General features: G+C 53.6%; 51 protein-coding genes, 1 tRNA gene and 3 pseudogenes (1 of these 55 running past the window's edge). 24 read left to right on the top strand and 31 right to left on the bottom strand.

What is annotated here, in order from left to right; translation table 11 throughout:
- A protein-coding gene (glnQ, locus tag AC0TN7_RS16775) for a glutamine ABC transporter ATP-binding protein GlnQ (RefSeq protein WP_267217187.1) crosses the window boundary here: on the top strand, positions 1-488 show its 3' portion. It extends 235 nt beyond the left edge of the window; 488 of the gene's 723 nt are visible here — the last part of the coding sequence; its start codon lies off the left edge, out of view; it ends in the stop codon at positions 486-488.
- 21 nt (positions 489-509) lie between these two features.
- Positions 510-1,523 carry a C45 family autoproteolytic acyltransferase/hydolase gene (locus AC0TN7_RS16770; RefSeq protein WP_267217108.1) on the top strand — a complete coding sequence of 338 codons (1,014 nt, stop codon included), beginning with the start codon at positions 510-512 and terminating at the stop codon, positions 1,521-1,523.
- Here the strand turns inward: AC0TN7_RS16770 and gstA are convergent.
- Complete coding sequence (gstA, locus tag AC0TN7_RS16765) at positions 1,517-2,122, bottom strand: glutathione transferase GstA (RefSeq protein ID WP_267217109.1); 606 nt, start codon at positions 2,120-2,122, stop codon at positions 1,517-1,519. The genes AC0TN7_RS16770 and gstA overlap by 7 nt on opposite strands.
- Before the next feature lie 119 nt (positions 2,123-2,241).
- Here gstA and AC0TN7_RS16760 point away from each other — a divergent pair, with 119 nt between their 5' ends.
- From AC0TN7_RS16760 to AC0TN7_RS16730, 7 genes and pseudogenes are all read left to right on the top strand, one after another.
- Positions 2,242-3,126: a LysR family transcriptional regulator gene (locus tag AC0TN7_RS16760; RefSeq protein ID WP_473702286.1), complete on the top strand. Its 885-nt coding sequence runs from the start codon at positions 2,242-2,244 to the stop codon at positions 3,124-3,126.
- 207 nt (positions 3,127-3,333) lie between these two features.
- Complete coding sequence (locus AC0TN7_RS16755) at positions 3,334-3,789, top strand: hypothetical protein (RefSeq protein ID WP_267217111.1); 456 nt, start codon at positions 3,334-3,336, stop codon at positions 3,787-3,789.
- Between the two features lie 214 nt (positions 3,790-4,003).
- Entirely contained in the window at positions 4,004-4,672 is a 669-nt protein-coding gene (locus AC0TN7_RS16750) for a class I SAM-dependent methyltransferase (protein WP_071994451.1), read from the top strand.
- A gap of 210 nt (positions 4,673-4,882) precedes the next feature.
- Complete coding sequence (locus AC0TN7_RS16745) at positions 4,883-5,602, top strand: alpha/beta fold hydrolase (RefSeq protein WP_473702285.1); 720 nt, start codon at positions 4,883-4,885, stop codon at positions 5,600-5,602.
- A gap of 534 nt (positions 5,603-6,136) precedes the next feature.
- A pseudogene (locus AC0TN7_RS16740) lies at positions 6,137-6,253 on the top strand (serine dehydratase); the annotation flags it as partial.
- Between the two features lie 35 nt (positions 6,254-6,288).
- On the top strand, positions 6,289-7,425 hold the full coding sequence (locus tag AC0TN7_RS16735) for an asparaginase (RefSeq protein WP_024906937.1): 1,137 nt from the start codon (positions 6,289-6,291) through the stop codon (positions 7,423-7,425).
- Between the two features lie 123 nt (positions 7,426-7,548).
- Positions 7,549-7,752, top strand: a complete 204-nt coding sequence (locus AC0TN7_RS16730) for a hypothetical protein (RefSeq protein ID WP_061715812.1) — start codon at positions 7,549-7,551, stop codon at positions 7,750-7,752.
- 612 nt (positions 7,753-8,364) lie between these two features.
- Here the strand turns inward: AC0TN7_RS16730 and AC0TN7_RS16725 are convergent.
- Positions 8,365-8,937: a flavin reductase family protein gene (locus tag AC0TN7_RS16725; protein WP_370884032.1), complete on the bottom strand. Its 573-nt coding sequence runs from the start codon at positions 8,935-8,937 to the stop codon at positions 8,365-8,367.
- Between the two features lie 129 nt (positions 8,938-9,066).
- Here AC0TN7_RS16725 and AC0TN7_RS16720 point away from each other — a divergent pair, with 129 nt between their 5' ends.
- A complete protein-coding gene (locus AC0TN7_RS16720; RefSeq protein WP_473702284.1) occupies positions 9,067-9,963 on the top strand; it encodes a LysR family transcriptional regulator in 897 nt (298 codons plus the stop codon).
- Between the two features lie 187 nt (positions 9,964-10,150).
- Here the strand turns inward: AC0TN7_RS16720 and AC0TN7_RS16715 are convergent, their stop codons facing one another.
- The 13 genes from AC0TN7_RS16715 to AC0TN7_RS16655 all read right to left on the bottom strand — a co-directional run bounded on the left by AC0TN7_RS16715 (position 10,151) and on the right by AC0TN7_RS16655 (position 23,083).
- Positions 10,151-10,528, bottom strand: a complete 378-nt coding sequence (locus tag AC0TN7_RS16715) for a hypothetical protein (protein ID WP_370884033.1) — start codon at positions 10,526-10,528, stop codon at positions 10,151-10,153.
- Positions 10,529-10,914: 386 nt separating this feature from the next.
- Positions 10,915-11,301: a hypothetical protein gene (locus AC0TN7_RS16710; protein ID WP_248272930.1), complete on the bottom strand. Its 387-nt coding sequence runs from the start codon at positions 11,299-11,301 to the stop codon at positions 10,915-10,917.
- A 153-nt stretch (positions 11,302-11,454) separates the two neighbouring features.
- On the bottom strand, positions 11,455-12,039 hold the full coding sequence (locus AC0TN7_RS16705) for a hypothetical protein (protein WP_090417901.1): 585 nt from the start codon (positions 12,037-12,039) through the stop codon (positions 11,455-11,457).
- A gap of 85 nt (positions 12,040-12,124) precedes the next feature.
- Complete coding sequence (locus AC0TN7_RS16700) at positions 12,125-12,424, bottom strand: DUF7716 domain-containing protein (RefSeq protein WP_232473041.1); 300 nt, start codon at positions 12,422-12,424, stop codon at positions 12,125-12,127.
- Between the two features lie 559 nt (positions 12,425-12,983).
- Positions 12,984-13,550 carry a hypothetical protein gene (locus AC0TN7_RS16695; protein ID WP_157188725.1) on the bottom strand — a complete coding sequence of 189 codons (567 nt, stop codon included), beginning with the start codon at positions 13,548-13,550 and terminating at the stop codon, positions 12,984-12,986.
- A gap of 187 nt (positions 13,551-13,737) precedes the next feature.
- On the bottom strand, positions 13,738-14,244 hold the full coding sequence (locus tag AC0TN7_RS16690; protein WP_267214470.1) for a hypothetical protein: 507 nt from the start codon (positions 14,242-14,244) through the stop codon (positions 13,738-13,740).
- On the bottom strand, positions 14,237-14,623 hold the full coding sequence (locus tag AC0TN7_RS16685; RefSeq protein WP_198313990.1) for a hypothetical protein: 387 nt from the start codon (positions 14,621-14,623) through the stop codon (positions 14,237-14,239). The genes AC0TN7_RS16690 and AC0TN7_RS16685 overlap by 8 nt, the downstream gene beginning before the upstream one ends.
- A gap of 234 nt (positions 14,624-14,857) precedes the next feature.
- A complete protein-coding gene (locus AC0TN7_RS16680) occupies positions 14,858-15,301 on the bottom strand; it encodes an SMI1/KNR4 family protein (RefSeq protein WP_148769262.1) in 444 nt (147 codons plus the stop codon).
- A 7-nt stretch (positions 15,302-15,308) separates the two neighbouring features.
- Entirely contained in the window at positions 15,309-19,505 is a 4,197-nt protein-coding gene (locus AC0TN7_RS16675) for an RHS repeat-associated core domain-containing protein (RefSeq protein ID WP_473702283.1), read from the bottom strand.
- A 17-nt stretch (positions 19,506-19,522) separates the two neighbouring features.
- The gene (locus tag AC0TN7_RS16670; protein ID WP_048993217.1) at positions 19,523-19,960 is read right to left on the bottom strand and encodes a DcrB-related protein; all 438 of its coding nucleotides are present in this window, start codon (positions 19,958-19,960) and stop codon (positions 19,523-19,525) included.
- A 72-nt stretch (positions 19,961-20,032) separates the two neighbouring features.
- A complete protein-coding gene (locus AC0TN7_RS16665) occupies positions 20,033-20,896 on the bottom strand; it encodes an HlyD family secretion protein (protein ID WP_473702282.1) in 864 nt (287 codons plus the stop codon).
- Positions 20,893-21,108 (bottom strand): DUF1656 domain-containing protein, encoded by a 216-nt coding sequence (locus AC0TN7_RS16660; RefSeq protein ID WP_024906912.1) that lies wholly within the window; start codon positions 21,106-21,108, stop codon positions 20,893-20,895. The genes AC0TN7_RS16665 and AC0TN7_RS16660 overlap by 4 nt, the downstream gene beginning before the upstream one ends.
- Positions 21,101-23,083, bottom strand: a complete 1,983-nt coding sequence (locus AC0TN7_RS16655) for an FUSC family protein (RefSeq protein WP_473702281.1) — start codon at positions 23,081-23,083, stop codon at positions 21,101-21,103. Before AC0TN7_RS16655 ends, AC0TN7_RS16660 begins: the two co-directional genes overlap by 8 nt.
- Positions 23,084-23,159: 76 nt before the next feature.
- On the opposite strand from AC0TN7_RS16655, the gene AC0TN7_RS16650 reads away from it, so the two are divergent.
- Positions 23,160-23,954 carry an AraC family transcriptional regulator gene (locus tag AC0TN7_RS16650; protein WP_061715819.1) on the top strand — a complete coding sequence of 265 codons (795 nt, stop codon included), beginning with the start codon at positions 23,160-23,162 and terminating at the stop codon, positions 23,952-23,954.
- Here AC0TN7_RS16650 and AC0TN7_RS16645 read toward each other — a convergent pair.
- Positions 23,951-24,841 carry an oxidoreductase gene (locus AC0TN7_RS16645; protein WP_061715820.1) on the bottom strand — a complete coding sequence of 297 codons (891 nt, stop codon included), beginning with the start codon at positions 24,839-24,841 and terminating at the stop codon, positions 23,951-23,953. The two genes, AC0TN7_RS16650 and AC0TN7_RS16645, sit on opposite strands and share 4 nt — an antisense overlap.
- Before the next feature lie 104 nt (positions 24,842-24,945).
- Here AC0TN7_RS16645 and AC0TN7_RS16640 point away from each other — a divergent pair, with 104 nt between their 5' ends.
- On the top strand, positions 24,946-26,067 hold the full coding sequence (locus AC0TN7_RS16640) for a YbdK family carboxylate-amine ligase (RefSeq protein ID WP_024906908.1): 1,122 nt from the start codon (positions 24,946-24,948) through the stop codon (positions 26,065-26,067).
- Here the strand turns inward: AC0TN7_RS16640 and AC0TN7_RS16635 are convergent.
- From AC0TN7_RS16635 to AC0TN7_RS16625, 3 genes are all read right to left on the bottom strand, one after another.
- Entirely contained in the window at positions 25,997-29,152 is a 3,156-nt protein-coding gene (locus AC0TN7_RS16635; protein ID WP_473702280.1) for an efflux RND transporter permease subunit, read from the bottom strand. The genes AC0TN7_RS16640 and AC0TN7_RS16635 overlap by 71 nt on opposite strands.
- Before the next feature lie 9 nt (positions 29,153-29,161).
- On the bottom strand, positions 29,162-30,226 hold the full coding sequence (locus tag AC0TN7_RS16630) for an efflux RND transporter periplasmic adaptor subunit (RefSeq protein ID WP_473702279.1): 1,065 nt from the start codon (positions 30,224-30,226) through the stop codon (positions 29,162-29,164).
- A gap of 122 nt (positions 30,227-30,348) precedes the next feature.
- Positions 30,349-33,057: a cation-transporting P-type ATPase gene (locus AC0TN7_RS16625; RefSeq protein ID WP_248163526.1), complete on the bottom strand. Its 2,709-nt coding sequence runs from the start codon at positions 33,055-33,057 to the stop codon at positions 30,349-30,351.
- Between the two features lie 479 nt (positions 33,058-33,536).
- On the opposite strand from AC0TN7_RS16625, the gene AC0TN7_RS16620 reads away from it, so the two are divergent.
- Positions 33,537-33,785, top strand: a complete 249-nt coding sequence (locus AC0TN7_RS16620) for a DUF1158 domain-containing protein (RefSeq protein ID WP_013097677.1) — start codon at positions 33,537-33,539, stop codon at positions 33,783-33,785.
- 54 nt (positions 33,786-33,839) lie between these two features.
- Here the strand turns inward: AC0TN7_RS16620 and AC0TN7_RS16615 are convergent, their stop codons facing one another.
- Positions 33,840-34,181 (bottom strand): RamA family antibiotic efflux transcriptional regulator, encoded by a 342-nt coding sequence (locus tag AC0TN7_RS16615; protein WP_010428317.1) that lies wholly within the window; start codon positions 34,179-34,181, stop codon positions 33,840-33,842.
- A 32-nt stretch (positions 34,182-34,213) separates the two neighbouring features.
- Positions 34,214-35,317: an MBL fold metallo-hydrolase gene (locus tag AC0TN7_RS16610; RefSeq protein WP_024906904.1), complete on the bottom strand. Its 1,104-nt coding sequence runs from the start codon at positions 35,315-35,317 to the stop codon at positions 34,214-34,216.
- Between the two features lie 190 nt (positions 35,318-35,507).
- Here AC0TN7_RS16610 and AC0TN7_RS16605 point away from each other — a divergent pair, with 190 nt between their 5' ends.
- From AC0TN7_RS16605 to nfsB, 3 genes are all read left to right on the top strand, one after another.
- Entirely contained in the window at positions 35,508-36,098 is a 591-nt protein-coding gene (locus tag AC0TN7_RS16605; protein ID WP_024906903.1) for a TetR/AcrR family transcriptional regulator, read from the top strand.
- On the top strand, positions 36,088-36,456 hold the full coding sequence (locus tag AC0TN7_RS16600; protein WP_473702278.1) for an MmcQ/YjbR family DNA-binding protein: 369 nt from the start codon (positions 36,088-36,090) through the stop codon (positions 36,454-36,456). Before AC0TN7_RS16605 ends, AC0TN7_RS16600 begins: the two co-directional genes overlap by 11 nt.
- Positions 36,457-36,576: 120 nt before the next feature.
- Complete coding sequence (gene nfsB / locus AC0TN7_RS16595) at positions 36,577-37,230, top strand: oxygen-insensitive NAD(P)H nitroreductase (protein WP_024906901.1); 654 nt, start codon at positions 36,577-36,579, stop codon at positions 37,228-37,230.
- A gap of 27 nt (positions 37,231-37,257) precedes the next feature.
- Here nfsB and AC0TN7_RS16590 read toward each other — a convergent pair whose 3' ends face one another.
- Together AC0TN7_RS16590 and AC0TN7_RS16585 are read right to left on the bottom strand one after the other, a co-directional pair.
- On the bottom strand, positions 37,258-37,860 hold the full coding sequence (locus AC0TN7_RS16590) for a hypothetical protein (protein ID WP_473702277.1): 603 nt from the start codon (positions 37,858-37,860) through the stop codon (positions 37,258-37,260).
- A gap of 150 nt (positions 37,861-38,010) precedes the next feature.
- Positions 38,011-38,880 (bottom strand): helix-turn-helix transcriptional regulator, encoded by an 870-nt coding sequence (locus AC0TN7_RS16585; RefSeq protein WP_061715828.1) that lies wholly within the window; start codon positions 38,878-38,880, stop codon positions 38,011-38,013.
- Positions 38,881-38,987: 107 nt separating this feature from the next.
- Between AC0TN7_RS16585 and AC0TN7_RS16580 the strand changes: the two genes are divergently transcribed.
- Both AC0TN7_RS16580 and AC0TN7_RS16575 read left to right on the top strand, forming a co-directional pair.
- The gene (locus tag AC0TN7_RS16580; RefSeq protein ID WP_473702276.1) at positions 38,988-40,424 is read left to right on the top strand and encodes an MFS transporter; all 1,437 of its coding nucleotides are present in this window, start codon (positions 38,988-38,990) and stop codon (positions 40,422-40,424) included.
- Between the two features lie 65 nt (positions 40,425-40,489).
- Entirely contained in the window at positions 40,490-41,734 is a 1,245-nt protein-coding gene (locus tag AC0TN7_RS16575) for a mechanosensitive ion channel family protein (protein ID WP_024906897.1), read from the top strand.
- Positions 41,735-41,820: 86 nt separating this feature from the next.
- Here AC0TN7_RS16575 and pheP read toward each other — a convergent pair whose 3' ends face one another.
- The 7 genes from pheP to AC0TN7_RS16540 form a co-directional block, all read right to left on the bottom strand.
- Positions 41,821-43,209, bottom strand: a complete 1,389-nt coding sequence (gene pheP, locus AC0TN7_RS16570) for a phenylalanine transporter (RefSeq protein WP_371898810.1) — start codon at positions 43,207-43,209, stop codon at positions 41,821-41,823.
- Between the two features lie 103 nt (positions 43,210-43,312).
- Positions 43,313-45,496 carry a TonB-dependent receptor gene (locus AC0TN7_RS16565; protein WP_208763581.1) on the bottom strand — a complete coding sequence of 728 codons (2,184 nt, stop codon included), beginning with the start codon at positions 45,494-45,496 and terminating at the stop codon, positions 43,313-43,315.
- Positions 45,497-45,680: 184 nt separating this feature from the next.
- A complete protein-coding gene (gene yahO, locus AC0TN7_RS16560; protein WP_024906894.1) occupies positions 45,681-45,956 on the bottom strand; it encodes a DUF1471 family periplasmic protein YahO in 276 nt (91 codons plus the stop codon).
- A gap of 150 nt (positions 45,957-46,106) precedes the next feature.
- Positions 46,107-47,138 (bottom strand): ABC transporter ATP-binding protein, encoded by a 1,032-nt coding sequence (locus tag AC0TN7_RS16555; RefSeq protein ID WP_473702275.1) that lies wholly within the window; start codon positions 47,136-47,138, stop codon positions 46,107-46,109.
- A gap of 1 nt (position 47,139) precedes the next feature.
- On the bottom strand, positions 47,140-48,714 hold the full coding sequence (locus AC0TN7_RS16550; protein ID WP_473702274.1) for an ABC transporter permease: 1,575 nt from the start codon (positions 48,712-48,714) through the stop codon (positions 47,140-47,142).
- Between the two features lie 24 nt (positions 48,715-48,738).
- Entirely contained in the window at positions 48,739-49,755 is a 1,017-nt protein-coding gene (locus AC0TN7_RS16545; RefSeq protein ID WP_024906891.1) for an iron ABC transporter substrate-binding protein, read from the bottom strand.
- Between the two features lie 648 nt (positions 49,756-50,403).
- Positions 50,404-50,793 (bottom strand): HumD family translesion DNA polymerase, encoded by a 390-nt coding sequence (locus AC0TN7_RS16540; RefSeq protein ID WP_463727002.1) that lies wholly within the window; start codon positions 50,791-50,793, stop codon positions 50,404-50,406.
- Between the two features lie 366 nt (positions 50,794-51,159).
- Between AC0TN7_RS16540 and AC0TN7_RS16535 the strand changes: the two genes are divergently transcribed.
- From AC0TN7_RS16535 to AC0TN7_RS16520, 4 genes and pseudogenes are all read left to right on the top strand, one after another.
- Positions 51,160-52,227, top strand: a complete 1,068-nt coding sequence (locus AC0TN7_RS16535; protein WP_248163519.1) for an acyltransferase family protein — start codon at positions 51,160-51,162, stop codon at positions 52,225-52,227.
- Between the two features lie 55 nt (positions 52,228-52,282).
- Positions 52,283-53,278: an acyltransferase family protein gene (locus AC0TN7_RS16530; RefSeq protein ID WP_248163518.1), complete on the top strand. Its 996-nt coding sequence runs from the start codon at positions 52,283-52,285 to the stop codon at positions 53,276-53,278.
- Positions 53,279-53,729: 451 nt separating this feature from the next.
- Positions 53,730-54,910, top strand: a pseudogene (locus AC0TN7_RS16525) (IS3 family transposase).
- Positions 54,898-55,452 (top strand): annotated as a pseudogene (locus AC0TN7_RS16520) (site-specific integrase); the annotation flags it as partial. The pseudogenes AC0TN7_RS16525 and AC0TN7_RS16520, both read left to right, overlap by 13 nt.
- A 15-nt stretch (positions 55,453-55,467) precedes the next feature.
- Here the strand turns inward: AC0TN7_RS16520 and AC0TN7_RS16515 are convergent.
- Positions 55,468-55,544 (bottom strand) — tRNA-Arg (locus tag AC0TN7_RS16515).
- Positions 55,545-55,822: 278 nt separating this feature from the next.
- On the opposite strand from AC0TN7_RS16515, the gene AC0TN7_RS16510 reads away from it, so the two are divergent.
- Together AC0TN7_RS16510 and AC0TN7_RS16505 are read left to right on the top strand one after the other, a co-directional pair.
- Complete coding sequence (locus AC0TN7_RS16510) at positions 55,823-56,521, top strand: EAL domain-containing protein (RefSeq protein ID WP_048991446.1); 699 nt, start codon at positions 55,823-55,825, stop codon at positions 56,519-56,521.
- Positions 56,522-56,545: 24 nt separating this feature from the next.
- Positions 56,546-57,274 carry a helix-turn-helix transcriptional regulator gene (locus AC0TN7_RS16505; RefSeq protein WP_024906887.1) on the top strand — a complete coding sequence of 243 codons (729 nt, stop codon included), beginning with the start codon at positions 56,546-56,548 and terminating at the stop codon, positions 57,272-57,274.
- The last annotated feature ends 397 nt before the right edge of the window (positions 57,275-57,671 follow it).

Raw genomic sequence — 57,671 nt, 5'->3', positions numbered from 1 at the left:
CCGGGATGGTGTTTCAGCAGTTCCATCTGTTCCCCCATCTGACGGCGCTGGAGAATGTGATGTTTGGTCCGGTTCGCGTACGCAAACAGAGCAAAGCCGCCGCGCGGGAGCAGGCGCTGGCGCTACTGGACCGCGTTGGCTTACGCGAACGCGCCAGTCACTACCCATCAGAGCTCTCTGGCGGTCAGCAGCAACGCGTGGCCATTGCCAGAGCCCTGGCGGTGAAACCGAAAATGATGCTGTTCGATGAGCCAACCTCAGCGCTGGACCCCGAATTACGGCACGAGGTGCTGAAAGTCATGCGCTCGCTGGCCGAAGAAGGCATGACCATGGTGATTGTGACCCATGAAATCGGCTTCGCCCGGGATGTTGCATCACGGCTCATCTTTATTGATGGCGGTACCATTGCCGAAGATGGTCCACCTGATATGCTGCTGAATAGCAGTCGCAATCCACGCCTGAAAGAATTTTTGCAACACGTATCCTGAACAGAAGTGAATGATAATACTATGAAAAAAATCGACATTCGTGGTTCCGCTTTTGCAGTAGGTCAGGAACTTGGCGCCTTTGGCCGCGAGGCCTGGCATGCAAAACTCACGCAAACGGCGTTGTGGCAAACCGTTACCGCCATGAAAGACGCAGAACAGACCCGAAGCATGCGCTCGCGGGTCCAGTCACACTATCCCCTGATCTGGCAGGAGCTGAAGGGATTAGCCGAGGGTCTGGATGCACCGTTTGATGAGGTGTTTGCCTGGAACTGCCGCGGCGATCTGGTGCGCTCAACCTCTGATGGCTGTACCACGGTAGCGGGAAGAACCGCAGAGGGGGAGCTGATTATCGCGCATAATGAAGACGGTTTCCCGCAGCTTCGTAATGACTGCGCCATCGTCAGCATCACCCCGGATGACGGCCTGGCGTTCACCAGTTTTGCTTATCCGGGCTCAATTTGCGGACATACCTTCGCCGTAAACGAAAAGGGCGTGGTGAATACGGTGAATAACATTCGCGCTTTGCACCGTCCACGCGGAATGCCGCGCCAGGTATTAGCCCGCGCCGCGCTGAATGCCGCCACCTTAGATGAAGCCATCACCATACTGACCACAGGGCCACGCGCCGGTGCATTTCATCATACGGTGGGACAAATGGGAGACAGCCGGCTGTTTAGCGTGGAAGCGACGGGAACAGGCTGTTCCGTCACGCCGCTGCAGGACGTTTTCGCCCATGCTAATCACCTTATCCACCCTCAGCTTGACGCGGTTGAGCAGGTGATCACCGACAGCTCCCGGTCACGCCAGCTGCGGCTAAACGCCTGGCTGGAGACGCAATCTCACCTTGATGGTGTGGCGGCACTGGGTATTCTTTCAGACCAGCATGATCCCGCGCTCCCGATTTATCGTCTCTCGCCACACGACCCGGATGAAGAGAACACGCTGGCCACGGCCATTTTTACCCTGAGTACGTCGGAGATAAAATGGCAGATATTCACACACGATCGGCAAAAACCTGCTTTACAGTCTTACTGAGCCGCTTCCGCACGTAATGCGGCCTGCACCGCTGGACGGGCATTAATTTTATCCCTGTATTCCAGCAGCGCAGGCCAGGGGCTCAGCTCAATGGAGAAGAACTTGCACCACCCCAGCACGGTAAAAAGATAGGCATCTGCCACGCTGAAGGTCGATCCCGTCAAATAAGCGCGAGTGCAGAGCGTTTCCTCAAGAAAACTGAACCGCCTGAAGAGCTTCTCACGAAAAATGGATTTGACCTCTTCGGGCAACACGCGGTTGAAAAGAGGAGCCGATCCCGCGTGTATTTCACTGGTGATAAAGTTAAGCCATTCCTGAAGCCGCACCCGATCCCAGCTGTCTGCTCGCGGCGCCAGCCCCCTCTCCGGCTTGAGGTCAGCGAGGTACTGCAAAATCGCTGGCCCCTCGGTCAGGATATTTCCGTCATCCCGTTCAAGCGCGGCGACATAGCCTTTAGGGTTGATGGTCAGGAAGTCGCGCCCGTCAGCGGTAAGCTTGCTCCTGTTGTCCACTTTAACCAGCTCAAACTCAATCGCCAGTTCGCGAAGCACGATATGGGGTGAGAGTGAACAGGTGTCCGGGGCGTAATAGAGTTTCATAATCTCTCCGTTAAAGCTGTGAGTGATAAACATTCGGTTTGCATTCACTGTGCTTAAAACCGTTATCTCTGTAAAATTAATGATTCATAAATTAACTATTAGCTGAGCTACTGATATCCATGATGAATCTGTTGCACTGGCGCCTGGTGGTTGCCGTAGCGGACGCCAGTAATATTTCGCGTGCCGCTGAAGTGGTCGGCATGACGCAGTCGGGTGCCAGCCAGGCGATCGCTCAGTTAGAGGCTTCATTAGGATTTGCGGTATTTACGCGTGAGCGACGCCGCGTCGGTGTTACAGCCCTGGGCGAGCGGGTTGTCAAAGAGGCAAGAAGCATGCTGGCACGGCTGGACGCCATCCGCACACTGGCGGATGAGAGCCGCGGGCTGAGTGGCGGGCGCATTCGACTTGCCAGTTTTCCGTCAGTAACGTCCACGCTTTTGCCGGGGCTGCTGCGGGACGTGAAGCGCCTGCATCCTGAAATAGAGGTGGTCGTACTGGAAGGCACGGACCAGGAGGTCGAAGAGTGGCTTGCGGCAGATACTGTTGATATCGGTGTGGTCATGAACCCTGTTCCCGGACGCGCGGATGCGATCCTGGGGCAAGATGCATGGGTCGCAGTGTTACCAGCCAACCACCGTCTGGCTCGCTATGCACGCACGCGCGGCATCACCCTTGAGGAACTGGCAGACCAGCCCTTCGTACTCGCCACAGGCGGTTGTGCCGTCAATGGAAAAAGCCTGATGGAGCAGACTGGGTTGGAACTGTCTGACGTACAGGTGACCGTCCGCGACTGGATCAGCGCCTGCCTGCTGGTACGCGAAGGCTTGGGCGTCGCACTGATACCTGAATCCGCTCTGCCGGATGAATTACGCGGTTTGTGCGTCGTGCCCGTGACGCCTTCGCTGTGCCGGGAGTTTGGGCTGGTTTGCTCCCAGGCGGGCAAATCTTCCCGCGCGACGCAGACGTTATTAGAAGGATTGATCAAAATGAAAAAGTCTGCGTAAAGAGTAACCGCGGTACAAAATGTGCCCGGCGGCTACGCCCTTCTGGAAGCCGCCTCGCAAACTTGCAAGCAACCTGATGTAATTCATGGCTATCCCTTTTTTTCCCTTCTTCGCGGTCGTAAAGTGCCTGCGTTGCGGCACATCCGTAACCGGGCGTAGGAACCCGTTAGCATAACATGACATTTTTTTGCACAACGAGGATGCTAAATGGCTACTACCCCTGAATTTTCTTACGCGCTCTCTGCGGAAAGCGCTGTTTGTCACCTCATCAATAATTCAATTTCCGATTCTGCGGATCTCTTCGAACTGGCCGATGCCTGCACCGCCTATGTAAGCGTATTGGTGGAAACTGACGACGAAATGACATACACCAAGCTCTGTAAGCGGTTGCTGGCTGCGCTGAAGCGACTACGGGAGTGCTGTGATGCTGAACTCCCGCCGTATCTGGTTGAACAGCTGATTGCGGGAGAAAAGATGGCTTCCTGCGTGCCGGACTGCTGGCAAGAGACGACTCTGCAGGTGGACTATGCCGTGGCGTTAACGCTGGCGGTGATGGGCGGAACACTGCCTGCGAGCGTGGCGAAAGAGCTGACCGGGCTGCTGCATGATATGGTCTGGCTAATGGCGGAGTTTGTGAAGGAGCCGTATATCGCGGCGCACTGAGGCGTGAGATGGGAGGCCGGAAAACTGTTGAGTAAGAAGCAGGAATTTCGGCCTTACGCAAAATACAATGTTGTTTGTCGAATGTCCCTTAAGAGTGAAAGCGGACGTTATTGCGTGTATCTACAGCACGCACTTTTTCGCCAGAAACTTCATTCTTTTCCATAAATAACATATAAAATAAAGGGTGTTATTGTTGCAATAAAGCGTCTTAAATATGAATCCCTATGAAGAAAAATACAGACAACTCATAGCGAATGGGGCTATAGCTTGGGCTGATAAAGGTTATTTCAGGGCAAAAGAACAGCAAGAAAAAATCTTTCAGTGGCTTGATTTTAATAATTATTTACCCCAACCTGGCGCGCCAATACTTGAAATGGGATGTGGTAATGGAGCGATGGCTGCGCAGTTTCTTGCTGAACGAGGATATTCAGTATGGGGTGTGGATTTTTCTGAAACCGCTATCAGATGGGCTGAAAGGCGTTTTCAACAAGCGGGCCTCTCCGCTCATTTTCTTGTCGGAAATGTTTGTCATATTTATCAATGCAAGGACTCAATGTTTGAGCTGGTTATTGATGGTAGTTGTTTGCATTGCCTGATAGATGATGACCGAACTCGCTTTTTCGCAGAAGCGAAAAGATTGCTCAAACCCGGCGGACGGCTTGTGATCAGCTCCATGTGTGGAAGCCCCCGTAATTCTGATGATATTAGTGTTTTTGATCCTATAAGACATCATTTACTGAAAGAAGGTCACCCCTGGCGTACCCTGAAACCTCTCCCTGCATTAACAAATGAGATACAGGAAGCACAATTTAACGTACTTGCAACAAAAGTTAATACCAACGAGTGGTGGGATCATGCCACTCTGGTATGTTCTTTGAAATAATTATCGACTGATTGCTCGTTAAAGTTACATCCGCTTCAGTCATCGAAATTAGATGCTAGTCTGAATTCCGCTTTTAGCGAGGAGCGGAAGATGCCGACGCACATCAATTGGGCAAGAGATCGTGTGACAAACTAAAAAATGGCTACCGAAGCAGTGGTGATTCAGTCTGACATTGCATGGCGCGCTTGGGTTTGATACAACGAATAAACCATGTCGCCAAAAACACATACGAAGATGATTTCGAGTCACAACTTCCTGGTCCCGTTCCATGGCAAAACAATTCATGCTGAAAGCACATTTGGGCGCAATGGACATGTTCTGATGCTTCATGGTGGCGGCAAAGATCGAACCGTTTTCTACAAATACCGGGATATTTTGGATACCCTGGGTTTTGGAACGACGGTATTTGACTTTATAGGTCATGGTGAAACGGGGGGAGACATTCACGAATCTTCTCTTTTTAATCGTACGATGCAAGCAGAGGCGGTTATCGCTTCTCTGGGGCAGACGCTTACAGGTTGTATGGGCATCAGTATGGGAGCCTATAATGCACTTCAGCTTAGTAAAGCGATGCAATTCCGATCTCTCATCCTTATGGTTCCAGGTGTCTACTCAACACTTGCATATAAAGTTAAGTTTGGCCCTGATTTCTCTGCAATAATACGCCAACCCAGGAATTGGGAACATACAGATGCATGGAACATTGCTGCTGAGTTTAACGGGAATTTACTGATTATTGCTGCCGAAAATGATGCAATCATCCCCTCAGAAATACCAGAAAAGCTGCTGTCTTCTGCATCATGCTGTAGTCAAAAGCAACTTCTGACCATTCCCAAAGCTGGACATAATAATATTTGGGAAAATGTCATGCTCACACCTGCGCTATACGAAAACGTAAGATCGGCCTTTAAGCATTGTTTATCTGATTAAATCAATGACCGCTCCTGGCACGCAGCAGACAAGCACCATCTATTCCTCCCGCAACGAGGCCGTAGTCTTTTTGAAATGTAAGCAAAGAAAACAGTGGCTTATTAAAAAGCCAATTAAAAATCATAGTTGACATATTAAACTTTAACACCCGTCTTTTTGTTAACACGTTGACTTGAAAATGTTTTCATATTGTTAACATTGTGCATGCATTAGTTCTGTTTTTTATATTTTGATAACATCAATTCTGTTAAAACCATCACCAGGACAACTTTTGACTCATTAGTGGATTCTGTATCAAATTTTGTATGGAATAAATTACATAGATTAAATAACCCCATTTATGTTCCAGGGATTTTTTCTTTGAGATGTGTCGCAATATAAGCTTGTCTTCCAGAGTGAGAACTGGAAGTGAAAGGACAAGGTGTGTATAAATGAGGTGTTCTTTATATAACACTACTTGCTTATGGTGATGTAGTTGCATCTGCTGAAAAATTGATAGATGAGTAATTATAACGCCTGCTCTCAGTCGGTACTCTGGCCTTTTCATCCGGAAATTATGTTCAGGCTACCACTCTGTCTGCAAAATTACCCGGTATGTCGGCTACGATTGTCATGCCCCATGATGCTCCAGCCAAAGTATCGGCGACAAAAGTTAAGGCATCTGCCTTTTATCTAAGGAATAAGTCATGTTCAAGCCTATAAATCATCCTGTCGCGTTTGCGCTAACACTAGTATATGCCTCGCTATTTACTCATGGTTCTCAGGCTGCAACGGCCTCGCCGTCATTAACGACATATAGCCAAAAAGCGACTGAAGCTCTGCCTAAATTGATGATCCTTGCTACCGGCGGTACCATTGCTGGACAGAGCACTGGTGAAGACTCCAGCTCTATCGGATACACATCCGGCGCCATCAGCCCAAGAGTATTGCTTGCAGCCGTTCCAGGATTGGATAAAAAAGCCCAGCTTAGTAGTGTCCAGGTCGCATCCATTGGTTCTCAGGACATGAATGATAAAATCTGGTTTGATCTTGCCCAGAAGATCGACGATCTGTTCAGTACAGGTGCCGCTGACGCTATTATTATTACCCATGGCACAGATACTCTTGAAGAGACAGCTTTTTTCCTCAGTCTGGTAATACATCACCCCCAGCCTGTTATTATTACTGGAGCCATGCGACCGGCGACAGCAACTGGTGCAGATGGCCCTGCTAATTTGCTTGAATCTGTGAATACTGCTGTGGACAAACAATCGAAGGGACGGGGAGTAATGATTGTGATGAATGACACTATCCAGTCACCGATTTGGTCCACGAAATCGGATACAACCGGAGTGGCTACTTTTCAGTCACCTTACGCCGGCCCACTGGGTTATGTCGATGCGGCAGAAGTTCATTATATTACCCCGGTGCCGGCAGAATCTCGTCTGTCTCTACAATTACCTGCATCCCATAAACTTCCGCGGGTTGAGATCATTTATGCCCACAGTAATATGGACGATGTCCAAATCAACAATGCGGTGCGTGATGGTGCAAAAGGAATTATTCTCGCCGGCGTGGGAGACGGAAATACATCCGCCTCAGCGTTAGCTGCGCTCAAAGCGGCCCGGGAGCATGGACTTGTCGTGGTCCGCGCATCGCGCTCCTATACAGGAGCAGTAAAACGTAACGTCGAGGTCGATGATAACAAAGCCGGCTTTGTTGTTTCGTCGGGGCTGAATCCGGCAAAAGCACGGATCCTTACTCAGCTTCTGCTTGCAAACGGAAAGACTTCACCAGAAAACGTTCAGGCCGCATTCTGGTCAGTTACCGGCCATAAAAACTGACGTAAAAATACCCTTCGATAAGAGGCGTTTTCGATGCTTTTACAGATAATTTTTTATCTGGGGAAACGCCTGTGAAATATGGTGATCGGGCGGTATACCATAACGCATAGCCATGATCCGCGCATGTTCACGTTTGACAAAATCAAAATTGACGGCAGTTTTGTTAAAGATGCCGTCGTTCGGCCGGACTGTGCCGCTGTCGCTGAAGGTGTTGAAACTCAGGAGCAATTTGATCGTATCCTTGAGGAAGGTGTGCAGAGATACAGGGTTATTTTTACGCGCCTCCCGTTCCGTGCGAAAGAGACGTTATTGCCGTGGAAAGGTTAAACAAACTCAGAGCAGGTTCCTCTGCAGCTAATACGGAACATGGCTGCAACTGACTTCCATCCAGAGCTCAAACCCTTTCTTCTGATGGCCAAACTATCATAGATGTACATCCAATCCCTTATCAAAGGCGATTTTTCAGTGGCGTTTGGGGTTGCAGACATTGTGAAGAGTGCGTGGGAAAAAGACGTCTCCCCAGGGGAGGAGACGTAAAGAATAAAATGCTAAACAACAACGCCATCACAGCGATAGATAATGTGTCGAAAACGGTTAAAACCAACGAAACCGTTTGCGTGGGTTATTTTCTCATAACCGCTCACCCTTAACAGCTACCAGAACGGGTAAAAACGACAGCTTGCATTTCCGTTATCCGATGAGCAGTTCTCTGTCTAACGGTTCGATCCGGTTTCTGACGTCATCAATAGTGGCGAACGTCATTCTGTGCCCCCTTAAACTGCTTCGATAGGGTCACGCTAAAGCGCAGAGCGGAACTGATAAGCCTACTGAGATGAAGTTCCGCTATGAGCGAAGAGCAGACATCTTTAGTGGGTTGATTTTGGTGTTCTTACCTCTATGTAGCCATTTTCTATGGCTACATTTATACAGAAGTAAGGATTAGTCTTTTCCCGGACCATAATTAAATTTTGTACCTTTGCCAATGGCGTAAAACTGTCCGCCAGCTACGTAATGGACAGTACGTAGTTCATCAGGCGCATCATCAAAAATCCAGTGCCCATTCCTGAAAACGCGGTCATCACTCCATGCTCCGATAATTTCCCCCATGAACAAGTTGTGCTGCTTTTCATTTTCTTCATTGGGTATAACCTTACAGACTAGCCAGCCAGCGCAACCTACAACTAAAGGCAGATCAAACTCTTTCTGATAAAAAAGTGGGATTTTATTGTTTTTTTCGGGTATGTCAGAATAACTGTGACCGCCTGCATATAAAACCATTTCCATCTGATTTACTACTGGGACCTGGACAACGTAATATCCACTTTTTTCGACAAGGCCGCGTGTAAATGCCTGTGGACCTATAAAAGCCATCACTTTGTTATTGCCTACTAATCCCACCCAGGCAGCTGCCATGACATTTTCAATACCATTATTTTTAGCCGATATCATCGTCGTTGGCCCGACCTGCAATAAACGATAGGCTTTGTTTAATTCTACTGGTTGTATTGCCATAAATTACTCTTCAAAGTTCTGATAAAAGGATACGATAGATTACTTGTTTGATGGTTTGATTATACGACTGGAATAATTGCAAATTAATTGCTAATATCAAAAAACATTATTGCAACTTTCACAACAATCATGAACAAACTTGATGCTCTGAAGTTTTTTATCATCGCCGCTGAGACCCTCAACTTCCGCGAAGCCTCTATAAAGCTTTCGGTTTCACCATCGGTTGTAACACGAACAATCGCTGAGCTGGAGAAACAGCTTGATGAACCCCTTTTCAGACGCAATACTCGCTCGATCTTTCTCACAAGCTTCGGTGAGCTTTTTTTACCTCAAGCCAGGCGACTGCTAGAGGATTCGGAAAAACTATTTCAGACGGCGAAAGATGATAATGAAATGAAGGGCATTGTCCGTATCACGTCGCTTCGATTTCCAAAGCATGAACAAGTATTATATGAACTATTGACTGCGCTACGCCCATATCCTGAATTATTTATCGACTGGCGTTTAGACATGATGAAACTTGATACTGTCGAGCATCGTATCGATATAGGTATACGCGTCGGGCGAGAACCTAATCCAAACTTTATCATTAAAAATATCACGCAGGTGGAACATATTTTGGTAGCATCCCCAGAACTCGTTGCGCGCCTGGGAACTCCAACGGATTTAGAAGATCTTCGGCAACGTTATCCATTCAGTGGTTTACTTAATCCTGAAACGGGAAAAATCTTTGAATTTATGAGTGACGCAGTGAATACCTTTGTCCCTCGTCATATTGAATTTTATACTACGGACCCATACGCAGAAATTCAGGCCGCTTTGGCTGGCAAAACGGTTGTACAGTCCAGCGATTTTATCTGTAGAGAGTACTTAGCAAATGGTCAACTCATAAAACCCCTGCCAGAACTGCGACAGGAGAAATGGCAATTTTATTTATATCGGCCTTATCAGACGATTACTCCGAAAAGGGTCACAGTAATTTTTTCACTATTAGAAAAAATCTTACGCAAACATTTCGTATCATAACTAACATACCGCGCAACGTCCGCTGCTGGCACAAAGCGGACATATCTTTCGCTTTCACCTCATACAGTGACGTAGCAATCCTATTCGCCGTTAAACGTTGGCTCAGCACATGTGCCCTCTACTCGAAATGTCCCGCCTGCATCTTTTAAAGTTCGGGTGCTAAGATAGCCATGTAGTAGCTAAAACCTTACGGTAATTGTAGCGGCACATCACTGCCATCAAACATTTCTCTTAAATACTTTTCAAGCGATTTAAAATCTTTTGCTGCAGGAATGACCACGCGATATTCGCTGATGCCAATTTTTTTTGCGGCATCATCATTAAGCACGATCACAAGTTTGCCATCTGTGAGTTGAACGGAACGAATAGAGTCTGTTAACTCATATTCCGTTGACTCACTCTGAAATCCAATGCAGTCGTTAATAGGTAATTCATCCTCATCAAATCGTCCGATAATGATAAAGTTTTTTGGTTCATGAGTGTCATCTCCTATTCCGATAGTGAGAACATCATTTTCTTCAAAGCAGTTAATATACGCTGCAATAAGATTTTTAACATTACTCATCAGTTGTCCTTGTCTTGAATCGTTTTGCTCCTGACAGATTGTACCGAAAGCATGATATTCATTAACATGTTAGTATCGTAAAAGTAGTCGAAGATTGCATCCGCACAAATATTTTTAATATTGCTCCTGTTAAAGGCAAAGTATATATTTCCGGCATAGCGAAGCGGCTGATGTGCCATCGCCATGCGATTCACAACACATGGGAAACCTTGGCTCCGATGACGTACCTCGCCAAAGCTGCCGAGCTGGCCGCTTCCGCGCACTTAGCCGCATTCGTCGGTTATCACGAAATCTATTTGACTTCTTCGGGCAGCACGAGGTTGAAAAGAGCTGTAGATACAGCGTGATTTTAAGATGAATGTTGACCTTATCTGGGATCGGTATATTCATCCTTTAGTTAAGCGTCTATTCATTATGTCATTAACATAATGTTCAATCGAAATATTGTGCTCCCGATTAATCTGAGAAATGAATGCGCTAAGATGCTCTTGCGATGCATGAAGGGTAGTGGCAATAAGGTTATCAAAATCGTTCTGAGTGAATCGTTTATGTCCCTTCAACGTCGAGCGCTGGAGCAAAGTGTGTGCGGACACTTCCAGGACGGCCCGCCGGTAATGATCGGACAGCAGGACGTCAAGATCGATCTGACGAATATCAAACTCAAAATGAAAACTGACAAATCCCGATTCAACAGGTAAGGAATAAATCAGTTTGTCACCTAATTGCTCAACGTAAGGTTCATATCCTTCTCCCATTACTCGCGTAGTCTGCATATAATCCTTCTCCTTTCATACATTAGATTAATTCCACTTAAATAAATAGCATTACTCTTTTAAATTTTGTTTAAAATACCCGTAAAAAAAAGAGAACCTCACCTCGCTATAAAAGAATATTTTACCGTGAGGGTTTCCTTTTAATGAAAAAATCTATCCATAAAAATAATTATAAAACGCATTGAAGTTTTCATTACCGATAAGAGGCACAATCCTTCCCCGCAATTCATCAATAAAATCATCTTTTACTTCGTCATTATCATCTGCTATATCAAAGATATCGTATTGGCCATATACCAAATCAATAAGCTCAGCTAGAGAAAATATGAACCCAGAGAGACTACTAGCTATCTGAAACGGTTCAATTACATCACAACCTGCATAAACAGAGGAACTCCCTTCATCGATAACCGCAATTATAGGTTTACCTCCGCCTAAATCATTACCAATAACAAGATAATTATCTGGTAAGTATTCATAACCACTTTGAGCCTTCAAGAGCTCACTGGCCGAGTGAAGTTTAATTGGCGTGAAGCCTGTTTCAATCTTTAACTTTTCAGGATTATAATTTTCATATAAAAATTCCACCTCTGTCGAACGAGGTAAGTTGGACGGGAAGGCATTGTCCAGATCAGTGACGGTGCTGAAACTTCCTGACAGCGAGTGTTTATTGCAAATGACAATAAGTTGTTTTAATGCTTTTTCAATCTCATTCACAATAGTCTCAGACGCATCCATAAATATAGCCCTCAGTAATAACCAATTAATTTAGAATTACATTCTCAGTATGTACTACCTTCAAATAAGCTAAGTAAATAAATTTTTAATTAATCTCTCGCTCTTTAAATAAAAGCTCTATGAAGTTATCGTTCTCGAGATAAAAATTTAAAGCTGATATGAAATCCGCTACAGATGGTTTTTCTCTTTGGATAGAGATATTATGTAATACATCTATAAATTGATCTCCATAGAAAAACAACTCTAGAGAATTATCAACAACAAAATCAGGATATACTTCCTCATCGTCATCACTAATGATAGGATGGTTATCTAAATAACAAACAAGCTCTTCTTTAGCAGTTTCTTCATATTCTTTTGTACACACACAAAATTGTCTAAGCATACCCACCCATAACATTATATATTAAATCATCTAAACCATACGCTTTTCTGTATTCTAACTGACTCATACGCAAAATCCTTGAGTTTTATCTTTTATACTTTATAAAGCAAGTGTTAATAATAGGATTATATATTCCATTGAACTGTACTTTAATCAAATTTAATAATCAGGGTAATTTTTTGAACCATTTTTACCACCAGAAATCAAACCCTTAAATCAGATTATATTTTATATCGATTACCTTTACAATCTCATAAAGGATATCCTATTGTATTGTACGCATCGACTTACTTTCTTAACTACTATAAATCTATACTTTCAAATATCAACAGTTCTAAAAATAAAATTTGAACATGGATATGTCACTATTCTTAAATTATACAGGCATGTATTTTTCTGACGTCTGATATTAATGTCATGTTTGATTAGCGAAAAGAAACTTATAACCGAAAGTAAAAACTTTAGAAGAAATACATTTTGCATTAAAAATATAATATCATCATTATTATATAAGAAGGAAATAACCGATATAATCCGGCTTTTTATTAATCACTTATCTTTACGAGCATTGCCAAAAACCAGCTATAATTTTTCCGCTGGATATATTCTTATACAAATACAAAGCACCGTACCCAAAGATGTAATCACCATCAAGCAATGTATCTGGATAATAATCTTCATCAACCTGCATAAAAAATTTATAACCATCCTTTTGCAAAGCATCAAAATAATAATCTTCAGATTGTATTAACCTTGCTTCTTCGGTTTTAGTGATAAAATCAAACTCTTCACCTTCAACCTTATCATACCCAACAATAACTGCCTTGTTAATGTATTTTATCGTAAATTCTTCATTATTGCTTTCATCAGAAAACGTATGCGTAAAAACTTTTACTGAACAATTAGGGTAGATATTGTTATCAATCATATCGTCATATCCTTCAGAAGTAAGTATCGTAATATACTCATGTCCAATATCAGGATTCTGAACTGTCAAATAAAACTTATAGCCCTGAACTTCATCTAGTTTATCTAAAAAGAATTCAGGGATGTTTCCACCTATCCGCCCAATGACATTACTATCAGAAAAGATATTTATTTTAGAGATTAGATTATATTTAATCATTTCTTCAACTCATCCCCATAAAAAGTAAATTTTCTCTTTCCTAATTCCCATAACCATTTTAGCGAACAAACTCTTAGCATCTTTAAGTCACATTTATGATTAACTACATTGTACGTCTCTTTAGGTATGATTGAAAAATAAATTAATAAAAGCCGGAAAAGTTTATTTTCCTTGACGGCTAATGGATTTAATAAAGCCTGGAGTCTGAGCGTGGTTCAACATCTCTTATACCAAGTTGATTCGTTTTTTCAAAAATTAAATCATAGCAATAAACAGTCTCCCCCCCCTTTAATAAATGAACCCCTTCAAGGCTCACTTTATATATTCCTTTAGGAATATCAGCGTTAATCCAACCAGTATAATCTTCCCACTCCCAAAATACTGCCATATCAGCAACGTATAAATCACCAGTTACATTAAGATAGAAATATTTATCTGTGAATATAACTTCCCTATCTTTATCGTCGGGGAGTTCATTTAAAAAAAGCCTAACAACATAGCCACCATCATCAAGGCCCATAATAGGTAAGGCAATACCTTTATTAAGAACAAGGTCCCCTTTGTCTGTGGTGGTGAATTCCTGGAGAATGTTATCTCCATCCTCTATCTTCCCACCAAATGGGGCCAGTATTCCTGGATAATCGAAAATTATTATCCCGTTAAAATCCACATCAATGTCAATTATTTTAACCACATCTACCTCCTGATGCCTTACATGTTTGTTTATTATTGAACCACTCCAGCAGTTTTGAATGTGCTTCTTTAGGAGTGACATTTCTGGCTAAGATTTCACCCGTCGAAGGAATCTTTAAATCACCACTTATATGTGAAAAGGAATTTAAATTACGGCTATACGCATTGAATAAATCTTCCGCGGAACCCTGCCACGGCCCCTGAATTTTTCCAATATCGTTTTTAATAGCTCTATGTAGTTCTTCATGCATTCCAGCGCTATAAGGATCCGGGAAAAACGTTGGTGTATTTTCATAGTACCAAGATCGGTTGGTCCAATGCTGTTGGCTATTTTTCGTGGCATTAAATGGTATCCGATTCAAATTGGGTTCAATGCCCATGGCATTAACCCTAACAGATTTATCCAAGTAAGTTGGTTGGGAACATATGAGTATAAGTCTAACCCACCATTTACCCCTCTCGAAGCCTGCACAATAAGCTGACAGATCTGCGTATAGCAGAAAAGGAATATGTTATTAATGAAATAATTGGGCACTCCATCATTGCATTAATGAAGCCCCCTGTAAAAAGTAGTGATTAACAAAGCCACCCTCTTACGAGGGTAAGAACCTGTATCACCATGCTTCATCTTCAGGAATTATTTTTCCAATAAAACTTTCAAAATTTGGCTCAAGATAGATCTCCTCCTGATTTTCCAAATCACAAAAATATACTGCACCATCATTTATCCCAACACAATAGGGGAACCCACCTCCATCAATTGCGAATGGTATAAAATTTTCTGCAAGAATTTTTTTGTTAATTACTAAATCCTTATAGTAATCATCAACAGTTAATATGCCCGATCTTTTAGTATGTAATATAGGTAGGAAATATTTTATATCATTCTCGTAGTGTTCGCTTTGATAAACACGACGACCTTCGTCCAGTATGCCACCATTACTTATAAGCCATAAAGATTTTAAGGCATTAGGAAAAGTTACACCCAGCGAAACTTCGATCTTGCCTAGCTCATCAGCAGATACAGCAGGGGAAGAATCTATAAGTTTAATCATCATTTCTCTCCTATTGACAATGTTTAGGAATACGACCTCTCAGCCATCCTTTACTATGAGATATTTTTATAGCTTCAGGAGAGCCATACTTCACTCCAAAATGTTTTTCGAACTGAGATACAGACCCCTTATGTGGGAAAGATGCTTTGTGCGCCTCAGTCGTGACCAGTTGCATAGTTGACTTACCTGTTTTTGGATCAAAATCATCAAGATGATGCCATGTATATTCGCTTGCATCAGCTTCACTTATGCCTGCAAGTTTGTAGGCTTCTGTGAAATCCCGCCCCCTTGATCCTTGAAGGGTAATTTCAACGATATTTCGTTGTGTCCCAGTAACAGGATAAAGTGATGGGCTTCCACTAAAGTCAACGCCGCTCAATGCCAGACCCATAGGGTCTATCCATAACAGAGGGTTAGGGGCATAGTTATATAAATTTAAGTTTCCGCCATTCAACCCAATCGGATCCTGCACAATAAACCGCCCGACCTGCGGGTCGTAGTAGCGGAACAGGTTATAGTGCAGCCCCGTTTCACCGTCAGCGTACTGCCCGGCGTAGCGAAGCGGCTGGTGTGCCATCGCCGAGCGATTCACAACCCGTGAGAACCCTTCGCTCTGGTGGCGTACATCGCCAAAGCTACCGTACTGGCCGCTCCAGCGCACCGCGCCGCGCTCGTCTGTCACTTCCAGCGGCGCGCCGTTCAGGTCGGTATTGAACCAGTAAATATCACCGCTCTTCTGGTCACGGAGGTGATCCACCCTCGCCAGCGGGCTCCAGGCGTCATTAGGGTCGTACATATACGTGCTGCACAGCCCGCTCTCCTGCTGCTCCTGCAGCAGGCGGTAACCCTGCCACAGGAAGCGGGTGTCGGTGGTGCCGTGCGTCGTGGTGACGATTTTGCGCGTGCGGCGGCCCAGCGCGTCGTAGTGATAGCGCGCCTCAAACCGCCCTTCCGGCCCGGTTCCCCGGGCGGATACCAGACGGTTCTCGGCATCATACGCATAATGCTGTTCATACAGCCCGTTGCGGCGGCTGACCAGGTTGCCCCAGTGGTCGTATTTCATGAACAGCGCCTGCCAGTGCTGCAGGCGGTTATCCGTGACCGGTACCGGATCGTCATTGGCGGCGAGGTTATCCGCGGCGTCGTAGCTGAACTGCGCGCGGCTGTGCCCCTGGCGGGCCTCGTAGTGCTTCAGCAGACGCCCTTCGGCGTCGTAGCCGTAGTCCACCTCACCGCGCAGGGTGTCGCTGACGCCGGAAAGCTCACCGCGTGCGGTGTAGCGATAAAGGCGTTCCAGTAGCTCCTGCTCCGGCAGGGTCACGTCCGTACTCAGCTCGCTGCGCTGCAGGGTGCGTCTTCCGAGGCTGTCATACTGACGGAGCTGCTCGCGCGCGCCCTGAGTGCGGCGCACCTCGCGGTGCAGGCGGTCGCGGGTGAACTCGGTCACCAGCTGCTGCCCGAAGCGGATGGCGCTGACGTGGCCGGAGCCGTAGTGCAGCCAGGCCAGCTTTTGCTCGCCGGGCAGCGTCAGGCCGGTCAGGTTGCTCAGGGCATCCCACTCGTAGCCCACCGCGCCGTTAATGCCGGACTCGCTCAGCACGCGCCCGGCGGCGTCGTGGCGGTATGCGATCTCATCGCTTTCGATACCCAGGGCAACGCCTTCGGCCGTCGGCGTGCGGCGGATGCGGGTAATCTGGCCGCTCAGGTCGCGGAAGTAGCGGTACTCCGCGTGGCGCTGAGTACGCCCGATCAGCAGCCCGCTGTCGTCATAGCTGAACTGCTGGACGCGACGGGCGATACTGCCGTCGGCGGCAGGCCGGCCGTTTTCTTCGAGCGCGCAGAGGAACCCTCGCGCGTCCCATTCCATATGGCGCACGGTCTCGTCCGGGCGCGTTTCGCTGAGCGGGCGGCCCACGGCGTCGTAGGTGAAGCGGTAATCCGCCCCGTTGCCGTTATCGAGCCGCAGCAGGTTGCCGCGCGGATCGTAGCGCCACTGGCGCACGCGGCCAATACGGTCGGTGAGGCTGACCGGGAGGCCGAGCGCGTTGTAGGCCCAGCTCACCTCGCTTTCCAGCGGGTCGCGCCAGCCCGTGAGCTGGCCGCGTTCGTTCCACACCAGCGACTCGCGGCTGCCGTCCGGATGGATCACGACGCTCAGCAGCCCGGCACGACTCCACTCCCGGCGCGTGATATTCCCTTCCGCATCCTCGCTGGCAATCAGCTGCCCGAATCGATCGTAGGTGAAGCGGGTCACGCTGCCGGAGCAGTCGGTGCGCTGCGTCAGCAGCGCCTGGTGGTTCCAGACCAGGCGCACAACGCCACCTGTGGCGTCGGTGATGCTCTCAGGCAGGTTTTCTTCATCGTCAGGATAGCCATACGCGGTGGTGCTACCGGCCGGATCCGTTTCCGACAGCAGGCGACCGCGAAGGTCGTACATGGCCTGCGATGAGGTGCCGTCCGGGTACACCGTGCGGGTGATGCGGTCGGTCAGGCGATGCCAGTGGTACTCGGTGCGGCGGCCCGCCGGGTCCGTCTCGCTGGTCATGCGGCCGTATTTGTCCCACGTGCTGCGGCGCATTGCGCCGCCGGGCAGAATAACGTCGCAGAGCTCGCCGTCGCGGTAAACAAACGTCGTCTGGCGACCGTCGTAATCCGTGAAGCGCGCGACGTTGTTGTCGTCGTCGACCAGCCAGTGCGCCTGGGCGCCGTCATCGCGGATAGCACGGCGGATGCCATTTTCAAAATCGTATTCGAACGCCAGCTGTTCGCCGCCGCTGTGGCGGAAGCCGACCACGCGCGGCAGGCCGTCAATCTCCCGCCAGCGGTATTCGCTCAGCAGGCCGTTGGCGTCCTCATGGGCGCTCATCAGCCCGTCCTGCCAGCGGAAGCGTCGGCGCACGCTACCGCCCCGGCCGGTCACGGAGACCAGCTGGCGCTGTTCATCATAAGCGTAACTGACCAGGCAGATCTCGTCATCCAGCCATGCGCCGACGAGCCTGTCACGGTCGTAGCGGCAGACCACGCGCTGGCTCGCGCTGTCGGTCAGGGCATGCAGGGTATGATCCGCATTCCATTCGAAGAGGATCTCGTTGCCGCAGAGTTCAGAGATGCGCTGAAGCAGTGACGGGGCATCATCCCGCAGCGGCGCATAGTGCCAGCGCTCGCCGCTGACGTCATACACCGACCAGCTGTCGTCAGAGTGATGTTCAAGCCAGTTTTTTTCGCTTTCGCAGTAGGTGCGCATCCCTTTCGGGACCTTCGGGAAGGCGACGTAATCGCCGGACGGCGCGCGCCACACCAGGCCGTCCTGGTAAGGCTCCAGGCGGCTTTCCCAGAACAGGCTCCAGCCGCGGCCCAGCACGCTGTCGCCGGGGTTGCCGCTGCGCCAGTAGCGCTGCCAGCGCACCGGAAGGCGGGAAGGAAGGACGAAGTCCAGCTCATCATCCCCGCTGAGAAATTTTTGTCCGCTGACGATATCCACCGGGCGGGCGATGATCCCTGCGGCCGCCACGCCTGTCATCAGCGTGCCGGCGCGACAGGCGATACGGGCCAGCTTATTGATGCCGGGGATTTTGCCCAGCAGCTTAGAGAGCGCCCCGACTTTACCAGCGGCACCGCCCCACCCGCCGATAAGCCCGGCAAACAGCAGAGTAAGATCGGAGACTTTATACAGCCACTCGGGGACTTCAGACTGAATGGGGAGGGTTTGCTGCGGGTCGCCGCCGATAATGACGTTGTCCGAACCGGTCATCACCTTCGCGTCGCAGGTGGTGCGATCCCCGATGCGTGCCGCAGGCAGGCCGTTGATAGAGACCCGTGAAGAGCCTTCGGCCATCTGCTGCGAGCCATCGTCAGAGCACTTCACCGCGCTGTCCGTGGCCATGGCGGCGGGTTTACCGTTGATAAACACGTTGGGCGAACCGGAGGTGATGACGCCTTTCTTCGTCATGCTGGATGCCCCGGCGTCCGCGATGCTGTCCCGGGCGGCGGTCGCCAGCTCCCCGGTGTAATACCCCACGGCCAGGCTGGCGCCGACGAGCAGGACGCCCACGCCAAGACAGGATGCACCAAGTCCGGCAATAAACATGGCCCCCGCCAGAATGCCCCCGGCGGCGGCAATCAGGCCGCCGACAATCGTTCCGGCAATCATCCCGGCCAGCGCACCGGAGTGGCCGATATCATCACCAACGCGTGCTGCTTCAAACATAACAACTGTCCCTGGTGTTAATGGTGGAAGCGGAAGCTCCTGAGAAGATCGCCAAACAGCGTGCTGTCAGCATCGCCCAGCGCGCGGGTGCAGGTCATGGTGAACACCAGAATGTTATTGCTGTCGACGTTAAATACGGCCTGCTGCTGCCATATGCGTTTCCCGTCGCGCAGGTAGGTAGCATGGACGGTTTCACCCTGTAAAAGGTCGTCGCCCAGCGTAGCGGCGCTGCGCTCACCCTGCTTCCAGCCCTTGATGTGTTTTTCCATCAGGGCGAGCTGGCGATCGATATACGCGGCAAGCGCTTCACCAGCGTTGAGAGCATCGCGGGAGATGTTGAACGCCGGTGCATCCGCAGCGGGCGGCGCAAATACGTTGACGGTACGATCCTGATATCCCTCAGGAAAAGAGATCAGTCCTTCACTGAAAAGGCACTGCGAATGTTGTTCTGACATTGAGCGGGTCCCACCACATATTTTCAGAAGCGGTAAGTTTCGCATATGTGTTTAAGGCTGACTATCCCCAGATTATCGCCCCACCGCCACGCTCGCCGACAGCCCCGCCACCAGTTCAACCCCCTCCGGCAACCTGTCGATATGAATACGCACCGGCACGCGCTGCGCCAGCCGCACCCAGCTAAAGGTAGGCTCGACGTCGGGCAGACCCAGCCCGCCCGTCTCGTCGTTGCTGTCCCCAATCCCGTGTCCGATGCTCTCCACGTGCCCCGTGATGACCGGCTCGTATCCCATCAGCACAACCTGCGCAGCATCCCCAACGCGAATATGGCGCAGCTTGGTCTCTTCAAAGTACCCCACCACCCAGAAGCTGTGGGCATCGACGATGGCGACCTTTGTCTCCCCCGCCGTCGCGTAGTCTCCGGGCCGCAGCCGCAGGTGCGTAACGTACCCCGAAACCGTCGCACGGACGGTGGCGTGCGCCAGATTAAGCTCAGCCAGATCCAGCGCGGCCAGCGCGCCGTGATAATTGGCCGCCGCGACGTTCGCCGCGCTGCCGGTTTGCTGCAAATCCTCGCCGGAGATGGCGTTTTTAATCAGCGTGCGGCGATGGGCCGCGTCCTGGCGCATCAGCATCTCATGGCGTTTCGACTCCACATCAGCCTGCGCGCTTGCCACCGCCAGCTTGAGCCAGCGCGGATCGATGGTGTAAAGCACATCGCCCCGATTCACCCACTGGTTATCCCGAACGGCCACGCTGATGACGGGCCCGGAGACGTCCGGCGCAATCTGCACCACGTCCGCCCGCACGCGCCCGTCGCGGGTCCACGGCGTTTCTGCGTAGTGTTTCCACATCATAAACGCCAGAAGCGTAGCCGCCGCGACGACGCTCAACGTCAGCGCATACCGAGCCAGTAAAGAGAGCAGTGATTTCATGACAATAACCCCAACGCGGTCAGACCCTGCATCAGCAGGAAAAAGGTGACAATCCAGGTTGAAACATCCATCAGCGGGCGAAACGGCAAGCGCCGGTAGCCCCTGCTAAGAGAGAAAAGCGCGACGAGGCTTAGCGTGCAGACCAGCGCCGCGAGGGCGACCGTCAGCAACCCCGGGATAAAAACCCCGCCGATATTGAGATCGTTAACCATGGTCTGGCTCCCGTAATGCACAGTGCAGATCCACCAGCCTGAAGATAAACTGGCGCGTATGTTCATCTGCCGCAGGCAGATGGCGCTCGATAAGGGTGACGATGCGTTCCCGTAAGGCGTCACGGCCTGCATCGTTTATTCGATGAAAAAGTGCGTCAACCTCCCTGCCGGGCGGTGCGTCACTGCGGCGTAAATGCATGACCGACAGCCCCAGACGCAGCGCGTGTAGCAGCCGATCGAGCGCCTGCTCTGGCGCGCGCTCGCTGCGCTGCAGTCGCGGCAGCAACAGGGCGGTTCGGTCCATCATCAGGTTGATCCAGTGCGTTTCGTCAACCCGCAGCGTGCCCTTCACGCTGCGGCGAATGTCGCGCTGGCACAGGTTCAGCAGACGCGTGATGGCACCATCCGCCTGCACGGTTTGCAGCAGGCTCATGCTGATAACGGCAAAGCCGGTCGCGGCAAATAGCGCGATGGCGGTGTTGGCCGCAACGGCGAAGTCTCCGCTGTAGTGCGCCCCCAGCTCGCACAGAATGGGCAGCGTCAGGGTGATGCCCATCGCCATAAACGTGGTCGGTGGACGCGCCTGAAGCGACCCGGCCAGAAGATACGCAGGAGCCAGCACCGCCACCAGCACCGGGAAATCGCTCACCAGCGGCAGCAGCGCAAAGCTGTAGAACAGGCTAATCACCACGCCCCAGAACGAGCCAATGATGTATTTCACAATGTGGGGGGCCGGGGTGTCGAAGCTGCCAAACAGCGTGCAGCAGACCCCCAGGATAGACACCGCCGTACCGCCATCCGGCCATGCTGAGAAGATCCAGACCAGACAGCCGCTCAGGATGATGGCGAAAGCCCCCAGCGCCGTGCGGGCCGCGGTAAGAGGATCGCGGTGGAAAACGTAGCCTTTCGCCGCGCGGGTTTGCCTCTCCCCAAAGACGGGTTTGGCGTGGAGGATGGCCCCGGAAAGACGCTCGCACTGCTGCAGAAGCGCGATCGCCTCCGAGAGGTAGCGAATAAAACTGACCAGCCGCGCGTCGTCAAACGTCTGCGCCTGCGCGGCATACCGATCGATGAGAAGCGCACAGCGGAGCCGCAGCGCCTCTGCCGTACTGCTGAGGCTAGCGCCTTCACCGGCCAGCCAGGCCTGAACGTCCTCCAGCAACGCCTGCGCGTCGGCGGGCAGGGTTCCAGGCGTTGGCAGGCGATCGTGTAGTTCACAGTTGACGATAACGAGCCGCGCCAGCCGGTCGTGAATCGCTTTTCTGGCCTGCCGCACCGGGGCGGAGAGGGCAAAATCGTACGGAATATGGTGGCTTATGCCCTGCAGGAACTGCAGCGCCAGGGCCAGATGCAGCGGGCCGGAAGCCGCATCGGGCTTGCCCGCTAAGGTATCCGCCACCCGCTCGCGCGTGGCCTGTAGCGTCTGGGATAATTTAGCGTTGAACAGCCCTGATACCCGCGCGGGCAGCACGTAGCGGTGAATCAGCGCCGCGCAGAAAATCCCGTTCGCGATCTCCTGCACGCGGACAATAGCGACGTTAAAGATGCCGCCGGGATCGGATACCGCGGGAAAACCAATCAGGCTCGCGGTGTAGCCCGCCAGCACAAAGGCATAGGCCCGGGGCGTGCGCTCCAGCAGGGAGAGCCACAGGCAGAATACGATCCAGCCCGTCAGCACCATGCTGCACAGGATCGGCGTATTCGCGAAGGTGGGCACAATCAGAACGGTCGCGCTGGCCCCGACAACCGTACCGGCCAGCCGGTAGAGGCTTCTGCTGAGCGATGCCCCGACCGACGTCTGCGACACGATGTAAACCGTAATAATCGCCCATGAGGGGCGTTCGAGGCCGATAGACAGCGCGATGTAATAAGCGAGCATCGCCGCGGCGAAACTCTTCGCGGCGTAGATCAGCGCCCCCGCGTCGTTTTGCAGCGCGGCGGGCAGGCGCACGGGATAAGAGAAGACGTTTTTCATGCCGGAATTATTACCGGCTTGCAGACCCGCTTAAATACTCTATTCTGTCAAAAAATACCTAAATGTTGCCAGAATCGTGAAGCCTCAATCTGCTACTACGCTGTATGACCCCGACTCTACCGCCAGCCCGGCGGTGGCGCGTCATCTGGACTTCGTGGACTACGCCGCGGAAGTACCGGTGCATAGCCACCGGAAAGGACAGCTGATTATTGCCCGGTACGGTGCGGTCAGCTGTTACGCGGAGAATGACATCTGGATCGTGCCGCCAGACTGCGCCGTCTGGATCCCAGGGGGGATCCCGCACAGTGCCAAAGCGACCTGGAACGCGCATCTGAACTATCTGTTTATTGAGCCCGGCGCGGCGGCGCTGCCGGAGAGATGCTGCACGCTGGCGATCTCGCCGCTGATCAAGGAGCTGGTCGATCGCCTAACCCGCGAGGGCGTTGATTATCCGCCCGACGGCCATGTCTCCAGGCTAATCAGGGTCACGCTTGATGAGCTTGCCAGCATGCCGCAGCAGAAGCTGAGCCTGCCGGTCTCAACCGACCCGAAAATTCGCGCCATGGCCGACGCGCTGGTCAGCCGACCTGAGGACAGAAGCAGCCTGAAGGAGTGGGCGAAACGGCTTGCCCTCAGCGAGCGTTCGTTTGCACGCCTGATGCAGCGCGAGACCGGGCTGAGCTTCGGGCGATGGCGCCAGCAGCTGCACTTGATTATTGCCCTGCGGGAGCTGGCAAGCGGCGTGCCGGTCCAGAACGTGGCGACAACGCTCGGGTACGAATCCGTGAACGCGTTTATCACCATGTTCCGAAAAGCGATGGGCAGCACGCCCGCGCATTACTTTGCCGAACGGAAAAACAGCGGCCGTTAACCCGGCCCCTCGCTCCCCGCCGCCAGCAGCGGCACCACCACGTCGCTGATGGGCACCGCAATGCCGTGCTTGCGGCCGTAGCGCTGGATCACGCCGTTACGGATGTCCCACTCCATCGGACGGTTGGCCTGACGGTCAGCCAGAATAGACGTACCCAGGTCCTCAGGGGCACGCTGAAAGTTCGCCAGGATCTCCTGCGCCACGTCATCGTTCAGCTTTGCCCCTTCGGCGCGGGCGACGGTAAGCCCCTCGCGCAGGTAGGCCAGCGAAAGTTCGCTGATATCCTCGCGCCTGAACATCCCGGCGCGGCGGTTGGCCAGCACCATCAGCCCGGCGACCGCGTTTTGCAGCAGCTTGCGCCAGGCGACGGTGGCGAAATCTGCCGAGAGTTCAACTTCACAGCGCGTACCGCGAAGCGCCTCCGCCACCCGCTGCGCCTGCGGCATGTCCGGCAGCGTCAGGCGCGGCTCCGCCCGCAGCCAGACGGAGGCATCCGGCTCGCGCTGCGCCGGGAACCAGACCACCGACGGCAGCACCGTTGCGCCACTGACCAAAGGCTCAAGCTGAGCCTTCTGCTCTACGCCATTTTGCAGGGCGCAGACCACCGTATTTTCATCGCACAGCGCGCGCAGCCACCCGGCGCTGTCGGCGTTTTGCGTCGTTTTCACCGCGATAAAAACGAGGTCAACGGGACGCGCGATGGCTGTCGGATCGGTTAATACCGGACCGGGCACCACCGTTTCACCCTCATCGTGGCGCAGGCGTAACGCCGCATGTGCGGTCCGTCCGCACAGCAGCGGCGTGCGGCCAGCGTCATGCAGTACTGCGGCAATGGTGGTGCCAATCGCACCGGGTCCTATCAGCGCAATGGTTGGATAGTCAGACATGAGTCACTCCCCTTTTGCTAAGCCTGCTATCAGTTATACCACCCTGAGACGAGCGCGCCACACCCGTTGTCTATACTCAACATTCACAGACAACGGAGTGCGCCATGCCTTTACCCGATTTCAAATCCTCTGAACCGTTCACCCTTGGCATCGAGCTCGAACTGCAGGTGGTTAACCCGCCGGGGTACGATCTCAGCCAGGACTCCTCCGCGCTCATCGCCGCCGTCAAAGACGACATCAAAGGCGGCGAAGTCAAACACGACATCACCGAAAGCATGCTCGAAATCGCCACCGGCGTGTGTCAGACCATCGATCAGGCGGCGGCACAGTTCTCAGTGATGCAGCAGAGCATCCTGCGCGCGGCGGCAGAGCAGCACATTCAGATCTGCGGCGGCGGGACGCATCCGTTCCAGAAATGGCAGCGCCAGGAGGTGTGCGACGACGAGCGCTATAACGTCACGCTGGAGCGCTTTGGCTATCTGATTTTGCAGGCGACGGTATTCGGTCAGCACGTTCACGTCGGCTGCCGGACCGGGGATGACGCGATTTACCTGCTGCACGGCCTGTCGCGCTTCGTGCCGCATTTTATCGCCCTGGCGGCCGCCTCGCCGTATATGCAGGGCACCGACACGAAGTTCTCCTCGTCGCGGCTCAACATCTTTTCAGGGTTCCCGGATAACGGCCAGATGCCGTGGGTCAACAGCTGGCAGGAGTTCGAGGGGCTGTTCCGCCGCCTGAGTTCCACCAGCATGATCGACAGCATCAAGGATCTGCACTGGGATATTCGCCCCAGCCCGCATTTTGGCACCGTGGAGGTGCGGGTGATGGATACGCCGCTGACGCTCGGCCACGCGATTAACATCGCTGGGCTGATCCAGGCGACGTCCCACTGGCTGCTGACCACGCGGCCTTATAAGCATCAGGAAAAAGATTTTCTGCTGTACCGCTTTAACCGTTTTCAGGCGTGTCGCTACGGGCTGGAGGGGATCCTGACGGACGTGCACACCGGCGAGCACAAAACCGTGGCGGAAGATATCGCCTGGCTACTGGAGCAGGTTGCGCCGTCGGCCGAGAAGCTTGGCGCGACGAGCGCAATTAATGAAATTGCCCTGCTGTTAAAGCAGGGCAAGAGCGAGGCGCAGCGCATGCGGGAGTTTATCGCCGACGGCGGCTCGCTGATTTCTCTGGTGCAGAAGCACTGCGAGCTGTGGGCGACGAGTCCGTAAGGCCGTGGCCCCACTCGCGCAGGCGCTGGAACAGCACGAACAGCGCCGGGATGAACAGGATCCCCACCACGGTCGCCACCAGCATACCGCTGAACACCGTGGTGCCGATAATGCGGCGGCTCTGGGCACCCGCCCCGGTCGCCAGCATCATGGGCAGAACGCCGATAATGAACGACACGGCGGTCATCATCACCGCGCGGAAGCGGCGCGAGGCCCCTTCCCGCGCGGCATCGGCAATCGCCATTCCGTCCATACGCCGCGCGCGGGCAAACTCCACGATAAGAATCGCGTTCTTGGCCGCTAACGCGATCAGCAATACCAGACCAATCTGCACGTACACGTCGTTGGCGTATCCGGCCATCCACAGCCAGACCAGCGCCCCGCCGATGGCGAACAGCACCGAGAGCATCACGCTCGCCGGGAGCGTCCAGCTCTCGTACTGAGCGACGAGGAACAGCCACGCCATCACCACCGCCGCCAGCACGATCCAGATCGCCTGATTGCCGGTCTGCTGCTCCTGATACGACATGCCGCTCCAGGCGTAGTCGTATCCGGCCGGCAGGCTCTCCGCCAGAATCTCACCCATCACCGCCATCGCGGTGCTGCTGCTCACCCCAGCCGCTGCCGAGCCGCTCACCGACACCGACGGGAACTGGTTGTACTGCTGCAGGAACGGCGCGCCGACGGTCGGCGTGATGGTGACGAGGTTGCTCAGGCGCACCCGCTCGCCGCTGTTGCTGCGCACGAACAGCTCGCCGATCTGCTCCGCACGCTCGCGCCACTGCATCTCGTTCTGCATCACCACGTGGTAGACGCGGTTGTTGATGCTGAAATCCCCGGCGCGCGTGCCGCCAAAGGCGGTTTGCAGGCTGCTGAAGATGCGCGATACCGGCACGTCGAGACGCGCGGCGCGCTCGCGGTCAACGGTCAGCGTCAGCTGCGGCACGCTGCTGCTCCAGGTGGTGAACACGCGGCTCAGCTGCGGATGCTGGTTGGCTTTCGCCAGCACCTCGCGGGTGACGCGCTCCAGCTCCGCCGGGCTCTGCCCCGCCTGAGCCTGGATGCGCAGGTCAAAGCCGGAGGCGTTGCCCAGCCCCGGCAGCGTCGGCGGGGCAAAGGTCATGATGGTTGCTTCCGGCAGCGCCAGCAGCTGGCGCTGCAGGGTACCCATCACCTCGTCCAGCGGCGGGCGCTCGCTCCAGTCCTTCAGCATGATGGAGATAAACCCGCCGTTGGAGGCGCTGGTGCCGTTGAGGATGTTAAACCCGGAGACCTGAATCACATCCTCCACCGCCGGATTTTTGGCGATCAGCTCCCGCGCGGTGGTCACCACCGCCTCGGTGCGCTCCAGCGAGGCCGCTTCCGGCAGTTGGACGCTGGCGAAGAAGTAGCCCTGGTCCTCCTGCGGCAGGAAGCCTTTTGGCATCGACATAAAGCTGAACAGCACGACTGCCGCCGCGCCTGCGGTGGCCAGCAGCGCCAGCCACGGACGCAGGTTTAAGACATTCACGATGCGGGTGTAGAAACCGCGCGTGGCGTCCAGCCCGCGGTTAAAGGCGCGATAAACGGCCGCTGGTTTCTCCGGGCGCGGACGCAGGAGCATCGCGCACAGGGCGGGCGTCAGGGTCAGCGCCACCAGGCTTGAGAGCGTAACGGCAGTCGAGAGCGTCACCGCGAACTGGCGGTAAAGCTCGCCGACAATCCCCGGCAGGAACGCCACCGGCACAAACACCGCCAGCAGCACCAGCGTCGTCGCGATCACCGGCCCGGCGATCTGGCGCAGCGCCAGCGCGGTCGCCGCCGTGCGGCTCTGCCCTTCCGCCATCAGCGTTTCGACGCTCTCCACCACCACGATGGCGTCATCCACCACCATGGTCAGCGCCAGAATAATGGCGAACAGGCTGAGCGTGTTGGCGGAGTAGCCGAGCGTATAGAGCACGGCAAACGTCCCCACCAGCGACACCGGAATGGCGAGCGCGACAATCAGCGTGGCGCGCCAGCTTTGCAGGAACAGGGAAACGACCACCACAACCGCCAGCATGGTGAGCGCCAGCGAGACGCCGATCTCTTTAATGGTCGCGGCGACAAAAGAGGTGGTGTCGAATTTCACCTCATAAACCAGGTCGTCCGGGAAGCGCGTTGAGAGGCGTTCCAGCTCCGCGCGTACTGCATCGGCCACGCGCAGGGCGTTGGCGGACGGCGTCGGGTAGATACCCAAATAGGCGGAGTCATGCCCGTTCAGCTGCGCGCCGGAGCTGTAGCTGCGCGAGCCGAGCTCGATGGTGGCGATGTCCTTCAGGCGCACCAGTTGGCCCATCTCCCCGGCGCGGATGATAATGTCGGCAAACTCTTCGGCCTGGCTTAAGCGCCCCAGCCCGTTGATGGTCAGGGTCTGCTGCTGGCCGTTAAACACCGGCGGCGTGCCCACCTGACCCGCCGCGCCCTGTACGTTCTGCTCGCGCAGCGCCTGCGCCACGTCATCGGTGGTGACGTTCAGGGCGTTCATGCGGTCCGGGCGCAGCCAGATGCGCATGCTGTAGTCGCGCGCGCCGAACATCTGCACCTGCCCCACGCCGGGCAGACGCGACAGCGCCTCGCGCACCTGGGTGCTGGCGTAATTGCTGACGAACAGCGGCGTGTGGGTGTTATTCGGTGAGTAAAGACTTACCCCCATCATCAGGTTGGTGGCCCGCTTGCGCACCTGCACGCCGTTTTGCTGCGCCTCGGTCGGCAGCTGCGCCACGGCCTGCGCCACGCGGTTTTGCACGTCGATGGCGGCAAGATCCGGATCGGTGCCCGCCGCAAAGGTAATGTTCAGGCTGTAAGTGCCTTCGTCCGAACTGGTGGACTCCATGTAAAGCATATGGTCCACGCCGTTCAGCTGCGTCTCCAGCGGCGTGGCGATGGCCTCCGCCACGTCAGCGGAGCTGGCACCGGGCCAGCTGGCAGAGACGTTCACCACCGGCGGCGTGATCTGCGGGTACTGCTCCACCGGGATAATCCTCAGCGCAATGGCCCCCAGCAGGGTGATGACCAGCGCAATCACCATCGCGAAGCGCGGGCGTTTGATGAAAAACGTCAGCATGATGGCTCCTTAATTCAGTATCTGGACAGCAGCGCCGGGCTGCACGCGCTGCGCGCCGTCAGTAATCGCTCGCTCACCGGGCTTCACGCCAGAGGTGATCTGGAACTGCTGGCTAATCTGACCAGCCACGTTCAGCGGGCGCATTTCGGCGTTGCCGTCGGCATTAACGACCCAGGCAAAGTAGCCGTCGCCGTTCTGCTGGACCGCGGCGGCGGGCAGGGTCAGCACCGGCTGTTCACTTGCCGGGCGCAAAAACACGTTCACATTGCCGCCGGGCAGCAGCTGATGGCGCGGATTGGCAAACTCGGCGCGCAGCATCACGCTGGCGGTACGCGGGTCAACGCGGTTATCCACTGATGTCAGCTCGCCGCTGACGCGCTGGCCGTTGTTGTCGATCAGCGCCTGCCAGGCACGCTTCATGGCATTGATATCAGCATGCGGTCCGGCTTTGGCGGCAAACGCCCCCTCTTCCAGCGCAAAGGCGATGCGGATCGGGTCAAGCTGGACCACCTCCACCAAAACGCCGCTCGCCGGGTTGACCAGGCTACCCACGTGGAAGCTGCTGTGCCCCACGCGACCGTCAATCGGCGAGGCGATGCGGGTGTAGTTCAGGGTGACGCTGCGGGTGTCGAGGCGGGCTTTGGCCTGCTCCAGCGCGGCGCTCGCCACGTCCCGCTGCATGCGGGCATTGTCCACGTCGTGACGGCTGATGGCGTTGCTGCTGCCCAGGCTTTCAAAGCGGGAAAGCTGCTGCTGCGCCTGACGCAGCGTGGCTTCGGCGCTTCTCACTTCGGCCTGCGCCAGGCGCAGGGCGGCGCGCGGCTCGGCGTCGTCCAGCTCAAACAGCACGTCGCCTTTTTTCACGTACTGCCCGTCGCGGAAGTGGATTTGGGTAATCACGCCTTCCGTGCGGGCGCGCAGCTCAACGGTGTGGATGGCTTCGATGCGGCCCGGGATCTGGCGCTCGGCGGCGTGGGCGGTTTGCTCCACGGTGGCGACGCGAACGGGAATGGCGGCGGCGAATACGGGTTGCAGGGTACTGACAAGAAGTGCTAACAGGACCGGGAATTTCATGGGAGTACCTCAGCGTTGTTTCTCCCCTCACTCCGGCCCTCTCCCCAAAGGGGCGAGGGAGAAAACCGGGCGGTCCCCTCTCCCCTGTGGGGAGAGGGTTAGGGTGAGGGGTAAGGTTTTCGTTATGCAGCCTTACGGAACCTGCGGGTCAGTCGCTTCTCGATTTCGACGACGAAGAACATCACGCCTGCAACGGCCAGGGTCACAAACCAGTAGCGCAGCGGCAGGGCTTCGGTGCCGAACAGCATCTGCATAAACGGCAGGTAGATAATCGCCGCCTGGAGCAGGAACAGCACGCCCGTCACCAGCCAGATCCCTTTATTCGCCAGCAGGCCGCGGTTCAGGGAGAACCCTTCGGTATTGCGGCAGTTAATCATGTACACCCACTGGGCGCAGACCAGCATCTGCAGCAGCACGGTGCGGATGAACTCCGCGCTGTGGCCGCGCGGGGCCAGCCAGGCCTCCAGCGCAAAGGCGGCAATGGCAATCATGGTGCCGACGAAGGCCACGCGCCAGACGGCGTAGGCGTCCATCACGTGCTGCCCGGTCTGACGCGGCGGACGGCGCATGATGTTGCGCTCGGCGGCCTCAAAGGCCAGGCCGAAGGAGAGCGTGGCGGAGGTGGCCATGTTCATCCACAGAATCAGCACCGGCGTCAGCGGAATGATGTTCCCCGCCAGCAGCGCAATCACAATCAGCAGCCCCTGCGCCAGGTTGGTCGGCATGATGAACAGGATGGTCTTCTTCAGGTTGTCGTAAACGCGACGCCCCTCTTTCACCGCGCTGGCGATGGTGGCGAAGTTATCGTCCGTCAGGACCATATCCGCCGCCTCTTTGGTCACTTCCGTACCCTTGATGCCCATCGCGATGCCCACGTCCGCCTGACGCAGGGCCGGGGCATCGTTCACGCCGTCACCGGTCATGCCAACGATTTCGCCTTTGTCCTGCAGCGCTTTCACCAGGCGCAGCTTATGCTCCGGGCTGGTACGGGCGAAGATGTCATACTTCACCGCGGCGTCCGCCAGGGCGGCGTCGTCCATCTTCTCCAGCTCGTAGCCGGTAACCGCCTGCTCGCTGTTGGTGATCCCCAGCATCTGACCAATGCTCATCGCCGTTTGCGGGTGATCCCCGGTGATCATCTTCACGCGGATCCCCGCCTGCTGGCAGGCGTTAATCGCGTCAATCGCTTCCGGACGCGGCGGATCCATCATCCCTGCGATGCCAAGGAAGATCAGGCCGTGGCTCAGGTCATCGTGCGTCAGCTCCTGCTCGCCGTTCGCCGGCCTGAACGCCGCGGCGACCATGCGCAGCCCCTGACGCGCATAGCGCTCCATCTCGCTTTCCCAGTACGTGCGGTTGAAGGCTTCCGCACCGTTGCGGGTCTGCTGCTCGGCGCACAGGGTGAAAATGACGTCCGGCGCGCCGGTGATCAGGATCTGCTCCTCACCGCCAATCTGGTAGTGGGTGCTCATGTACTTATACTGCGAGTCAAACGGGATCTTGTTAACCAGCGTGGTCACGACAGGCTCGAGGTTAGCCTTCGCCGCCAGCACCTTCAGCGCGCCCTCGGTCGGCCCACCGGTGATGCCCCACAGCCCGCGATCGTCCTGAATCAGCTGGCTGTCGTTACACAGGTCGATGGTGCGCAGGTACTGCTCCAGCACGGTGCCCGGCTGGATCTGCACCGGCTCGTCGCTGCCTTCCAGGTATATGTTGCCCACCGGCTCGTAGCTGTTACCGTCCACGCGGTAGCAGGCGTCAGCGGTAATGATGGCTTTAACCGTCATCTCGTTCATGGTCAGGGTACCGGTTTTATCCGAGCAGACCACGGTCATCGCGCCCAGGGTTTCAACCGTCGGCAGCTTGCGGATAATCGCCCGCTTGCGCGCCATCGCCTGCACGCCCAGGGAGAGGATGATGGAGATAATGGCCGGCAGACCTTCCGGTACGGAGGCGACCGCCAGGCTAATCAGGGAGAGCAGCAGCTCGCCCATTGGGATCTCACGGAACGCCAGGCTGAAGACAAACAGCGCGGCCATCATCGCCAGAATAATCGCGAAGATCGCTTTCCCCAGCTTGTCCATCTGCACCAGCAGCGGCGTACGGTGCTTTTCGATACCCGCCATCATCTGGTTGATGTGGCCGAGTTCCGTATCCTGACCGGTCGCGGTGACCACGCCGATGCCGCCGCCCGCGCTGACGGTCGTCCCGGAGAAGACCATGTTGGTGCGATCGCCCAGCGGTAATTCACCGCTCAGCGGATTAACGTGTTTATCCACCACGGTGGATTCACCGGTCAGAATCGCTTCTTCCACGCGTAAATTATGCGCTTCAATTAAACGCATATCCGCCGGAATACGATCCCCCGCGCGTAATACAATAATATCGCCCGGGACTATTTCAGTTGTGGGGATTGTTTCATGGTTACCGTTACGAATAACGCGCGCCTCGCTGGCGAGCATATTACGAATACTCTTCAGGGATTTTTCCGCGTTGCTTTCCTGAATATGGCCAATTAAGGCATTGATTACCGCCACGCCTAAAATAACCAGCGTATCCACCCAGTGGCCCATTATTGCCGTTAATACGGCGGCGGCCAGCAGGACATAAATCAGCACATCATTAAAATGGGCCAGGAAACGCAGCCAGGCAGGTTTACCTTTTTTCTCCGGCAGCGCGTTCGGCCCTGTTTTTTGCAGACGCGCCTGCGCCTCCGCACGATCCAGACCGCTGGCCTGGCTCTGCGCGTGCGCAAGCACCTGCTCTGCGGTCTGCTGGTATGCCAGCCCGCCGGAAGGCGGCATGTTTGGGGACAATTTTTTTTCGGTCATCGTATTTTTCCTTCAATATCCGGTGAACTGAAGCCTGAATTCCTTTCGGGCTTAAATAAATTCATTTTAAAGTCTTGCGGGTAAAATTGATCTACCGCAATATAATGACTTCTCGGTTATTCAAAACTGATTAAAACTATTTCGATGACCTGATTTTTACAAAATATTTCTAAACCAATACTAAACGAGGGGGAACCATGTGGGGTATTTATCGCGGGCGCAGACTGGTGTTATACGTTATCGCGGCCATTGTTATTGCCACGTTAATTGGTTATAGCACCTATACATTTGTAAAATTATTTTCCTGATGCGGACGTTTATTTACATAACGCGATATTAATATAAACGCCGGGTCGTATGTTGTTATTTGTGCGCAGTAATAATGTCTTTGTTTTATTCAAAAAGGTCAGCGGGGCTGATATTGCTTTACGTTACAGAATGCCGGACAATGACATTTTTAACTGACGATTAACATTACGATGAAACACCCGCTAGAATCGCTGCTCACCGCAGGCGGCATTTTATTACTGGCCCTGCTTTCGTGCCTGCTGCTCCCGGCGCCTTCGCTTGGGCTGGTGCTGGCGCAGAAGCTGGTTCAGACCTTTCACATGGTCGATCTTAACCAGCTCTATACCATTCTGTTCTGCGTGTGGTTTTTACTGCTCGGGGCGATTGAGTTCTTCGTGCTGCGTTTCGTCTGGCGACGCTGGTTTTCACTCGCGTCCTGAGCCCATAAAAAAGCCGGGTGGCGGCTACGCCTTACCCGGCCTACACGCGACAGGTTAATGTGTCTGGCTATGGTTCTCTTTACGGTACGCACCCGGCGGCTGGTTGAACGTACGGGTGAAGATACGGGTAAACGTCTGCTGCGAGTCAAACCCGTAACGCAGGCAGATGTCGTACACCCGGGCGTCGGATTCTCGCAGATCGCGCGCCGCCAGCAGCAGCTTACGTTCACGAATATAACGCCCCAGACTCTCCCCTTTGTACTGCATAAACAGCCGCTGCAGGTGCCATTTCGAGTAACCCGCGTGACGGGCAATCTCTTCTATTCGTAATGGCTGGTGCAGATTGTCGTCGATCCATTCGACGATAGTGTCGATGACTTGAGCGGAAATGGTCATACTGCTGTCCCCCTCTGCTTCTCGCTTAAACATTATTCCCACCACGCACGAAAGGTTTGTGCGCTGTCGCTTACCCGGACGGGCTCGCCCAGTTCCGGCGTCAGCAACCGATAATTTTTATCCTTGCTGGCTTTTGCCAGCTGGATCAGCGGATCGTTCCAGGCGTGTTTCGCCAGCACGAAGCGTCCGTTATGTCCGGGCACCACGGCTTTCGCATTCAGATCCGCCGAGGCCTGCGCCGTTTCCTCCGGCAGCATGTGGATGTACTTCCAGTCCTGGTCGTACTGGCCGTTTTCCATAATGGCGACGTCCACGTCACCAAACTGCTCGCCGATAGCCTTAAAGTGCGGGCCGTAACCGGAATCCCCGCTGTAGTAAATCTTCTGATCTGGCGTAACGAACATAAAGCTGCCCCACAGGGTGCGATCGCGTTTAATGCCGCGCCCGGAGAAGTGACGTGCTGGCAGAACATGCACCGTCAATTCATCGCTGATGCGTACCGACTGGTTCCAGTCGCGCTCGTCAATAATCTCGGGCTTCATTCCCCAGTAGCGCAGGTGGGATCCCACGCCCAGCGGCGTCACCACCCGCTTCACCTTCGGCAGTAGCGCCTTGATAGTGGCGTAATCCAGATGATCGTAGTGATCGTGCGAGATAATCAGCAGGTCGATCGCCGGCATGCGTTCAGCGCGCCACGGATACTCGCCGGTAAAGGCTTTATTGAGGAACGAGAACGGCGCGGCATAGTTGCCAAGAACCGGGTCAATCAGGATCCGTTTGCCCGCGAGCTGCAGGTACCACGAGGAGTGACCGAGCCACACCAGGGTGTCCTGCTCCAGCGGCAGGCTCGCAAGATCGGTTTTCACCAGCGGAAGCGGCCGGGCCGGGCGGGCGTTTTCGGTTTTTTTGGTCAGAAACTCCCACATTGCGACCAGCATGTTTTTGTCACCGTTATAACCCGGCGTCGGCAGCGTATTGTGGAATTTCCCCTCGCGATACTGAGGGGAGGCCTCCACTTCGGTGAGCTGCTCACCCTGCGGCGGCTGGCCGAATCCGGCATTCAGAACAAACGGTAAACTCGCGGCTGAAGCAATAATCATGATTAACACCACGCAGATGAAGAGAGGTTTTTTCATATCCTGACCCGAAAACGCGCCCCATCCGATAGCGTGCGCAGGGTAAACTTGATTATGAGTGAGTAAGCACTCATTATAGATATGATGATAAAGTCGTCAAGACGTTTTCGATCTTTGACATTCCGCGTTGCAGCGTGTCAAAGCACGTGTTTCAATCAGGGTTTTAATCATTGACAGGGGGAACAATTTAGTGGCACGTCCGAAGAGTGAAGATAAAAAACAGGCCTTACTGGAAGCCGCAACGGCGGCGTTTGCACAGTCAGGTATCGCCGCCTCAACGGCGCTCATTGCCCGTAAGGCGGGCGTCGCCGAAGGTACCCTGTTCCGCTACTTTGCTACGAAAGACGATCTGCTGAATGCCCTCTATGTGCATCTGAAGCAGGATCTCTGCCAGACCATGCTGGCGAACCTCGATCGCACCATCACGCTGCCTAAAGAACATACCCGCAATATCTGGAACAGCTATGTGGACTGGGGTATACGTAACCCCGTTTCTCATGCGGCGATCCGCCAGATTGGCGTCAGTGAAAAGCTGAGCGTCGAAACGGAACAGGCGGTGAAAGATATGTTCCCGGAACTCCATGAGCTGTGCCGCCGCTCGGTGCGCCCGGTGTTTATGTCGGATGAATTTAAAACGTTTGGCGATGCACTTTTCTTATCGCTGGCTGAAAGCACGATGGAATTTGCCACCCGCGATCCGTCCCGCGCCGTTGATTTTAAAGCGCTCGGCTTTGAGGTGATGTGGCGCGGGCTTGCGTATGAGGACGCCAATGGAGAGTAAAGCCTTACAGGAGCACGCTATGCGTGTAGCCCTGGAACTGCCGTTCACCGAACACTGCTGGCCGTTCGGGCCGGAGTTTGACGTCTTCAAAGTGGGCGGAAAAATTTTCATGATTGTGGCCGTCGCACACGGGCGGCCGCACGTCAGCCTGAAGTCAGACCCGGAGAAATCACTGTTAAACCAGCAGATCTACCGCGGGATAGAACCCGGGTACCATCTGAGTAAAAAGCACTGGATTTCCCTTTACGGCACTGACGACGTGACGTCGGAACTGGTTACCGACCTCATTAATGACTCCTGGCATCTGGTGGTGGATAAGCTGCCGAAAAAAGACCAGAAGTGGATCCGGCCAGTCTGATTGTTCGTCTGAGACGAACAGATTAAGCGCTCGAATTGCACTTATCTTTTGCCGCTTCGCGCGGTAATCTGCTTTCCTTTCGCGCCCGCGAGCGGGCGAATTTCATCACCAGGAGTTGTTATGGATATCATTTCTGTCGCCCTGAAACGCCACTCCACCAAGGCGTTCGACGCAAGCAAAAAACTGACCGCGGAAGAAGCGGAAAAAATCAAAACCCTGCTGCAGTACAGCCCGTCCAGCACCAACTCCCAACCGTGGCACTTCATTGTGGCCAGCACCGAGGAAGGAAAAGCGCGCGTGGCGAAATCCGCCGCGGGCACCTATGTGTTCAACGAACGCAAAATGCTGGATGCATCTCACGTGGTGGTGTTCTGCGCGAAAACCGCGATGGACGATGCCTGGCTGGAGCGCGTTGTCGATCAGGAAGAAGCCGACGGTCGCTTCAACACCCCGGAAGCCAAAGCCGCGAACCATAAGGGCCGTACCTACTTTGCCGACATGCACCGCGTGGATCTGAAAGATGACGACCAGTGGATGGCGAAGCAGGTTTACCTGAACGTCGGCAACTTCCTGCTGGGCGTGGGCGCAATGGGCCTGGACGCGGTACCGATTGAAGGTTTCGATGCCGCTATTCTCGACGAAGAGTTTGGCCTGAAAGAGAAGGGCTTCACCAGCCTGGTGGTGGTGCCGGTTGGGCATCACAGCGTGGAAGATTTCAACGCCACGCTGCCGAAATCTCGCCTGCCGCTGAGCACGATTGTGACTGAGTGCTAATCAACACGGGCCGCTCTGTGCGGCCCGTTACGCTTTACTAATGACTAACCTGCGATGTGGATTCACGTCGCGATCGTATCCCCAGGCAAACGCAATCCAGCGCTCCTCCAGCTCGGCGTATGAACTCACCGGTGTTAAGTGCCACTCTTCACCTACCGTACCGTCCGCCACGCTTATCCGATAATTCATGCTGAACGCCCAGTCGATCATGCGTAACCAAAACCGCTGTCCGTCACCGGTTTGTTCGCTGTCAGAAACCACAATGTCGTATTCGCTTAGCACCCACTGGAAGAAGGATTGGGGTAATCCACTGATTACCCGCTGATGGACAGCGCGTGGTGTACGCCAGACCATAACCTGTGTCGCAGCCCCGTGGGGAAAGGTAATTTCTTTATGAAACGTCAACTTAACGGCATACGTCGTATAGGGTTTTCCGTCGTCGGTGGTGACGAGACGATATTCATCACCGTAGCGCGATTTTAACAGGCGATATCCCACCGGCAGCATAAATCCGGGCAGATGAAAATCCACCGTGCCCCGCGCAAGAAACGCTTCAGTATGTTCCACGTTGCGGGAGATAAGGCCTAATTTTTGGCTGAAATCTGCGGAATCAATCATCAGTGGCGACATGGTGGTTTCTCATGGCGTGAGTATAGACGACTTAACACCTCATCGAAATGATGTCGATTCAGTCGACTGGCTAAGTTAAACCCACCTTACACCTGTCTCATCCACTTAGCAGAATCGGCTCTTACTCCCTGAAAGCCCCTCGCAAAAAAACTATTTCCCCTGCGCCGCCAGCCACGCCATCGCCCTCTCCCCCGCCTCATCTACCGGCAGATACACCAGCAGACGCGACCCGTTTCGCGGCGCGGAATACCAGTACATCTGCTGCAGCGTAAACTCCCCCAGCTCGGGATGGGTAAACAGCTTGAGCTGATTCTCCACGCCGCGCACGTCGTTACGCTGGTGCCACAGGGTTTTAAACTCTTCGGACACCGCAAAGAAGCGCGCCAGTTTGGCTTCCCACAGCGGGTCGCCCCGATGCTCGGCCATCGCCGCGCGGAAATAGGAGACAAAAATGGGCAGCACGTCGTCGCGTCTGCCGAGGCGCGCGCGCCACGCCGGATGGGTGAGGAACAGGTAAATACAGTTGCGGTCTTCCGGCGGGATTTCATTGAAATCCACACCCATCAGGTGGCCGAAGCTGTCGTTCCACGCCACGATGTCGAAATTGGGCTTCTGGATGCTGGCAGGTTTTGGCAGCAGCGTATCGAGCAGGCGTCGGGTGCCTTCGCTGATGCCCTCGCAGCAGACCGCCTGCGGCGCTTCACCCGGCGGCAAACCCGCTAACACAAACAGATGCCGGGCCTCGGTCGGAGTACATTGCAGCGCTTTTGCCACGGCCGCCATCACCGCGCTGGACGGATTGACGTCCCTGCCCTGCTCAAGCCAGGTGTACCAGGTTACGCCCACGTCAGCGAGCATCGCTACCTCTTCCCGACGCAGACCGGGCGTGCGGCGGCGACCGCTGCGCGGCAGGCCTAAGCGCTGCGGATCGAGGCTTTCACGCCGCGCGCGTAAAAATGCCCCGAGCTGTTTTCGGGTGTCATCCTGAAGTGAGACGACAGGTTCAGACATCAGCGCCATAAATCCCCCTGCATGGTAGTGCCAGTACCAGTATAAGCAAGAACTGGTACCCGTTTATCTGATGGTAGATGCTACGACCATCTGTTGAATGACGCAATGGAGTTACCATGAATACGTCAGTTGTTTCACCGGGTCGCGCTGGCCTGATATTGCTGTTAACCGGCCAGATGCTGCCGATGATTGATACCTCAATCACCAACGTGGCGCTGGACGCTATTACCCATTCACTGCACGCTACCGCCACCGAACTGGAGCTCATCGTCGCGCTCTACGGCGTGGCCTTTGCCGTCTGCCTCGCGCTCGGCAGCAAGCTGGGGGATAATTTTGGCCGTCGCCGTCTGTTCATGTGGGGTGTGGCGAGCTTTGGCCTGGCTTCGCTGCTGTGCGGAATAGCGGGGAACATTGAACAGCTGCTCGCCGCGCGCATCGTTCAGGGCGCGGGTGCCGCACTGATCATGCCGCAAATTCTTGCCACGCTGCACGTGACGCTCAAAGGTACGGCGCATGCTAAAGCCATCAGCCTGTTCGGCGGCATCGGCGGGATTGCGTTTATCGTCGGGCAAATGGGCGGCGGCTGGCTGGTATCGGCGGATATCGCCGGACTGGGCTGGCGTAACGCCTTCTTTATCAACGTGCCGATTTGTCTGGTGGTGCTGGCACTGAGCCGCCGCTTCGTACCGGAAACCCGTCGCGAGACGCCGTCACGCATCGACTGGCCGGGTACCGTGTTGCTGGCCATCATGCTTTGCTGCCTGCTGTTCCCGATGGCGCTCGGCCCGCAGTGGCACTGGTCCTGGCCGCTGAAGGCGATGCTGCTCGCCCTAGTCCCGCTGGCCTGGCTGATGGCGCTGAATGCGCGCAAAAAAGAGCGTGAGAATGCCCACCCGCTGATCCCGCCGCGCCTGCTTGCGCTTCGCAGCGTGCGCTTTGGCATTCTGATTGCGATGCTTTTTTTCAGCGTCTGGTCCGGATTTATGTTCTGTATGGCACTGACCATGCAAACGGGTCTGGGGATGGCGCCGTGGCAGTCCGGGAACAGCTTTATCGCCCTTGGCGTGACCTACTTTGTTTCGGCGTGGTTCGCGCCGCGGCTGATTGCCCGCTACAGCACCAGCACCATCCTGCTGACGGGTCTGGCGATCCAGATCACCGGCCTGCTGGCGCTGATCGCCACGTTCCGCGTTTGGGGCATAGAGAATACCGCCCTGACGCTGGCACCCGCCACCGGACTGGTGGGCTACGGGCAGGCGCTGATCGTGAACAGCTTCTACCGCATCGGGATGCGCGACATTCAGCCTGACGACGCGGGGGCCGCGAGCGCTATTTTAAGCACGCTCCAGCAGGCCGCGCTGGGTCTTGGCCCGGCCATTTTTGGCGCAATCTTGCTGCACGCGCTGCAAAACCATCACGGGGATTACACCCAGGCGGTTAACGTCTTCCTGATGGTGGAAACGGCCATGATGGTGGTGCTGGCTCTGGCGACGCTGCGCATCCGCCATCGCCTGTGCCTGCCGGTGGTAAAGGTCTGCCAGGCCGCCAAATAAGTTCGTGAATTTGCATAATAGATCCGCAGCCGCCATTATGGGGCTGCAAAAATACAGGAGACGTTATGCAGGAATTGATTGCTCAGGTTGAAGAGTTAGGCATTGAAATTAATCACACCACCTCTTTAGTGATTATCTTTGGTATTATTTTTCTTACCGCCATCATCGTTCATTTTATTCTGCACAAAGGGGTGCTTCGCGCATTCGAAAAACGCGCGCAGGCCAGCAGCCATTTATGGCTGCAGATCATCACCCAGAATAAATTATTTCACCGTCTGGCCTTTACCCTGCAGGGGATAATTGTCAACGTCCAGGCGGTACTGTGGCTGCAAAAAGGCAGCGAAGCGGCGGAAATTCTCACTACCTGCGCCAGGCTGTGGGTAATGGTATATGCCCTGCTCTCCTTCTTCTCGCTGCTGGACGTGATTTTCAATCTGTCGCAGAAAATGGCCACCGCGTCACAGCTGCCGCTGAAAGGGATCTTCCAGGGCATCAAGCTGGTGAGCGCCATCCTGGTGGGGATATTGATTATCTCCCTGCTCATCGGCCAGTCCCCGGCGATTCTGATAAGCGGTCTGGGCGCCATGGCCGCCGTGCTGATGCTGGTGTTTAAAGACCCGATACTCGGACTTGTGGCGGGTATTCAGCTTTCCGCCAACGACATGCTCAAGCTCGGCGACTGGCTGGAGATGCCGAAATACGGCGCCAACGGCACGGTGACGGATATCGGCCTGACCACCGTGAAAGTACGAAATTTCGATAATACGATTACGACTATTCCGACGTGGGCCCTGGTCTCCGACGCCTTTATCAACTGGAGCGGCATGTCGGCCTCCGGCGGGCGACGTATTAAGCGCAGTCTGAATATTGATACCACCAGTATTCATTTTCTCGACGAACAGGAGCAGCAGAAACTCATTCAGGCGAAACTGCTGAAGCCTTATCTGGCCGCGCGTCATGAGGAAATTAACCTGTGGAATCAGCAGAACGGTGAAGGGGAATCGGTATTAAACCTGCGCAAGATGACCAATATCGGCACCTTCCGCGCCTACCTGAACGAATATCTGCGCAACCACCCGCGCATTCGCAAAGATATGACGCTGATGGTGCGCCAGCTAGCACCTGACGCGAATGGTTTGCCGATTGAAATATATGCTTTCACCAATACGGTGGTCTGGGCAGAATATGAGGAGATTCAGGCCGACATCTTCGACCATATTTTCGCGGTGGTGGATGAATTTGGGTTGCGTATTCACCAGTCCCCGACCGGGAACGATATTCGCGCCCTGTCGGGGGTCATTGCCAGGTAATCTGTGTAGGCACCCGGGCGTGAAGGCAAGTGCGGTCTGGTGCCCTCACCCCGGCCCTCTCCCACAGGGAGAGGGTGAAAAACGTGCTACTTTTTGCGGGAAAGCTTAAACGTCACAAACAGGAAGATCACCCACACCGGCAGCAGCATCGCCGAGAGACGCATCTCATCCATGGTGCACATCAACACCAGAATTAGCCCCAGGAAAGCGATACAGATGTAGTTCCCCGCCGGGTAAAGCAGCGCTTTGAACTGCGTTTCGCGTCCCTTGCGGCGCATCGCGGCGCGGAATCGCAGGTGCGCCAGGCAGATCATGATCCAGTTCAGCAGCAGCGTGGCGACAACCAGCGCCATCAGCAGGCCAAAGGCCTCTTTCGGCAGCAGGTAGTTGATTAGCACTACCAGCGACGTAATGGCACCGGAAAGGAACAAGGAATTCACCGGCACGCCGCGACGGCTGACGCGGGTAAGGAACTTCGGCGCGTTGCCCTGCACGGAGAGGCCAAACAGCATACGGCTGTTGGAGTAAACGCCGCTGTTATAGACCGACAGAGACGCCACCAGAATGACAAAGTTCAGCGCCGAGGCGACCACGTTGCTGTTCAGATCGTGGAAAATCATCACGAACGGGCTGCTGTCGGATTTCACTTCCACCCACGGATAGAGCGCCAGCAGCACCACCAGCGAGCCGATGTAGAACAGCAGAATACGGTATACCACCTGGTTAACCGCTTTTGGAATGCTTTTATGCGGGTCGCGCGCTTCCGCGGCGGTGATGCCAATCAACTCTAATCCGCCGAAGGAGAACATGATCACTGCCAGCGAGAGGATCAGCCCTTTCCAGCCGGTCGCCAGGAAGCCGCCGTGCTGCCAGAGGTTATCGATCGTGGCGCGCTCGCCGCCGTGGCCGGAGAACAGCAGCCACAGGCCAAAGCCGATCATGCCGATAATCGCCAGCACCTTGATTAGCGCAAACCAGAACTCGGTTTCGCCATACAGGCGGACGTTAACGAGGTTTACGGCGTTGATAATGATGAAGAAGGCCGCCGCCCAGATCCACGTCGGGACATCCGGCAGCCAGTACTGCATGTAGATGCCTGCGGCGGTCAGCTCCGCCATCCCCACCAGCACGAACATAACCCAGTAGTTCCAGCCGGACAGGAAGCCTGCAAACGGGCCCCAGTATTTATAAGCAAAGTGCGCGAAGGAGCCTGAAACCGGCTCTTCAACAACCATCTCGCCAAGCTGGCGCATGATCAGGAAGGCGATAATCCCGGCGATACCATACCCCAGCAGTACCGCCGGGCCAGCCATCTGAATAGCGGGGCCGATGCCAAGAAACAGCCCGGTACCGATCGCGCCGCCAAGGGCAATTAACTGAATGTGTCGATTTTGCAAACCACGTTGCAGCGTCGGATTCTGATCCGACGAGGCTTCGGCGCTACCATGGCCTGAAGCGGATGACGCGTCTTTCACGTCCTACCCCTGTCTCTTTTTTAGAAGGGGCACGTTTTAACACTTCATGCTGGAGGTAGCAAGGGATTGGGGCATCCCTGCCCCGGATAACGAGATGGAACGCTTAGAATTCGTAGCCAACCGAGATCTTAAAGGTACGCGGTTCACCCTGCGTGATGTAAGTACCGGAATCGTCCACGCTGGCCCAGTAGTTTTCATTGGTCACGTTGTCAATGCCCGCGCGCACGGTCATCTGGTTTGCATTGTGGTTCACCGCGAAGCGATAGCGCATACCCAGATCCAGCGTGGTGTAGCTGTCCAGCTTTTTGGTGTTTGCCAGGTCAGCGTACTGCGCGCCGGAGTGGTTCACGCGGGCGGTGGCGGTCAGGCCGTCAATCGGCTTGATGTCGTACTCCGCGCCCAATACGGCGTAAAAGTTCGGAATACCGATCGCATCGTTCCCCTGATTGACGCCATTTTTGGTTTTGGTTAGCTCAGCCTGCAGCCAGGTGGCGCTGGCATTCAGACGCATCCCCAGCAGGGGCTCGCCAAAGACGTTCAGCTCCACGCCACGGTTACGCTGCTCGGCGTCAAGGCCGTAGTGGCCTCTGTCGTCGAGGATCGCCGACGGCATCTTGATTTCGAACAGCGCAAGCGATCCGCCCACGCGGCCAAAGTCCGCCTTCACGCCCACTTCGTTCTGCTTAGAGTGAACGATACCGGTGCTCTGGCCGTAGTTGGTGGCGGTATTAGGCGCGGTTTTGCCCGGCTGCAGCGCTTCGGTATGGTTAGCATAGAGGGAGATTTCCTCCCACGGCTTGTAGACCACGCCGTAGGTTGGCATCCAGCGGCTGCCGTCGAAGCCGTCCGCCGCGTTTTCCGCACCGGTAATTTTGTTATACCCGCGAATGACCACCTTCTGGTGGCGCGCGCCGGCGGTGAACAGCAGTTTGTCGTCCAGCACACCCAGGGTATCGCTCAACAGCCAGCCTTGGGTACGGGTGCGTCCGCTGGTCAGCGGATCGCTGTATTTCCCGCCTGAGCCGTTGAGGTTGCTGCTGTCCGGCATATCCACGCCGGTATTGTGGTAGATGTTGGTCGTCGGGTTATCCTTCGTCGCCGACATTTTCCACGCGATTTTTTCGTTTTTGGTCATCGCCGAATAGCCAACGTTGACCTTGTGCGAGACGAAACCGGTATTGAAATTACCGCGAATACCCGCCATACCGCTGACGGAGTCGCTGATGCGGTTGGTATCAAGGCGGCTGACCGTTGCCTTACCGCTTTTATCCACCAGCTTCGGCGCGCTGTAGATCCCTTCCTCGTGCGCGTGCTGCGCGCCCAGGCCGGTATAGGCGGTCCAGCCGTCGGTGATGTCGTACTCGCTGCGCCACATCCCGAACTCGTTTTCGATGTTGCTGTAGGCCCACTTCTGCGAGAAGTTGCGATCGTTTTTCGGCGGCTCGGGCACGAAATCCACCGCCGAAATGTTGACGCTGGTTGGGCTACCGTGGAAGGTTTTCTTTTGATAGCCCAGATCAAGCGAGGTGCGGAAGCGGTCACCGCTGTAATCCAGGCCGGTAGAGAGCAGCGTGGTGCGGCGGCGATCGTTCGGTATGCCGGTTTCCCCTTCGCGATGGACCAGGTTCACCCGCGCGCCAAACTGGTCGTTGTCGCCGTAGCGACGACCCGCATCCAGCGTGGTGCCAATCTGAGAATCTGAGGTGTAGTCCACGCCCACTTTCGCCTGCGGGAGTTCGCCCGCGTGTTTTGGCTCAAGGTTGATCATCCCGCCCACGCCGGAGCTGGCCGCGCCGTTCATCAGGGCGTTTGCCCCTTTGAAGATCTCAATGCGCTCAACCATCTGGGTATCCACCACCTGGCGCGGCAGCACGCCGGACAGCCCGCCAAAGGTCATGTCGTCACCGTCGAACTTCAGGCCACGAATACGGTAGGTTTCCGCGCTGTTGCCGAATCCCTGGACGAACTGCACGCCCGCGTCGTTCGCGACGACATCGGCAATGGTTTTCGCCTGCTGATCTTCCACCAGCTTCGAGGTGTAGCTGATGATGTTGAACGGCACGTCCATGGCGTTCTGCTGGCCCAACATCCCCATGCGCCCGCCATTCGCCATCTGCCCGTCAAGGAAGGCCGGTACCAACTGGTCGCCACCGGGTTTGAAATCGCTGGCTGGTGCAGCCTGGACAACGAGGGTGTCCTCTTTTTGATCGTCCGCGGCGAAGGCGGAATGCGTCACCGCGCCAACGGCGAGCGCCAACAGCGTGTTGTTTATTTTGGTGTTGTTCATCGTTAACTCATTTAAACGTGCGCGCAAAAATGACCCGTTGTCGGGCCTTAGAATGTGTTTATTGAAATGCAAATGAGAACTATACGCATTATATATGCATTAGCAAGTGTAACCGCGTTGATGAGGAGGTTTGGCGAGAAATGAGGGGAACAACCACCCCGTTGCGGGGGTGGCTGCAATGACGTTATTTTTTCTTGTAGATATTGGCCGTACCGTGAATTTTATTGTTGGTGTTCCCTGACGTGAGCACCAGGACATCTGCGCCTTTCTTATCGGCTTTCTCAATCAGTTCTTTTTTTGCATCATCAACCGATACCTCATTCGAGGTACTTACCGTACCGATTTTTTGATACTGAGACGCAACTTTCTTGAACTCATTTTTTGTCAGCAACTGAGCAGCAAAAGCATTGGTCGTAAACAGTAACGCCGTTCCCAACAAAATAGCAGTCGTCTTTTTCATAACCTTTTTTCCTTGAGATTAATCAGCAACTACGAAAAACCTCACGCATTGTGGTGAGGTTTTATGAGCATGGTAGAGAATCTCAGGAAATGCCATACGTTCGGGAAAATTCTTTTATAACAACCCGTTGCATGAAATTACTAACGAATATTAAGAATAGTCGAATACCCGCGCGGTGCCAGCAATATCAATGCGTACCGCCGTGCCCGGGTTCCATCCTGGCTGGCTGACGGTCTTCAGAATCACGGGCTGTTGCTGCCCGGCTAATCCGAGGGTGAGCGTCGATAGCTGTCCGGTGAAGTCCACATCAAGAATCGAGATCGGGCTTTCATGTGAGGCGCATGCCGTCACGCGTAATTGTTCAGGGCGCATCATCACCCTGCCCTGTCCTGTCGCATGCGCGTTGTCCGTCGGCACTTCACCCAGCGCGCACACGGCATACCCGGCAGCGAGTTGAGCTGGCAGGATCACGGCGTCGCCAAGAAACAGCGCCGTCTCTTCGTCAACGGGACGGGTGTAAACCTCATAAGGCGTACCGACCTGTGTGAAGCGTCCGGAGCGCATCACGGCAACCTGCGTGGCAAAGGACAACGCTTCGTTCTGATCGTGGGTGACCAGAATCGAGGCCACGCCCGCTTCGGCCAGCAGATCGGCCGTTGCCTTACGCGTCATGGCGCGCAGGCCGGTATCCAGCGCCGAGAACGGTTCATCCAGCAGCATCAGTGAAGGACGCTGGGCCAGCGCACGGGCAAGCGCCACGCGCTGCTGCTGTCCGCCGGAAATTTCGTGGGGCCAGTGCGTTGCCAGTTGCCTGTCCAGAGACACCATTTCCATCAGCGCCTCAACGCGCTGGCGTTTCTCGTGGCGGGTGCCGTCCAGCCCCCAGGCAATGTTGTCTGCCACATTGAGGTGCGGGAACAGCGCCCCCTCCTGAGGTACAAAACCGATCCCGCGCTGGTGAGCAGGGACAAAACGGTTTTCATCAAACAGCGTTCTCCCCTGCATGACAATACGCCCGGTGTCAGGCGTTTCGAAACCGGCAAGAATACGCAGCAGCGTGGTTTTCCCCGACCCGGACGGCCCGACAATCGCCGTCCTGCTCCCCGGCGCAACGCTCAGGTTTAAGCTGTCGAGCACCTGCACATCAGAAAACGATTTAGAAATGGCGGTTAATTCAAGCATGTCATAGCCCTGCAATTTTTTTCGACTGCATATAGAGAATGGCGGTCAGCGGGAGTGAAATCAGGATCATCAGCATCGCGTAAGGCGCGGCGGCAACATAGTCAATTTCACTGGTCAGCGCCCAGAATCCGGTGGAGAGCGTGCGCGTGCCCAGCGGAGAGAGCAACAGCGTGGCGGTCAACTCGTTGCTGACGCCGAGGAAAACCAGCGCGGCACCCGCCGCCGCACCCGGTGCGGCCAGCCGCATCGTGACGCTCCAGAGCGCCTTCGCGGGCGTGCTGCCCAGGCTGCGCGCCACATTTTCCAGCTCGACCGGCGCCTGCGCAATTCCCGCCCGCAGGTTGATGAGCGCTCGGGGCATAAACATCAGCAGGTAGGCCAGGAACAGGGTAATTTCCGTCTGGTAAATGGGGCGGGCGTAATGAATGGTGACGGTGACCAGCGCCAGCGCCGTGACAATGCCCGGCAGTGAACTGGTGATATAGATGCACCCTTCCAGCATCCGAAAGATACGGTGCGGATAGCGAATACCGAGCCACGCGATGGGGATCACGCACGTCGTCGTCAGCAGCGCACCGCCCACGCCGAGCATCAGCGTCTGGCGCAGGGAGTGCCAGAGATCGGGACTCATCCAGTTTTGCACGCCGCCGAGCCAAATCCAGCGACACAGGACAATCAACGGCACGCCCAGCGCCAGCACGATCAGCACGATGAAAAACAGCTGGCCCAGCGCGGCAGCCGCAGGCTTCAGCGGCCAGCGTTTCTGTTCGCGCGCGGCCCCGGCGCCAATGCGCGCGTAGCGTGCTTTTCCGCGCGTTACGCCTTCCAGCACCAGGATAGCCAGACAGCATAAGGCCAGCACGCCCGCCAGCATGTTCGCCGCCGGGCCGCTGAAGGTAGACTGGAACTGGTCATAGATTGCCGTGGTGAAGGTATCAAAGCGGATCATCACGTACAGGCCATATTCCGCCAGCAGATGCAGCGCCACCAGCAGCGCGCCGCCGCAGATAGCCAGCTTGAGCTGCGGCAGCACCACGCGGAAAAAGACCCGCCAGGGCGGCGTGCCGAGCGATGCGGCGACATCTTCAAGCGTCGGGTCAAGACGACGCAGCACCGCCGCAACCGGCATATAGATAAACGGATAGTAGGCCAGAACGGAGAGGAACACGCCCGCAGAGAGCCCATGCATGGACGGGACAACGCTCACCCAGGCATAGCTTTGCACAAACGCGGGGATCGCCAGCGGGGCGACCGCCAGTGCAGACCAGATCCCTCGTCCGGCAAGCTGTGTGCGCTCGGTGAGCCAGGCTATCGCCACGCCCGTCACGATACACAGCGGAACCGCTAAAGCCGTCAGCCACAGCGTATTGCTGAGTAGCTCAGCAACACGCGGGCGAAACACCAGCGCCTTAATGGTTTCCCAGCCGGTCTCAATGCCAATGGCAATGATAAAACCCAAAGGCAGAAGCGCCATTAATGAAAACAACACAGCTAACGCAACCATCGGCAGTGCAGGACGCCTGCGGGCAGGCTCCTGCACTCTGTTTTTTCCGATGTCGAGACTCAGACCAGACATAAGACGTTCACTTCACTCTCAGGATCACAGCAGACCGGCTTGCGTCATCAGCTCGATAACTTTTTTACTGTTGAGCGTTGAAGGTTCAACTTTCGGTGCATCAAGATCTTTCAGCGGGACCAGTTTCGGGTTTGAGGCCGCGTTTACGCCCACAGCGTATTCAAAGGCGTTGTTGGTACGCAGACTTTCCTGGCCTTCTTTACCGGTAATGTATTTGATGAAGGCCTGCGCCTGCGCTTTGTGCTTGCTGGACGCCAGCACGCCACCGCCGGAAAGGCTCACAAACGCGCCCGGATCCTGGTGTTTGAAGTAGTAGAGCTGGGTGTTTTTGCTGTTTTCACCGGTTTTGGACTGATCGACAAAGCGGTAGTAGTGATAAATCACGCCGCCATCAATCTGGCCGGCATTGACGGCTTTCATCACCGTGCTGTTGCCTTTATAGGCAACGAAATTGGCTTTCATCGCCTTAAGCCATTCCAGAGTGGCCTTTTCGCCTTTCAGAGCCAGCATCGCGCTCACGATGGCCTGGAAATCCGCGCCTGACGGTGATGCCGCCCAGCGGCCTTTCCACTCGGGTTTCGCCAGATCCATCAGCGACTTAGGCAGCTGCTGTTCGTTCAGTTTTGCCGGGTTATAGACGAATACCGTGCTGCGGGCGGCAATGCCGATCCAGCGACCATGCGCAGGACGATACTCTGCCGGTACCTGCTTCAGGGTGTCTGCATCCAGCGGCGCAAACAGGTTAGCGTTATCCACCAACACCATGGACGGTGAGTTTTCCGTCAGGAATACGTCGGCCGGCGATGCGCTGCCTTCCTGAACCAGCTGGTTACCCAGCTCGCTGTCATCACCATTGCGCAAAGTCACTTTAATGCCGGTTTCTTTGGTAAAACCGTCAACCCACGACTTCACCAGGTTTTCATGCTGCGCGTTATACACAACGATACCTTCGTTGTTATCTGCGGCAACTGATTGTGTGGAAAGGAAAAGGGATGACGACAACAAGGCAAGCGAGAAGCAGGACAGCAGGCGAGAATTCATGAACATATCCTTAATTGACCAACGGGAGTAACCACTCATAGCTTTGTGGGACAGGATTAAAGCATACAACAACGCTAATGATAATTAGTATCAATCCAGTTTACGCGTAAAAGTGTAAAATTTCTTTTTTATGGAATTTGAAATGATAAAAACCCAGATTTAAGAAATGAGAAGAATAAAGATTAAGAAAACCTTAAGGCTGGTGATAACGGCTTTTGATTAGACTTCTATTTATTACGCGGTTATTTATCGGATAAAGGGAAGAATAATGAAACTGATGACAAACTCTGCCATTAATAATATAGCCGCCTTTCTTGCCTGCTGGCGCAGCGCTTACCCGGCCTGCATTTCTCACCGTTGCAGTGCCATGCAAGCGTAGCGACGCCGTACGAAACGCACAGAATGCGCTTTGTCTGCAGCCTGAACAATGACGTTCGAAAAGAGTAAGGAGAGGGAGAGACGTAGATAACTGAGACTAAATGGCACGCCCTGTAGGATTCGAACCTACGACCTACGGCTTAGAAGTTCCTGGAACTACCTGAGCTAACAACAACTTACCCCATCACTACTGCGTTCACACGTCCCATCTTCGAAAAACATGCAAAGCCTTGCAAACCGATGCAAAGCTTTGTGTGTCCCATTTCTGTCTCACATCACCGGGCAGTCATCAAACTCACCAGACCGTGCATCGTTGATGATGTATATGATCACCCCAAACACTGGCCGCGATGTATCTGATGCATCATTCTTGTCCGGCAACCTATCTCGCTTGCCATTCTCCAGATTCTCCAGGTGAGGCTCCGGGTGCGTACGGTATCGCTTAATCCTGAACTCTCCCTCATCAGTGCAAACCAGCAATGAGCCGTCACATGGCGTAAGTGACGCATCAACGACAAGAAGGGCACCGCTAATGATGCCTTCGCGATAGTGTGTAGCACCGGCACGCATGAAGTACGTAGCGGCTGACCTGGTTACGATGCCCCAATCTAGTGATATGCGCTGCTCAACATAGTCTTGCGCTGGACTCGGGAATCCCATGATGCACCTCCGATTTAAACTGTATGCATATACAGCACAGAAAGGACTGATGGTTATCAATAGATGATCTATCATCCTCTTGGTGCTAAACTCATGCGCATCATAATTCCTGTTGAATAATCATATGCTTAATTGTTTATGCATACATGATTATCAAAGATGCATAAAGGTATAGCAAATGTTGAGCTCTGTTTCTGAAAATTTGGTAAGATTCGCAGGTCTTATGAGCGCCATTGTTTTTTTTCAGGGTATAGCTCAGGAAATACAGTTCTAATTATTTTATAGACGGTGATGACCGGGGTTTGGCTGCAAATGGACTACAGAAATATAAAAATGTTAATCTCTACGAATAAAGAGTAATTTTTAATGAATAGCAAAATAATTTCCGTTCATTACCTTAGGGCCGTTGCTTGCATTGCGGTGTTGGTGAGTCATTTTTCAGGACTTCTTATAATTAACGGTAACCCCATACCTTACCTTGAAAGAGGTGCTTTCGGTGTGGATTTATTCTATATAATAAGTGGATTCATTATTTATATTTCATCAGAAAATAAAGAAAGAAACACACCTGCTAAGTTTATTGCAAAAAGGTTTTTCAGGATATACCCACTGATGATTGTAGCATGGGTTATAGGGATGACTTTTGTATTTAGTTACAGCGGAGTGTGGGGGTTCTTCTCTCCGCTCCTGCTTGTATATCAGAACTATGATGGGCTTGCCCCAAAGTTTGGAACACATGCAATGGGGACTCCATGGACTCTGGCATATGAAATGCTGTTCTATGGCATATTCGTATTTGCTTTATCTATTACACATAAGTATCGCGCAGTTCTGTCTGTTGGTATCTTGTTGTTAATCCCCATAGCTCTGCAAATTGTATTTAATGGTTCGTTCTCTATTCTAAGCTCTGCATTTGCAAAGGCAGACGAGAGCATTCCGCTATATGGTATAATAAGAATGGCTAGCGGAACAATTATGTTCGAATTTGCTATAGGCATAGTATTGGGTGTTTTATTTAAAAAAATGCGCAAGATTGATATATCATCAACAGCATCTACAATAATTTTTTATTCTGGAGCACTGTTGGCGTTAGCAATACTTATGACAAATGGAGATTTGATATCAACATTTGGTCTGCAAGGATACTTTATTCCTTCTCTTATTCTTTTCCTGTCTTTCTTCTTCAGGGATAAAACATATACTATCAAGCACAATGATTTCCTTGATTTCTTTGGCAACATCTCATACTCACTTTATATAACACATTTTATTATTTATGTGTGGATAGTTCACCATCTTGATCGTGTCTGGATGGAGCCAGTGCGTGGATACCCAATAGTAATAATAGGAATGGTAGTTAGCGTGATTTTTTCATGGGCTTGCTTCCATCTGGTAGAGAAGCCAGGCGTAAAGTTAGGGAAAAGATTCTCATAACAGAGGCGTAGAGTACGCCTTTTAAATTAATGTTACACATAATACTGGTGATACAATGGAAATAAAGTCATTAACAGGGGTTCGTGGAGTGGCTGCTTTTTACGTAGTCACGTTCCATCTGGTAGAGCGGAATTTTGGCGGAAGAATTGATGATTTCCTTACCAACGGATACCTTGCTGTTGATTTCTTTTTCATCCTTTCAGGATTCATTATGAGTATGGTTCATAATGAATTTTCAACTAAAGGATCTGGAAACTACTCTTACTTCATGTTTAAGAGATTTATACGTATATATCCAGTATACATATTCCTTTATGTTTCATCTGTTATACTTGCAAGCGTGGAGCATGGCATAACAGAGAGCCCATTAACATTTTTGATTAATGGCCTTCTGCTTCAATCATTGTTCGGGTTTAATTACATTGCCTCGTCATGGTCAATATCTACTGAGATGTTTGCATACTTGTTGTTCCCGGCAATGCTAATGACAATATCAAAAACAAAGTACATTATACCAATAGTAATTTCAGCTCTTGCATCACTTATTTACCTTTCGGTAAGCAATGAGATACTGGCATTCTCTGTTAATGCTTCAGGAGGCCTGAAGTCTATCCTTAGATGCCTTGCTGATTATTCTTTGGGTGTAACATCATATGTTTTGTTTGCAAATGGAAGAGTTATAAGCAACAGAATCTCATATGCATTATGCCTCATTCTTGCTGTACTACTGGTTCTTAGGCAAGTCGATGTATATATCATTGCACTATGTGCTATAATAATACCCTCACTCGTTGATGAAACCAATGTGGTTTCAAGGGTGCTGTCGATTAAACCAATCCATTATCTTGGACAAATATCATACTCTCTTTATTTGGTGCATTCATTGCTGATCAATCAACTAAGTTTTGTTTTTGAAGGCACACAGCAATGGAGAATCGCATTAATTTTTATCTTCTCAATATTAATATCTATGTTTACATATCACTGCGTAGAGAAACCTTGTAGATCTTACCTATCAAAATACGGAAAAGGGTTTAATAATAATATATAATTCTAACCAACCCTACCCACAATAAAAAATACAATATGAAAATGTGGGTAGGGCATGCCGCTATTCTTTCCTATACTCATTTACACGTTTGTTCCATCTGCTCTTATCCAGTGGCTAGTGGTAGGGTTCCAAAAGATAGGCAGCCCAAGTTGGGTATCAAAAAACTCAAATCCAGGTGGTGGGCTAGATGGTCTTTCTGCGGTATTGCCATAATTTGATAGCAATGTGTCAGGAACTCCAGTGCAGAACCAGTTCTTGTAAGCTCCTGAGCCTATTATGTTGTTATCGCTAGTATTACCGGTAAAATTACACCCTATGATCTTAGTGTGGCTGCTATTGCTTCCACAGTTGAGGCCATAAGCCTGATTTAATGATGGCATGTCATACCTGAATCGCCACGGGTTTAACAGACACCTCAGAGTCATTTAAGATGACTTAAAGAGAGGTGCCCATGAGCGGTAAGCGTTATCCTGAAGAGTTTAAAATTCAAGCAGTCAAACAGGTTGTTGATCGTGGTCATTCAGTTTCCAGTGTTGCAACACGTCTCGATATCACCACTCACAGTCTTTACGCCTGGATAAAGAAGTACGGTCCGGATTCTTCCACTCATAATGAACAGTCAGATGCTCAGGCCGAAATCCGCCGTCTTCAGAAAGAGTTGAAGCGGGTTACGGACGAACGGGACATATTAAAAAAAGCCGCGGCGTACTTCGCAAAGCTGTCCGTCTGAGGTACGCCTTTATCCGCGACAACAGCCGTTGCTGGCCTGTTCGTTTGCTCTGTCGGGTTCTGGATGTCCATCAGAGTGGATTTTATTTCTGGCTTCAGCAGCCACATTCACAGCGTCACCATACAGACCAGATGCTGACCGGGCAGATCAAACAGTCCTGGCTTGAGTCTGGCTGTGTCTATGGTTATCGCAAGATCCATCTCGATCTGCGTGATACCGGACAGCAGTGCGGAGTGAACCGGGTCTGGCGGCTGATGAAGCGTGCCGGAATAAAAGCTCAGGTTGGGTACCGTAGCCCACGGGCACGTAAAGGCGAAGCCAGCATCGTGACACCCAACAGGCTCCAGCGGCAGTTCAATCCGGACTCACCGGATGAGCGTTGGGTGACGGACATAACCTACATCCGAACCCACGAAGGCTGACTGTATCTGGCCGTGGTGGTTGACCTGTTCTCCCGAAAAGTTATCGGCTGGTCAATGCAAACCCGCATGACAAAAGAGATTGTCCTGAACGCTTTACTTATGGCGGTGTGAAGGCGTAATCCTCAAAAGCAGGTACTGGTTCACTCTGATCAGGGCAGTCAGTACACGAGCCATGAGTGGCAGTCGTTCCTGAAATCACACGGTCTGGAAGGCAGCATGAGTCGTCGCGGTAACTGCCACGACAACGCGGTTGCGGAAAGCTTTTTCCAGCTACTGAAACGCGAACGGATTAAGAAAAGGATCTGCGGAACGAGAGACGAAGCCAGAAGCGATATTTTTGATTATATCGAAATGTTTTATAACAGTAAGCGTCGGTATGGTTCGAGCGAGCAGATCCCACCGGCTGAATATGAAAACCTATATTATCAACGGCTCAGAAGTGTCGAGATTATCCGTGGCGATTCAGTCCTGAGCCGCTGAAGTCGGTTGTTAAGTTTGCGCTGACAACCGGGCTTCGTCGTTCGAACATAATCAATATGGAGTGGCAGCAAATCGACATGCAGCGTCGGGTTGCCTGGGTGAATCCTGAAGACAACAAATCAAACAGAGCTATTGGCGTAGCGCTTAATGATACGGCGCGATCAGATTGGCAATCATCATAAATGGGTGTTCGTCCATATGAAAGCCGGTATTCGTCCTGATGGTTAAAAGACTCCATCAGTGAGGAAGATGCGGGTTGATGACCAGAGCGCGTGGAACGCAGCATGTCGCCGTGCAGGCATTGAGGATTTCCGATTCCACGACCTGAGACACACCTGGGCGAGTTGGTTAATTCAGTCCGGCGTTCCGTTATCTGTACTGCAGGAAATGGGGGGTGGGAAAGTATCGAAATGGTTCGTCGATATGCCCACTTGGCACCTAACCATTTAACTGAGCATGCGAAGCAAATTGACTCAATTTTTGGGGTTGATGTCCCAAATATGTCCCACACCGGAAATAAGGAGGAAGCGAAAGAAGCGTAAGTGCATGATTCATAATGGCACGCCCTGTAGGATTCGAACCTACGACCTACGGCTTAGAAGGCCGTTGCTCTATCCAACTGAGCTAAGGGCGCACTGAGAAGCGTGTGCTTCGCGGTGGTGAAACGCGAAGAATTATACGGTCAATGGCAGGTGAGTCAATGCCTTTTCCGCTTTCCAGGGCAATTACCGCTAGCCGATTGTAAATACGGCTATTTTCTCAACATTTCTCCCTGTTTCACCGTAAAATTTAGCGCTGCGAAAAGGCCTAGTTGCATTTAAGTAACGCCTGCTGTTTTCCTGAACGTCAGCTCGTCACACTAGAGTCAGATATCCCGGCCGCCTGGAGGCTGACAGACAACAGGACAATGGAGTGACAGCGCAAAACCTGATCGATACGCCCCCCCGGTTACAGTACCTTTCTCAGGACATCGTCGGCATTAAGCTTGAGCCTATCGTCGCCCTCACCTCCTTGCGCCAGGTTGGCGTGGAGGTACTTAGCGTTCTGTCCGACACGCGCCACAGCGAGGACTTTTTTTGCGATCGGTCCGCTGAATGGTCGATAACCCTGCTTGAAGCGCAGCTTGCCACGCTAAAAAATACGCCGCACGGACATAACCTTTTTATTAATCTGCCGATAACCGTCCTGACGGAGCCTGCGTCTTTTCAGCGACTTATCAGGTTACCTGGCGTGCAGCTCAATATTGAGATTGTCGACCTCGCGTCCTTTTTGGCGCTAACCGTCGCACAGAAGCAGCATGTGGTTCAGAATCTGCAGCAACTTAGCAGACAGGGACACGCTATCTGGCTGGATGACGTGGACGACGTCTTAGTGCAGTCGTTTTTATCCTGTCGACTCCCGTTAAGCGGCGTCAAAATAGATAAGGAAGCATTCTGGCGTTTACGCGACACCCCTGCGCTGAGGCAACTGGTTTCCCTTTGCTTTCAGCTGGCCGGGAAAGTGCTTATTGAAGGTATTGAGACTGAACGCGATCGTACCTGGGCACTGCAGGCAGGCGCAGACCTCGGCCAGGGATATTACTGGCCGTCCTGGACATGGCCGGAGGATTAAAACGCCATTTCCAGGAGGGAGACCATGCGAATGACAGTGCGCCGTTACCGGCGGCGGCGTACAGGAAGTGATGCACTGGGATTTACGCGCTCACCTTTTGCTCCCCCCTTTTTCGACCGACTCGAATTTTTGAGCCAGTCCATCAGCCAGCCCCGCAAAACAGACGCCCCTTTTATCCTTCTGGTGACGGAGGATCACTACCTGCGCACCGGCTTTCTCAACGGGCAGTTTCCTCTGAGCAGCTGCTGCGACTACGCCACGCTGGACGACGCCCTTATCGCGCAGACACAGTGGCCCTCCGCCCGTCTGGTCGTGGATATAGAAAGCCGGTCCACGGGGCTGCTGGAGAAACTGGATCAGTTGAGAAGGCATAGCCTGTTTCCTCCGTTCCTGACGCCCTGGCTGTTAGTCCGGGCCGATAATTACGACACCCGCCTCTTCTGCAAAGCGGCAGGTCCCTTTCATGTGCTCGAACGTCAACTGAACGCCGCCGCGCTCCAGCACAGCCTGCTGGATACCCGCCCCCCGCAGGGGTCCGACAAAGACTGGTTCTCGCGCAATGAATGGCCCATCCTGCAGGAGCTCTCACGGGGCAAGACGCTGCGTCAGATTGCCCTGATGCAGAATCGCCCCTATAGCCGCATTATCTATCGTCTCAGCTGCATCCTGCTGAAGCTGGGGCTGAGCCATCGCCAGGAATTGCTTCATCTTCTTAATAACCTCTCAGACTGCACGTTTTCACTCACGTCCTAACCCCTTATTTCCTAAAGCGGTTTAGGAATTTACTTACCAACTGCGTTACATAAATGTTAATTTTTAACAATAAAATCGAATTTATAACTATTCCTAATTTATGGGCGTAAACCTTGTGAAATGCCATAAATTGAATGAACGGCAGCACTTTCCTCCATCCGTTAAGCGAATGCAGATAGCGTTAACAAGATGATAATGATGTAAAAACAAGCAGCTTAGCGACAACGTCCAGGAGTAAAAAGCGAAGCGGGTAGCATGTTCTCCTGCGGACCTGGCGCCGTTATCGTGGTCAACGCAAGCACTTTCGGATGAAGGTCTACCGGCCTGCGAGGGCAATTTTTAACCTCCGCGTCGCGGGTTCGCCCCCAGAAATGATGTCTATTTTTGTTAACAATTG

Source organism: Enterobacter sp. PL_is511 (assembly GCF_055816065.1).
Note: the sequence above shows the minus strand (reverse complement) of the source record. Positions and strands in the feature narration are given on the sequence as shown.

What these genes read in the sequence shown, in the direction of transcription:
- AC0TN7_RS16770 (WP_267217108.1), top strand. Translation starts at nt 510, where the DNA reads ATGAAAAAAATCGACATTCGTGGTTCCGCTTTTGCAGTAGGTCAGGAA.
- gstA (WP_267217109.1), bottom strand. Translation starts at nt 2,122, where the DNA reads ATGAAACTCTATTACGCCCCGGACACCTGTTCACTCTCACCCCATATC.
- AC0TN7_RS16760 (WP_473702286.1), top strand. Translation starts at nt 2,242, where the DNA reads ATGATGAATCTGTTGCACTGGCGCCTGGTGGTTGCCGTAGCGGACGCC.
- AC0TN7_RS16755 (WP_267217111.1), top strand. Translation starts at nt 3,334, where the DNA reads ATGGCTACTACCCCTGAATTTTCTTACGCGCTCTCTGCGGAAAGCGCT.
- AC0TN7_RS16750 (WP_071994451.1), top strand. Translation starts at nt 4,004, where the DNA reads ATGAATCCCTATGAAGAAAAATACAGACAACTCATAGCGAATGGGGCT.
- AC0TN7_RS16745 (WP_473702285.1), top strand. Translation starts at nt 4,883, where the DNA reads ATGTCGCCAAAAACACATACGAAGATGATTTCGAGTCACAACTTCCTG.
- AC0TN7_RS16735 (WP_024906937.1), top strand. Translation starts at nt 6,289, where the DNA reads ATGTTCAAGCCTATAAATCATCCTGTCGCGTTTGCGCTAACACTAGTA.
- AC0TN7_RS16730 (WP_061715812.1), top strand. Translation starts at nt 7,549, where the DNA reads ATGTTCACGTTTGACAAAATCAAAATTGACGGCAGTTTTGTTAAAGAT.
- AC0TN7_RS16725 (WP_370884032.1), bottom strand. Translation starts at nt 8,937, where the DNA reads ATGGCAATACAACCAGTAGAATTAAACAAAGCCTATCGTTTATTGCAG.
- AC0TN7_RS16720 (WP_473702284.1), top strand. Translation starts at nt 9,067, where the DNA reads ATGAACAAACTTGATGCTCTGAAGTTTTTTATCATCGCCGCTGAGACC.
- AC0TN7_RS16715 (WP_370884033.1), bottom strand. Translation starts at nt 10,528, where the DNA reads ATGAGTAATGTTAAAAATCTTATTGCAGCGTATATTAACTGCTTTGAA.
- AC0TN7_RS16710 (WP_248272930.1), bottom strand. Translation starts at nt 11,301, where the DNA reads ATGCAGACTACGCGAGTAATGGGAGAAGGATATGAACCTTACGTTGAG.
- AC0TN7_RS16705 (WP_090417901.1), bottom strand. Translation starts at nt 12,039, where the DNA reads ATGGATGCGTCTGAGACTATTGTGAATGAGATTGAAAAAGCATTAAAA.
- AC0TN7_RS16700 (WP_232473041.1), bottom strand. Translation starts at nt 12,424, where the DNA reads ATGCTTAGACAATTTTGTGTGTGTACAAAAGAATATGAAGAAACTGCT.
- AC0TN7_RS16695 (WP_157188725.1), bottom strand. Translation starts at nt 13,550, where the DNA reads ATGATTAAATATAATCTAATCTCTAAAATAAATATCTTTTCTGATAGT.
- AC0TN7_RS16685 (WP_198313990.1), bottom strand. Translation starts at nt 14,623, where the DNA reads ATGGGCATTGAACCCAATTTGAATCGGATACCATTTAATGCCACGAAA.
- AC0TN7_RS16680 (WP_148769262.1), bottom strand. Translation starts at nt 15,301, where the DNA reads ATGATGATTAAACTTATAGATTCTTCCCCTGCTGTATCTGCTGATGAG.
- AC0TN7_RS16675 (WP_473702283.1), bottom strand. Translation starts at nt 19,505, where the DNA reads ATGTTTGAAGCAGCACGCGTTGGTGATGATATCGGCCACTCCGGTGCG.
- AC0TN7_RS16670 (WP_048993217.1), bottom strand. Translation starts at nt 19,960, where the DNA reads ATGTCAGAACAACATTCGCAGTGCCTTTTCAGTGAAGGACTGATCTCT.
- AC0TN7_RS16665 (WP_473702282.1), bottom strand. Translation starts at nt 20,896, where the DNA reads ATGAAATCACTGCTCTCTTTACTGGCTCGGTATGCGCTGACGTTGAGC.
- AC0TN7_RS16660 (WP_024906912.1), bottom strand. Translation starts at nt 21,108, where the DNA reads ATGGTTAACGATCTCAATATCGGCGGGGTTTTTATCCCGGGGTTGCTG.
- AC0TN7_RS16655 (WP_473702281.1), bottom strand. Translation starts at nt 23,083, where the DNA reads ATGAAAAACGTCTTCTCTTATCCCGTGCGCCTGCCCGCCGCGCTGCAA.
- AC0TN7_RS16645 (WP_061715820.1), bottom strand. Translation starts at nt 24,841, where the DNA reads ATGTCTGACTATCCAACCATTGCGCTGATAGGACCCGGTGCGATTGGC.
- AC0TN7_RS16640 (WP_024906908.1), top strand. Translation starts at nt 24,946, where the DNA reads ATGCCTTTACCCGATTTCAAATCCTCTGAACCGTTCACCCTTGGCATC.
- AC0TN7_RS16635 (WP_473702280.1), bottom strand. Translation starts at nt 29,152, where the DNA reads ATGCTGACGTTTTTCATCAAACGCCCGCGCTTCGCGATGGTGATTGCG.
- AC0TN7_RS16630 (WP_473702279.1), bottom strand. Translation starts at nt 30,226, where the DNA reads ATGAAATTCCCGGTCCTGTTAGCACTTCTTGTCAGTACCCTGCAACCC.
- AC0TN7_RS16625 (WP_248163526.1), bottom strand. Translation starts at nt 33,057, where the DNA reads ATGACCGAAAAAAAATTGTCCCCAAACATGCCGCCTTCCGGCGGGCTG.
- AC0TN7_RS16620 (WP_013097677.1), top strand. Translation starts at nt 33,537, where the DNA reads ATGAAACACCCGCTAGAATCGCTGCTCACCGCAGGCGGCATTTTATTA.
- AC0TN7_RS16615 (WP_010428317.1), bottom strand. Translation starts at nt 34,181, where the DNA reads ATGACCATTTCCGCTCAAGTCATCGACACTATCGTCGAATGGATCGAC.
- AC0TN7_RS16610 (WP_024906904.1), bottom strand. Translation starts at nt 35,317, where the DNA reads ATGAAAAAACCTCTCTTCATCTGCGTGGTGTTAATCATGATTATTGCT.
- AC0TN7_RS16600 (WP_473702278.1), top strand. Translation starts at nt 36,088, where the DNA reads ATGGAGAGTAAAGCCTTACAGGAGCACGCTATGCGTGTAGCCCTGGAA.
- nfsB (WP_024906901.1), top strand. Translation starts at nt 36,577, where the DNA reads ATGGATATCATTTCTGTCGCCCTGAAACGCCACTCCACCAAGGCGTTC.
- AC0TN7_RS16590 (WP_473702277.1), bottom strand. Translation starts at nt 37,860, where the DNA reads ATGTCGCCACTGATGATTGATTCCGCAGATTTCAGCCAAAAATTAGGC.
- AC0TN7_RS16585 (WP_061715828.1), bottom strand. Translation starts at nt 38,880, where the DNA reads ATGGCGCTGATGTCTGAACCTGTCGTCTCACTTCAGGATGACACCCGA.
- AC0TN7_RS16580 (WP_473702276.1), top strand. Translation starts at nt 38,988, where the DNA reads ATGAATACGTCAGTTGTTTCACCGGGTCGCGCTGGCCTGATATTGCTG.
- AC0TN7_RS16575 (WP_024906897.1), top strand. Translation starts at nt 40,490, where the DNA reads ATGCAGGAATTGATTGCTCAGGTTGAAGAGTTAGGCATTGAAATTAAT.
- AC0TN7_RS16565 (WP_208763581.1), bottom strand. Translation starts at nt 45,496, where the DNA reads ATGAACAACACCAAAATAAACAACACGCTGTTGGCGCTCGCCGTTGGC.
- yahO (WP_024906894.1), bottom strand. Translation starts at nt 45,956, where the DNA reads ATGAAAAAGACGACTGCTATTTTGTTGGGAACGGCGTTACTGTTTACG.
- AC0TN7_RS16555 (WP_473702275.1), bottom strand. Translation starts at nt 47,138, where the DNA reads ATGCTTGAATTAACCGCCATTTCTAAATCGTTTTCTGATGTGCAGGTG.
- AC0TN7_RS16550 (WP_473702274.1), bottom strand. Translation starts at nt 48,714, where the DNA reads ATGTCTGGTCTGAGTCTCGACATCGGAAAAAACAGAGTGCAGGAGCCT.
- AC0TN7_RS16545 (WP_024906891.1), bottom strand. Translation starts at nt 49,755, where the DNA reads ATGAATTCTCGCCTGCTGTCCTGCTTCTCGCTTGCCTTGTTGTCGTCA.
- AC0TN7_RS16540 (WP_463727002.1), bottom strand. Translation starts at nt 50,793, where the DNA reads ATGGGATTCCCGAGTCCAGCGCAAGACTATGTTGAGCAGCGCATATCA.
- AC0TN7_RS16535 (WP_248163519.1), top strand. Translation starts at nt 51,160, where the DNA reads ATGAATAGCAAAATAATTTCCGTTCATTACCTTAGGGCCGTTGCTTGC.
- AC0TN7_RS16530 (WP_248163518.1), top strand. Translation starts at nt 52,283, where the DNA reads ATGGAAATAAAGTCATTAACAGGGGTTCGTGGAGTGGCTGCTTTTTAC.
- AC0TN7_RS16505 (WP_024906887.1), top strand. Translation starts at nt 56,546, where the DNA reads ATGCGAATGACAGTGCGCCGTTACCGGCGGCGGCGTACAGGAAGTGAT.